Annotated in this window: 38 protein-coding genes, 1 tRNA gene and 1 pseudogene (1 of these 40 only partly in view); 14 read left to right on the forward strand and 26 right to left on the reverse strand. The window is 70.1% G+C overall.

What is annotated here, in order from left to right; genetic code table 11:
• Together OU416_RS18400 and OU416_RS18405 are read left to right on the forward strand one after the other, a co-directional pair.
• On the forward strand, positions 1–167 hold the final stretch of the coding sequence (locus OU416_RS18400; RefSeq protein WP_270928213.1) for an arginine deiminase. Its footprint begins 1,042 nt before the window's first position; only the last 167 of its 1,209 coding nucleotides appear in the window; its start codon lies off the left edge, out of view; its stop codon occupies positions 165–167.
• A 269-nt stretch (positions 168–436) separates the two neighbouring features.
• Positions 437–997, forward strand: a complete 561-nt coding sequence (locus OU416_RS18405) for a ferritin (RefSeq protein ID WP_270928214.1) — start codon at positions 437–439, stop codon at positions 995–997.
• 68 nt (positions 998–1,065) lie between these two features.
• On the opposite strand, the gene OU416_RS18410 is transcribed toward OU416_RS18405, so the two are convergent.
• The 10 genes from OU416_RS18410 to OU416_RS18455 form a co-directional block, all read right to left on the reverse strand.
• Entirely contained in the window at positions 1,066–1,647 is a 582-nt protein-coding gene (locus OU416_RS18410) for a hypothetical protein (RefSeq protein ID WP_270928215.1), read from the reverse strand.
• Between the two features lie 71 nt (positions 1,648–1,718).
• The gene (locus OU416_RS18415; protein WP_270928216.1) at positions 1,719–2,450 is read right to left on the reverse strand and encodes a hypothetical protein; all 732 of its coding nucleotides are present in this window, start codon (positions 2,448–2,450) and stop codon (positions 1,719–1,721) included.
• Positions 2,451–2,455: 5 nt separating this feature from the next.
• Positions 2,456–2,797 (reverse strand): hypothetical protein, encoded by a 342-nt coding sequence (locus tag OU416_RS18420; RefSeq protein WP_270928217.1) that lies wholly within the window; start codon positions 2,795–2,797, stop codon positions 2,456–2,458.
• Positions 2,794–3,591, reverse strand: a complete 798-nt coding sequence (locus tag OU416_RS18425) for a hypothetical protein (protein ID WP_270928218.1) — start codon at positions 3,589–3,591, stop codon at positions 2,794–2,796. Before OU416_RS18425 ends, OU416_RS18420 begins: the two co-directional genes overlap by 4 nt.
• A gap of 244 nt (positions 3,592–3,835) precedes the next feature.
• Complete coding sequence (locus OU416_RS18430) at positions 3,836–4,315, reverse strand: hypothetical protein (protein ID WP_270928219.1); 480 nt, start codon at positions 4,313–4,315, stop codon at positions 3,836–3,838.
• Positions 4,315–4,887: a SigE family RNA polymerase sigma factor gene (locus OU416_RS18435; RefSeq protein WP_372907124.1), complete on the reverse strand. Its 573-nt coding sequence runs from the start codon at positions 4,885–4,887 to the stop codon at positions 4,315–4,317. Before OU416_RS18435 ends, OU416_RS18430 begins: the two co-directional genes overlap by 1 nt.
• A 225-nt stretch (positions 4,888–5,112) precedes the next feature.
• The gene (locus OU416_RS18440; RefSeq protein WP_270928220.1) at positions 5,113–6,063 is read right to left on the reverse strand and encodes a DUF5926 family protein; all 951 of its coding nucleotides are present in this window, start codon (positions 6,061–6,063) and stop codon (positions 5,113–5,115) included.
• 21 nt (positions 6,064–6,084) lie between these two features.
• Complete coding sequence (locus OU416_RS18445; RefSeq protein ID WP_270928221.1) at positions 6,085–6,927, reverse strand: glycerophosphodiester phosphodiesterase; 843 nt, start codon at positions 6,925–6,927, stop codon at positions 6,085–6,087.
• A gap of 181 nt (positions 6,928–7,108) precedes the next feature.
• Entirely contained in the window at positions 7,109–8,017 is a 909-nt protein-coding gene (locus tag OU416_RS18450; protein ID WP_270928222.1) for a DUF4328 domain-containing protein, read from the reverse strand.
• The gene (locus OU416_RS18455; protein WP_372907123.1) at positions 8,014–8,367 is read right to left on the reverse strand and encodes a rhodanese-like domain-containing protein; all 354 of its coding nucleotides are present in this window, start codon (positions 8,365–8,367) and stop codon (positions 8,014–8,016) included. The genes OU416_RS18450 and OU416_RS18455 overlap by 4 nt, the downstream gene beginning before the upstream one ends.
• 401 nt (positions 8,368–8,768) lie before the next feature.
• Here OU416_RS18455 and OU416_RS18460 point away from each other — a divergent pair, with 401 nt between their 5' ends.
• A complete protein-coding gene (locus OU416_RS18460) occupies positions 8,769–8,987 on the forward strand; it encodes a hypothetical protein (RefSeq protein ID WP_270928223.1) in 219 nt (72 codons plus the stop codon).
• A 305-nt stretch (positions 8,988–9,292) separates the two neighbouring features.
• Here OU416_RS18460 and OU416_RS18465 read toward each other — a convergent pair whose 3' ends face one another.
• From OU416_RS18465 to OU416_RS18510, 10 genes and pseudogenes are all read right to left on the reverse strand, one after another.
• Positions 9,293–10,816 carry a solute symporter family protein gene (locus tag OU416_RS18465; protein ID WP_270928260.1) on the reverse strand — a complete coding sequence of 508 codons (1,524 nt, stop codon included), beginning with the start codon at positions 10,814–10,816 and terminating at the stop codon, positions 9,293–9,295.
• Between the two features lie 227 nt (positions 10,817–11,043).
• Positions 11,044–11,388: pseudogene (locus OU416_RS18470) on the reverse strand (DUF485 domain-containing protein); the annotation flags it as partial.
• Between the two features lie 304 nt (positions 11,389–11,692).
• Positions 11,693–13,438 carry a sodium/solute symporter gene (locus OU416_RS18475; RefSeq protein WP_270928261.1) on the reverse strand — a complete coding sequence of 582 codons (1,746 nt, stop codon included), beginning with the start codon at positions 13,436–13,438 and terminating at the stop codon, positions 11,693–11,695.
• 26 nt (positions 13,439–13,464) lie between these two features.
• Positions 13,465–13,872: a hypothetical protein gene (locus OU416_RS18480; RefSeq protein WP_270928224.1), complete on the reverse strand. Its 408-nt coding sequence runs from the start codon at positions 13,870–13,872 to the stop codon at positions 13,465–13,467.
• Between the two features lie 274 nt (positions 13,873–14,146).
• Positions 14,147–14,977, reverse strand: a complete 831-nt coding sequence (locus OU416_RS18485; RefSeq protein ID WP_270928225.1) for a LytR/AlgR family response regulator transcription factor — start codon at positions 14,975–14,977, stop codon at positions 14,147–14,149.
• Between the two features lie 511 nt (positions 14,978–15,488).
• On the reverse strand, positions 15,489–16,394 hold the full coding sequence (locus OU416_RS18490; protein WP_270928226.1) for a S49 family peptidase: 906 nt from the start codon (positions 16,392–16,394) through the stop codon (positions 15,489–15,491).
• 9 nt (positions 16,395–16,403) lie between these two features.
• Complete coding sequence (locus OU416_RS18495) at positions 16,404–17,657, reverse strand: GAF domain-containing sensor histidine kinase (protein WP_270928227.1); 1,254 nt, start codon at positions 17,655–17,657, stop codon at positions 16,404–16,406.
• Between the two features lie 228 nt (positions 17,658–17,885).
• On the reverse strand, positions 17,886–18,737 hold the full coding sequence (locus OU416_RS18500) for an Fpg/Nei family DNA glycosylase (protein ID WP_270928228.1): 852 nt from the start codon (positions 18,735–18,737) through the stop codon (positions 17,886–17,888).
• A gap of 99 nt (positions 18,738–18,836) precedes the next feature.
• On the reverse strand, positions 18,837–19,274 hold the full coding sequence (locus OU416_RS18505; protein ID WP_270928229.1) for a DUF983 domain-containing protein: 438 nt from the start codon (positions 19,272–19,274) through the stop codon (positions 18,837–18,839).
• Between the two features lie 185 nt (positions 19,275–19,459).
• Positions 19,460–20,053 (reverse strand): RNA polymerase sigma factor, encoded by a 594-nt coding sequence (locus OU416_RS18510; RefSeq protein ID WP_270928230.1) that lies wholly within the window; start codon positions 20,051–20,053, stop codon positions 19,460–19,462.
• Between the two features lie 533 nt (positions 20,054–20,586).
• Between OU416_RS18510 and OU416_RS18515 the strand changes: the two genes are divergently transcribed.
• From OU416_RS18515 to OU416_RS18530, 4 genes are all read left to right on the forward strand, one after another.
• A tRNA-Gly gene (locus OU416_RS18515) sits at positions 20,587–20,659 on the forward strand.
• 426 nt (positions 20,660–21,085) lie between these two features.
• Positions 21,086–21,436 (forward strand): hypothetical protein, encoded by a 351-nt coding sequence (locus OU416_RS18520; RefSeq protein ID WP_270928231.1) that lies wholly within the window; start codon positions 21,086–21,088, stop codon positions 21,434–21,436.
• A 279-nt stretch (positions 21,437–21,715) separates the two neighbouring features.
• Positions 21,716–22,285: a hypothetical protein gene (locus OU416_RS18525; protein ID WP_270928232.1), complete on the forward strand. Its 570-nt coding sequence runs from the start codon at positions 21,716–21,718 to the stop codon at positions 22,283–22,285.
• A 90-nt stretch (positions 22,286–22,375) separates the two neighbouring features.
• A complete protein-coding gene (locus tag OU416_RS18530) occupies positions 22,376–22,996 on the forward strand; it encodes a maleylpyruvate isomerase family mycothiol-dependent enzyme (RefSeq protein WP_270928233.1) in 621 nt (206 codons plus the stop codon).
• Here the strand turns inward: OU416_RS18530 and msrA are convergent.
• Together msrA and OU416_RS18540 are read right to left on the reverse strand one after the other, a co-directional pair.
• Entirely contained in the window at positions 22,993–23,655 is a 663-nt protein-coding gene (gene msrA / locus OU416_RS18535) for a peptide-methionine (S)-S-oxide reductase MsrA (RefSeq protein WP_270928234.1), read from the reverse strand. The genes OU416_RS18530 and msrA overlap by 4 nt on opposite strands.
• A gap of 21 nt (positions 23,656–23,676) precedes the next feature.
• Complete coding sequence (locus tag OU416_RS18540) at positions 23,677–25,551, reverse strand: acyltransferase (protein WP_270928235.1); 1,875 nt, start codon at positions 25,549–25,551, stop codon at positions 23,677–23,679.
• Positions 25,552–25,768: 217 nt separating this feature from the next.
• Between OU416_RS18540 and OU416_RS18545 the strand changes: the two genes are divergently transcribed.
• Complete coding sequence (locus OU416_RS18545) at positions 25,769–27,013, forward strand: hypothetical protein (RefSeq protein ID WP_270928236.1); 1,245 nt, start codon at positions 25,769–25,771, stop codon at positions 27,011–27,013.
• 152 nt (positions 27,014–27,165) lie between these two features.
• Here the strand turns inward: OU416_RS18545 and OU416_RS18550 are convergent, their stop codons facing one another.
• Both OU416_RS18550 and OU416_RS18555 read right to left on the reverse strand, forming a co-directional pair.
• Entirely contained in the window at positions 27,166–30,315 is a 3,150-nt protein-coding gene (locus OU416_RS18550; RefSeq protein ID WP_270928262.1) for a glycosyltransferase, read from the reverse strand.
• Between the two features lie 234 nt (positions 30,316–30,549).
• Positions 30,550–30,861 (reverse strand): hypothetical protein, encoded by a 312-nt coding sequence (locus OU416_RS18555; RefSeq protein WP_270928237.1) that lies wholly within the window; start codon positions 30,859–30,861, stop codon positions 30,550–30,552.
• Between the two features lie 97 nt (positions 30,862–30,958).
• Between OU416_RS18555 and OU416_RS18560 the strand changes: the two genes are divergently transcribed.
• From OU416_RS18560 to OU416_RS18570, 3 genes are read left to right on the forward strand one after another with little or no spacing between them, the layout of a single operon-like run.
• Positions 30,959–31,198: a hypothetical protein gene (locus tag OU416_RS18560; protein ID WP_270928238.1), complete on the forward strand. Its 240-nt coding sequence runs from the start codon at positions 30,959–30,961 to the stop codon at positions 31,196–31,198.
• A complete protein-coding gene (locus tag OU416_RS18565; RefSeq protein WP_270928239.1) occupies positions 31,185–32,666 on the forward strand; it encodes a sensor histidine kinase in 1,482 nt (493 codons plus the stop codon). Before OU416_RS18560 ends, OU416_RS18565 begins: the two co-directional genes overlap by 14 nt.
• Positions 32,663–33,325 (forward strand): response regulator transcription factor, encoded by a 663-nt coding sequence (locus OU416_RS18570; protein ID WP_270928240.1) that lies wholly within the window; start codon positions 32,663–32,665, stop codon positions 33,323–33,325. The genes OU416_RS18565 and OU416_RS18570 overlap by 4 nt, the downstream gene beginning before the upstream one ends.
• A 242-nt stretch (positions 33,326–33,567) precedes the next feature.
• Here the strand turns inward: OU416_RS18570 and OU416_RS18575 are convergent, their stop codons facing one another.
• Positions 33,568–34,683, reverse strand: a complete 1,116-nt coding sequence (locus tag OU416_RS18575) for a baeRF11 domain-containing protein (RefSeq protein ID WP_270928241.1) — start codon at positions 34,681–34,683, stop codon at positions 33,568–33,570.
• Positions 34,684–34,967: 284 nt separating this feature from the next.
• Between OU416_RS18575 and OU416_RS18580 the strand changes: the two genes are divergently transcribed.
• The 3 genes from OU416_RS18580 (at position 34,968) to OU416_RS18590 (ending at position 38,721) form a co-directional block, all read left to right on the forward strand.
• Positions 34,968–35,864, forward strand: a complete 897-nt coding sequence (locus tag OU416_RS18580; RefSeq protein ID WP_270928242.1) for a DMT family transporter — start codon at positions 34,968–34,970, stop codon at positions 35,862–35,864.
• 181 nt (positions 35,865–36,045) lie between these two features.
• Entirely contained in the window at positions 36,046–37,548 is a 1,503-nt protein-coding gene (locus OU416_RS18585) for an SLC13 family permease (RefSeq protein ID WP_270928243.1), read from the forward strand.
• A 24-nt stretch (positions 37,549–37,572) separates the two neighbouring features.
• Positions 37,573–38,721 (forward strand): glycerate kinase family protein, encoded by a 1,149-nt coding sequence (locus OU416_RS18590; protein ID WP_270928244.1) that lies wholly within the window; start codon positions 37,573–37,575, stop codon positions 38,719–38,721.
• Between the two features lie 161 nt (positions 38,722–38,882).
• Here the strand turns inward: OU416_RS18590 and OU416_RS18595 are convergent, their stop codons facing one another.
• Positions 38,883–40,691: a gamma-glutamyltransferase family protein gene (locus OU416_RS18595; RefSeq protein WP_270928245.1), complete on the reverse strand. Its 1,809-nt coding sequence runs from the start codon at positions 40,689–40,691 to the stop codon at positions 38,883–38,885.
• Positions 40,692–40,923 lie beyond the last annotated feature (232 nt).

Below are 40,923 nucleotides of genomic sequence, written 5' to 3' on the forward strand. Positions count from 1 at the left end.
CCGGCGTGGTGGTCGCCTACGAGCGGAACGCGGAGACCAACGCCCGGCTGGAGGAAGCGGGCATCGAGGTGCTGCGGATCTCGGGTTCGGAACTCGGTTCCGGCCGCGGCGGACCGCGCTGCATGTCCTGCCCGATCACCCGCGCCCCACTCCCCGCGATCACCTGACCAGGTAACCGGTGAAGGGCACCTTCAGGCAATTCACTCACTCAAAGGTTCCCTTCACCGGGAAATGATCACTCGAATTAGTGACGGCTCGCGGAACACTGACCTCGCGAGCTCACGGCGAGCCATCTACCAGCGGAAACAGGTCAGGTTTGGCTTGCCTGAATTTACTCAGGGTCGCCTTCGCTCATTGCGCGAACCTTAGGCTAACCGCATTTCGCTTAGGGTTCCCTGGAATGTATCTGGATTGATTCCAGAGTATATTGATTGCCATGACCGCCACCGCGAAGAAGATTCAGCACAAGGAAACCAAGTTCGAACACCTGCTGCAGGAGCAGGTGCGCAACGAGTTCACCGCCTCGCAGCAGTACATCGCCGTCGCCGTGTGGTTCGACGACAACGACCTGCCGCAGCTGGCCGGGCACTTCTACCGGCAGGCGCTCGAGGAGCGCAACCACGCGATGATGATCGTCCAGTACCTGATGGACAACGACATCAAGCCGACCATCCCGTCCATCGAGCAGGTCCGCAACGACTTCAACGAGACCCGCGAACTCGTCGCGCTCGCCCTGGAGCAGGAGCGCGAGGTCACCCGCGAGATCGAGACCCTGGCCAAGACGGCCCGCGAGGAGGGCAACTACCTCGGCGAGCAGTTCATGCAGTGGTTCCTCAAGGAGCAGGTCGAAGAGGTCTCCCAGATGTCGACCCTGCTCAACGTCGTCGACCGCGCCAAGGGCAACCTCTTCGACGTGGAGAACTTCCTGGCCCGCGAAACGGTCGGCGACGAAGGAGCCGACGCCACGGCCCCCAAGGCCGCCGGCGGAGCCATCTGAGAACCCTTCGAGGTAGCGGCAACGCCGCCTGGGCACCCCCAGGCGGCGCGCACGCTACCCCCGGATCACTACGGCTGCACAGCGGCGTAGAACTTCCGCGCGACGTCACGCGCACCATCACGGCACTCCGAGCTCCGCGGGTCTTTGTCCCTAGCGCGAGGATTGTGGTAGGTCGCGGTGATCACCGCGTTCTCATCAAGAACTTCGAGCGTGCAGGTGTCCTCTATGAAACGAGTCCAGTGGGCTTCCGCACCAAAATCCACACTGCCATCACGCTCTGCATCTGAAATAGCAGACTTGGTGAAGAAAGCTCTCGCACGTTCAGCCCCCGACTGGAATCCATCAGCGTCTTCCCGGCCCCCGTAGAGGGAAACCTCAAGGCCGATGAAAATAGAGCCACTTTCTGCCGGATTAAAATGGCACGTCCGCGACGAACCTTTTTCCTCGTCTTGCGAACCCTCAACCAGATCCAGGCCAGGAACCCTCTGCTGAATTTCCCGGCAACTCGGAAAATCTGCGAAGACATGCTTCACCGGGCCCAACGACGCCTCGGCAGGAATCGACGGCTCCTCATCGCCGCCCCCAGGCATCTCAAACGGCTCAATCGCGGGTGCGAAGCACCCTCCGGCGAGCATCACCGCCAGAGCCAATACCCCCACAGTCGATTGCTTCCGATAACCGAGTGGTTTTCTACTCATGACCTCTACCCATCGACGAGAACTCAGCCTTCGACTGCCTGAGGCCAGCGACCTTGGGGAAGCTTTTGGTCCGTCATGTAGCTAATCAGATCCCGGACCTTGCTGAGCGCCGCCACGAACCGCTTGGCGATGCCCACCAAGTTGTCGAGGGACTTGGCGACAACATCACCGATAGCGCCTGCCAGATCACTAACCGCGAACGGAATGTTGACGACGGTCGATGTTTCAAGCGAAGCAGAGACAAGCGCCCCCAGGAAACCAGTCGCCATCTTGGCCAACTCGGTCATGTAATCGACGTTGTACTGAGCGATATCGATGAGCCATCTGCTGACCTGGTCCGCCTTGTTCGCAACAGCCCCGATAGCCTCGTTCTGCTTACCAGCCTTGTCTTTATAAGCACCGCTTGCCTTCCCTTCCCAGTCATAGAGATTATTCCCAAACGTATGGGTAAGGTTATTCACCGGCCTCTGGACGTTTTCAGCCCAACTGAACGACTGCACAATCAGCGATACGACCGGCATGTGATGCTCTACAGCCGCTCTGACAAGCTTCACCAGCTCCGAAAGCTTCACGCGGATAAATTCAACAGCCGGCTCGATGGCGAAAATGAACGGCCCAAGAACAACTCCCCATTCATTAATATGACTAACGGCAGAATTGAATTTATCGACACTCTCTTGAGTTTTTTCCTCCAAGCCGTTGAACGCTTGATTGAGTGGGCCAATCAGATCTTCAGAACCAGGCATGCCGATCACCAGCCCTATGAACCGTAAGCCTTGTTGATATCAACCTCATTCATTCCGTCAGTTCTCTCGTACTCATCAGCGATCAACCGCAAAGAATTGTGGATCTGATGGAACTCAGCAGCCGCCTCTTGGAGAATTCTCTCCATGAACGCGCGAAATTCTTCGTAATACTTTGCCTCAAGAGCAGCGTTGGCAGCCCCTGGAACGAGAGTCATGAGATCGCCAACAAAGAACGCAGTAGGCGATAAGTACGCATCCCTCACCGCCTGGATGATTGGTTCAGTTTCCTCAGCCTTGTCCTGCCACTTCTTGGCTTCATCCCGAATCGGACCAGTAACAGCTCTGTAGCCCGTCATTCCAACCATCCCGAATCGTTGAGTTCTGCGAAGTGGTCGTCTTCCGCCACTCTGCTCTCGAAGCAGTTCTCCCGCGCCTCACCGGCATCATCGCCTTGCGGCTGCGCCGGATGAGAAGCTTCTCCTGACCCGATTCCGAGACCCGCCCGGCTGAACAACTGCAGGACCTCGTCCGCGAGGACCGTGCTCGACGGGTTGTCCAGCGCTTGCGGATCGCCGGAGATCGCGATCGGGCCGCCACGGCGCATCTGCACGGTGAGGTAGCCCAGCGGACTGCGGATCTCGGTGACGTCCATCTGCGGAGCTCGCTGGTGACGGCGGATCGCGTCGTACTCCGCATCGATGGCGTCGAGCCGGGATTTGGTCCGGCTGAGCCACTCCTCGAACGACAACGCCGCAGGATCCACGTAAGCGTCGTCCGGTGCGGGCGCGCTCGGCCGCCGCACGGGACGGTGGGCGAGCTCGACCGCGAGTGCGCGCTGCACCGCGGTCATGTACGTGCTGTGGAGCACCGCCGGAAACCCGTCCGGCCGGATGCGATCCGGCCATCCCGGCCGGATCCAGACGCTTTCCACCATTCGCGATCTGTTCACCGTGATCCCGATGAACCCGGTCTGATCGCGGGCCTCGTACGTGTTGGCCAGCTGGAGCTCTACGCCGCCCGGGCGTGTGAGCTCGGCCGTGCGGGCCCGCACGTGCAGGCCGTCGGGAACGTTCAGCGCTGCGAGCGCGACGTTTTCAAGCGGCAAAACACCTACCCCCAAAAATTTCCCGTACGACTGGCTGAGCAGCAATCGGCCGAAGAGGCCAAAAGGGACGTTCTGCGCAACGTCGCCGATGCTACGACACGTCGTCGGGGATCCACGCCCAAGTGGAGAAAGTTCAGCTGAAGGTACGCAGGAGTCCGGCGTCGGCTGGCGGGCGGAATTCACCGCGGCCGCACGTGAACGCAGTCCGCATCCGTCAAATTCGCTGCTGCGCGGTCATTTCTTCAGCGCTGCCGGTGCGATCGGTGCACCTGCGGCGGTTTCCGGCGCGTCACTGGCCCGGGGGTTGGGTGGTGGGGTTGGCCGAGGACGTCGGGTTCGGTTGGGTGGTTTGGGTGGGCTTCGACGTCGTCGGGGCCGGGGCCGAGGTCTGGGTGCTCAGGATTTCCGGGGGTTCTTCGGAGGTCTGCGGCGCTTGCGGGCGGTGCGGGTGCTGGGGTGGCTGGACCGGGGTGTGGTGCGGGGGCGGCACGAGCGGCGGTTCTTCGCTGGTCGGGGCCGGGTCCGAGGTCGAGTTCACCACCGGCGGTGCCGCCGGTGGCAGCGGCTTCTCGGGCTGCTGGTTGGCCAGCACCACGCCGCCGCCGACCAGCAGCAGCGCCGCGAGGGCGCTTCCGGAGGCGGCCATCATGTTGTTGCGCTGGCGGCGGCGACGTGCGCCCGCGACCACCGACCACTCCGCGCCGGTGCGCACCGGGATGTCCAGGCGGTCGTCCCGGAGGATGCGGTTGAGCTCGTCCTCCAGATCCATCACACGTCACCTCCTTCCAGCGATCCGAGGCGCTTGCGCAGCGTCGCCATCGCCTTGCTCGCCTGGCTCTTCACCGTTCCGCAGCTCACGCCGAGGCTGTCGGCGATCTCCGCTTCGGAGAGCCCTTCGTAGTAACGCAGCACGACCACGGCGCGTTGCCGCGGCGGCAGGCTTCGCAGCGCCTGCCACAGCGGCTCGTTCTCCAGCCGGTCCGGCTGCGCGTACGCGGGGATGTCCGGGAAGTCGGCGAGCAGGGTTTCGCGGCGGGTGCGGCGCCAGCGGCTGACGTGCGTGTTCGCCATCGCCTTGCGCACGTAGGCCGTCGGGTCCGCGCAGTTGCGGTTGACCTTGGCCCAGCGGGCGCCGACCTTCTCCAGCACCGCCTGCACCAGGTCCGCCGCGTCGTGCGGGTTGCCGGTCAGCGCGTGGCCGTAGCGCATCAGCCCGGGCAGTGCCACCCGGACGAATTCCGCGAAGTCGTCTTCCGTCGCCGCCATGTCCCCCCGGCGCGCCTGCCGCTGATAAGCGCCGGCCGCCTCGGCGGTCGGCACTGCGGGCAGGTGCGCGGTCACCCGGTCCACCCCCGTCCACTTCGGGTATCGCCGTGGAGAACACGCCGCAGCGCACCCGGTGGTTGCCCCATCACTACCGCGATCACCCGATCGGCGCAGCGATCCGGGGGACCCGGTGCCCGGAAGGTGGGGATACCTGCCCGATTTCAACGGAGGCGTCTGTTCTCCGTCGAAATCGCGTCACCCCGCCGACGGCCGCGGCTGTCGACGGGGTGACGTCGTGGTTCAGCGGATGGTGACCTGGCGGCCCCGGAGCCCGTCCCGGGCCCGGCGCTCCGCCGCGTCGAGCGGCTCGTCGTCCAGGGAGGCCAGGGCCTCCTCCAGGCGGCGGCCCAGGCGCGCGGCCGGCTCGTCCCACTCGCGGGCGTGCTTCTCGCGGTCCAGGTCCCACACCGGCACCAGCAGGCCGTGCGCGCGGAAGGAGCCCGCGTAGCGGCTGTCGTCGTCGAGCGCGAGCTCACCGCGGGCGGACAGCCGGGCCAGCGCGGCGACCAGCTTCTCCTCCGGCTCCGGGCGGACCCAGCGCAGGTGCGCCTTCTCGCCCGCGTCCACCCAGTACGCCGATTCCACACCTTCGGCGGTCAGCCGATCGGTCGGCATGATCGCCGCGTTCGCGCGTTCCAGCGACAGCGCCACCTCGCCGGTCGGCTCGACGTCGCCCGGCAGCCACCAGGCGAAGTCCTCGTGCACCTCGACGTCGAGCTTCGCCTCCGGGTCCAGCAGGTCCTGCAGCCGGGTCGGCACGGTGCCCGCCTCAGCGGTCTCCGGCCCGACGACCGACAGCGATTCGCCCAGCTCAGCGCCCTGCACCCATTCCACCGCACGGGCCAGGTCGCGGCTGATGTCCCCGGAGTGGGTCTGCACCTGGAGGCCGATGAACGACCTGTCGTCGTTGCGGCGCAAGCCCGCGGCGGCCATCGGCAGCACCGTCGCCAGGGTGATCTCGCCGTCGCCGCGCAGCGGCAGCTTCGCCGTCGCCGACGGCACGAACTCGCGCAGCGCGATCAGCTCGCACTCCGCGGCCAGTCCCTCGAAGGGCCTGGTCACGATCACGTCGGCGGCCCCACCGGCGGCGCCGTGGCAAGCCTTGTAGCGCTTGCCGGAACCGCACGGGCAGGGCTGGCGCGGCTTGATCCCGGTGTCCGCCTCGGGCTTGGGCGCGGTTCGCTTCGACACTGCAGATCCCCTCGCTCGCGGTTACGTCGTCGTGACGCTACCGAACCGGGAGCTGTCCGAATCATCCAGGTGGGAGCGGGTCGAGGCGGGCGAGTTGGTGGCCAGGTACCGCACGCCGGAGCGCTGGCAGAGATCGATGTCGGCCGGGTCGTCGACGGTCCAGCAGTAGGTATCGCGGCCGAGCGCGGCGGCGCGGGCGACGAAGCCCGGGTCCTCGCGGAGCAGCCGGATCCCGGGACCGGCGATGTCGGCCCACGGCGGCAGCACGCCGTTGCGCCACGCGCTGCGGAACCGGTCGAAGAGCAGCACCGTCGGCACCCGCGGGGCGGCCGCGCGGAACCGGCGGACGGCGGCCTGGGAGAACGACATCATCAGCACCGGCGAGTGCTCCGGGTCGGCGGGCGCGGCCAGGCCGTGCCGCGCGAGCAGCGCGACGAGCTTGTGCTCCACCAGCCCGCCGTAGCGCACCGGGTGCTTGGTCTCGACGAACAGCCGCACCGGGCGCGGGTGATCGCGGAGCAGGCCGAGCAGCTCGTCCAGGGTCAGCACGCCGCGCTCCGGATCGGGGCCGGCCCAGTTCACCAGCTCGTCGGCGGTGCCCGGCAGTTCGCGGTGCCAGCTGCCGAAGTCCACATCGGACATCCCGGCGAGGGTCAGCTCGCTGACCACGCCGCGAGCGCTGGAGGTCCGGTCGATGCGCCGGTCGTGCACGCACACCAGGTGGCCGTCGCGGCTCACCCGGATATCGCACTCGAGCGCGTCGGCGCCCTGTTCGAGGGCCAGTTCGTAGGCGCCGCGGGTGTGCTCGGCGCGGTGCGCCGAAGCTCCCCGGTGCGCGACGACGTCGGGAGTCGGCTGCCACACGACGCCGATTATCCGGACCACCTCGATCGACTTCCGGCATCTGTGACGCAACGCGCGGGTCGTTCCGTCCGAGCGAGGATGTTCCGCCTGGTCAGGGCCGTGAGCGCTTTCTGGTGCTATGGCACCGCAAAGTACTCACGGACCATCACCTGCCGAAACATCTCCGTGCCGATCGGTGCCATCAGCGCGGGGCGGAGGCCGGGCGCGCGGCACGCGGCGGCGGTGGGGTCGCGCGGACCGCGCGGACCTGGAAGCGGTGGAGCTCAGTCGGGTCGGGCTCGACCAGCAGGGTCATCACGTACTTGATCAGCCGCGCGGTGAGCACCGCCAGCAGCGTGACGAGCGCGTTGTTCAGGGTGTGCAGGACGACGCCGTCGGCGAGCGCCTGGACGGTGCCGCGGAATCCCCAGAGGATGGTGAACCAGCCGACCAGCAGCGTCGCCACCCACACCGCCCACCACAGCCGGACGCGCAGCGTCGGGAACGGCCGCGCGCCGCGTTCGCGGGCGCCTTCGGCGACCAGCACCGAGTGCTCCAGCTCGGCGACCGCGGAGCCGGGCACGAAGAAGTTCAGCCCCGGCACCAGCACGCCGACGACCACCTGCCAGTCGGGGCGGGCGTTGCGCACTCCTATGCGCTCCGCGGCCGCGGCGCGGGCCCGCAGGCCCCACAGCACGACCAGCACCCCGCTCAGCACGCCCAGCACCCACAGCAGGAATCCGGTCGTGCTGACCAGCGCGTCGGAGATCGCCAGCGGCGTGCGCGCCAGCGCCCCGTCCCTGCTCATCAGCAGCAGGACGTAGCGCCAGCCCTCGGCCAGGGTCGCCAGCCCGGCCACGCCCGCGGTGATCCACAGCGTCACCAGCGCGGTTCCGGTCGTCGCTTCCGCGCGCGCCTCGGCGTTGACGTGCTGGCGCGCGGGCAGCGCGAGCGGCCAGCGCCACGCCAGCATCGGGAAGCCCCAGCGCGGCACCGCCGGGTAGGCGGGCGGACCGCTGTAGCGGCGTTGCTGCTTGCGCGGCTTCGGGCGCGGTGGGCCGCCGGGCGGAGTGGCGACCCACCGGGACGGGCGCGGAGGTCCTGGGGTCACAGCACGAACGGCTCACCGTCGTCGGACACCATCGGCCTGCCGGTGGCCGACCAGCCGTTCATGCCGCGCTCGACGTTCACCGCGTCCCAGCCGTTGGCGTTGAGGTACGCGGTGACCTTCGCCGACCGGCCGCCGGAGCGGCAGATCACGTAGACCTGGTCGGCCTCCGGGATCTCGTCGAGCCGGTCCACGAGCCGGCTCATCGGCAGGTGCACGGCCTCGGGCGCGTGCCCGGCCTGCCACTCGTCGTCCTCCCGGACGTCCAGCAGCACGCTGCCCTCGGGCAGCTGGGCGGGGATCTCTTCCGGCTGCACGCCGGGCACCTGATGACCGGGAACTGGAGTAGTCACACCCCGATGCTGCCACGCCGGACGTGGCGCCCGCGTGAGGCCCGGCCGGTGGGCTCGTCCCGCCCGGGCGGCGTCGCCCGGCGGTGGGTCTGCGCTCGACGTTCGAGCGACACCAGGTATCGGAGCCGTCCGCGCCGGGAAGTCTTGAGGGGTTGGAACCAGCGAACCGGGGCGGTGTCAGTCGTGAACGCGGACCAACCGGCTTCACCGCTTCGGGGCCGGACCGGATCCAGGGGCAGCCGATGCGCCCGGAAGAACCGCTTTGACCAGGCGAAACACGAGGCTGTTTCGTGGTTGTTCACGCTTTCAGGCGGTCCTGCCCTCGAAATTGGCGACGCAAGATCATCACGTGCGAAGGTTCGCTTGCTTGCTCGATTCAGCTCCGACCGAAAGGGGTTCCCGTGTCTCGTCGAGCCATTCTCCGCTGGCCGCACGGCAGCGAATGGGGACATCTGGCCGAGGTTCCGGACGGCGGCGGGCTGCCCCGCTTCACCGGCTTCGTCCGGATGACGGACCCCCGCGTGCAGACGCTGATCACCCTCGTCGAGCCGGAGCCGGCCGACGAGGGCATGTGGGAGGTCCACTTCACCGCGACCGAGTCCGAACTCGTCCCCACCTGAGCAGCAGAGCGCCCGCCCGGCGCGAAACCGGACGGGCGCTCTGCGGACATGAAGTCGAGTCCTTCTCTTCTTTGCCGCTGTCCGCAACCGCGACGAGCCAGGCGGTGCCTCCGGAAGTGTCGCATGCGCCGCAGGCGCATAACCCACCCTCGCAACCCGCACCGCCGCGGGTTCTCAGAGGCCGCTTGGCGAGGACAGCCCGTTCGCCGTGTATTGGACATACATAAGAACGGGATCCCGCAGCCAGGCGGCCTCTGAGGTTCCGCCACTCGCGCCGCTTCGCACGACGAGCCTGGAAAAGAGCTCTAGTGCGAGATGGCCTTCTCGGCGCCTGCGCCGGTGAGGGAGCGGACCTCCATCTCGGCGTACTTGGCCTCGTTGGTCTTCTCCTTGCCGAGGACCGTGCCGAGGTAGCCGAGCAGGAAGGACACCGGGATCGAGATCAGGCCCGGGTTCTTCAGCGGGAACCAGGCGATGTCCAGCGACGGGAACATCGCGTCCGAGCTACCGGTCACCGCGGGCGAGAACACGATCAGCAGGATCGTGACCGCCAGACCGCCGTAGATGCTCCACAGCGCACCGGTGGTGTTGAACCGCTTCCAGAACAGCGAGTACAGCAGCGTCGGCAGGTTCGCCGAGGCCGCCACCGCGAAGGCCAGCGCCACCAGGAACGCGACGTTCTGGCCGTTGGCCGCGATGCCGCCGAGGATGGACACGATGCCGATCACCACCGCGGTGATCCGGGCGACCTTGACCTCCTGGTTCTTGTCGTCCACCTTGCCCTTCTTGAGCACGTTCGCGTAGATGTCGTGCGCGAACGAGGCGGACGCGGTGATCGTCAGACCGGCGACCACGGCCAGGATGGTGGCGAAGGCGACCGCGGCGATGAAGCCCAGCAGCAGCGGACCGCCGATCTCCAGCGCCAGCAGCGGCGCGGCCGAGTTCACCCCGCCGGGGGCGTCCTTGATCGTCTCCGGCCCCACCAGCGCGCCCGCGCCGTAGCCCAGGACCAGCGTGAACAGGTAGAACAGGCCGATCAGCCAGATCGCCCAGACCACCGAGCGGCGGGCTTCCTTGGCGGTGGGCACGGTGTAGAAGCGCATCAGCACGTGCGGCAGACCGGCGGTGCCGAGCACCAGGGCGATGCCGAGCGAGACGAAGTCCAGCTTGCTGGTCTCGGTCTTGCCGTACTGCGCACCCGGGTCGAGCACGGACGGCCCGGCGACCTCGGCGGCGTGGCCGAGCAGACCGGACAGGTTGAAGCCGTACATGGCCAGCACCCACACGGTCATCACCAGCGCGCCCGCGATCAGCAGCGCGGCCTTGATGATCTGCACCCACGTGGTGCCCTTCATGCCGCCGACCAGCACGTACACGATCATCAGCGCGCCGACGACGGCGATGACCAGGGCCTGTCCGGACTTGCTGGTGATGCCCAGCAGCAGCGCCACCAGGCCACCGGCACCGGCCATCTGGGCGAGCAGGTAGAAGAAGCTCACGGCCAGCGTGGACAGCGACGCGGCGGTGCGCACCGGACGTTCCTTCATCCGGAAGCTGAGCACGTCGCCCATCGTGTACTTGCCGGTGTTCCGCAGCAGCTCCGCGACCAGCAGCAGCGCCACCAGCCAGGCCACCAGGAAGCCGATCGAGTACAGGAAGCCGTCGTAGCCGTAGACCGCGATCGCCCCGGCGATGCCGAGGAAGGACGCGGCGGAGAGGTAGTCACCGGCGATCGCGACGCCGTTCTGCGGGCCGGTGAAGGCCCGGCCGCCGGCGTAGTAGTCGGCGGCGGTCTTCGTGTTCCGGCTGGCTCGGAACACCACGACCATGGTGACCAGGACGAACAGCCCGAAGATGCCGATGTTGAGCCAGCTGTTCTGCGCGGTCTCGTTCTGGGCCAGCGGGGACAGTGCGGCGATCACTTCTCCCGGCCTCCTTCGGTGTCGTCCGCCGGGGTATCGCCCTTCTCGGCGTCATCCGCCGGGGTATCGCCCTTCTCGGCGTCATCCGCCGGGGCATCAGCCTTCTCAGCGTCATCCTTCTCGGAGGCTGCCGAGGCGTCGCCCTCGAGGGATTCGCGGATCTGCTCCGCCACCGGGTCGAGGTTGCGGTTGGCGTAGCGGACGTACCAGGTCGTGATGCCGAAGGTGGACACGAACTGCAGCAGGCCCAGCGCGAGCCCGACGTTGATGTTGCCGACCAGCTTGATGCTCATGAAGCCGTGCGCGTAGTCGGCGAGCAGCACGTAAACCAGGTACCAGGCCAGGAACAGCGCCGAGACCGGGAAGACGAAGTTGCGCAGTTTGCGCCGCAAGGCGGTGAATTCGGGGCTGCTTTGCGCAGCTGCCCAGGTTTCGGCGTCGATACCGGACCCGGACCCGACTTGGTCCGTGGTGCTCACGGGGTCCCTCCCAGATGAAAAAGGCCCCGGCCCGGGGACACCGGGACGCGAGCCTGAATCGCTTTCAAGGCGGGAACGCTACGTAGTTCGCCCACAACTGTGAAGCCCCGGAAGGAGTACACAAGCTAACGATCGAGTGAAGTTGATGAAGGCCAATCGCAGTCATGAAAATGCAACTTGGCAACACAATTTCACCCATTCGGACTATTGAATCCGAATGGTTCAGACAACATCTCACGTAAAGTGACGAAATTTCTGCACAAAACCCGACGAACGGACTAAGCAATCCGAGGAAGCATCACGCTCAGCGCTGGTGCCGACCCCGGGACTCGGGCTGGTCAGCGGTCTCCGCGACCGGTTTCTGGTCCAGGAATCCGAGCCGGTCCGGCGCGTGCAGCCGCAGCATCACGCGCCCCACCCCGGCGGGCACCCTGGCCCTGGTCGCCCGGCTGACCACCACGGCGACCGCGAAGGCGACCGGCACCGTGACCAGCGCGGGCTGCCCGATCAACGTCGCCCACCAGGTCTCCCCGCGCCCCGCGAAGTACGCGAGCAGCGCGGCGACCAGCACCAGGCCGCCGCCGGCCACCATGCCGCTGGCCGCGCCCGCCGCGGTGAGCCCGCGCCACCAGATCCCGAGCACCAGCACCGGGCAGAACGTCGAAGCGGCCATCGCGAACGCCAGCCCCACGCTGCGCGCGATGTCGTGGCTGTCCGCCAGCAGCGCCAGCACCGCGGGCACCAGGCAGGCCAGCACCGCCAGCAGCCGGAAGTCGAGCGAGCGCCCGCGCAGCACGTCCCGCGAGGACAGCACCCCGGCCAGGCTCACCACCAGCCCGGACGAGGTGGACAGGAACGCGGCGAACGCCCCGGCCGCGGTGATCGACGCGAGCAGCCCGCCCGCCCAGTTGCCACCCAGCATCTCGTTCGGCAGCAGCAGGACCGCCGCATCGGTCTCACCGGTGACCAGCAGCTGCGGCGCGTACATCCGGGACAGCAGCCCGAAGATCGTCGGGAACAGGTAGAAGGCCCCGAGCATCGCCACCACGTACAGCGTGGTGCGGCGGACCGCCGTGCCGCTCGGGTTGGTGTAGAAGCGGGCCAGCACGTGCGGCAGGCCCATGGTGCCCAGGAAGGTCGCGACGAGCACCGAATACGTCTCCAGCAGCCCGACCGCCCCGTCGCGCTGCGGCCGCAGCCAGGTGGCGTTGTCCGGTTCCGCGTCCGACACCACCGGCACCGGCGCCCCGGCCGGGAACCGCAGCTCGCTGCCCGCGCGCAGGGTGTGCTCGCCCGGCTGCAGGTAGAGCGTGCCGTGCTGGTCGGCCAGCCACACCGGCTCGCGAACGGTCAGCCGCACGTCGGTGTCGACGCTGACCGCGGTGTCGATCGGGAAGACCGGCGGCACCGGGGCGTCCAGCGCCTGCCGCTGCGCGCCGCCCAGGAACACGATGAACAGCGCGAAGGCCGGCACCGTGATCGCGAACAGCTTCACCCAGTACTGGAACGCCTGCACCAGCGTGACCGCGCGCAGCACCCCGGTGGCGACCGTGCCCAGCACGATCACCGCGACCACGAGGATCCCCGCCCAGTAGGGGCAGCCGACGATCGCGGCCAACGTCATCCCGGCGGCCTGCAGCTGCGGCACCAGGTACAACCAGCCGATCAGCACCACGAGCGCGGTGCACAGCGAGCGCAGCCGCAGCGAATCCAGCCGCGCCTCCGCGAAGTCCGGCAGCGTGAAGGCGCCCGAGCGGCGCATCGGCGCGGCCACGAACAGCATCAGCGCCAGATATCCGGCGGCGAAGCCGATCGGGTACCAGAGGGCGTCCACGCCGTCCTTCAGCACCAGCCCGGCGACGCCCAGGAAGGAGGCGGCCGACAGGTACTCGCCGGAGATCGCCGCGGCGTTGTGCTCCTCGCGGACCTCCCGCCGCGCGGCGGAGAAGTCCGTCGTGGTGCGCGCCGACCGGGAGCCCCAGATCCCGATGGCGAAGGTCGCCGCGACGATCAGCACGACGCCGACCACGGACCAGGCGTTGGCGGCCACCGCACCGAAGTCGTCGCTCATCGGCGTCATTTCTCGACCATGTCCAGGAAATCGCGCTCGTGCCGCTCCGCCCGCCGGGTGCAGAGGTAGCCGATCAGCACCAGGAACGGGTAGATCAGCACGCCCAGCAGCAGCCACGGCAACCGGACGCCCAGCACCTCCAGATCGCCGATCGACGGCACCGCCCAGAACAGCACCGGGAGCCCGAACAGCACCGCGACCACGACGCCGGTCAGCACCAGCGCGCTGCGCAGCTGCGCCTTGACCAGGCTGGTGACCAGCACCTCGCCGACGCTGTTCTGCTCCTCCAGCTCCATGATGGTGCGCGCGACCTGGCGGGTCCGGCGCCGGTCGGCGAGCACCACGCGCTTGCGGCGCGGGCGGGGTGCGACCTCGCCGAGCCTGCCGCGGATGTCGAAGCCCTCCGGACTCATCCGGCCGAACCGCGGATCACTGCGCTTATTCCATCCTGGTCAGCCACCGCCGCCGCGGTGACCCAGCGACCACGTGCACACGAGCTGTCGCCAAGCGCCGTCAGGCGCTTTCGGGCCCACCCTCGCAGCTCGCACCGCCGCGGGTTCTCAGCGTTCGCCTGGTGAGGACGGCCCAGCCGCCGTGTATTGGCATACATAAAGCCGGGCACCCGCAGTCCAGGCGGGCGCTGAGGTTCCGCTACCCGCGCCGCCACGCAAGACGAGCCTGGAAACCTCATTGCTGGCCCCAGTTCTGCCGCGGTGCCCGGACGAGCCGGTCCTTGAGCTCGCGGGTGTGCCGCCTGCTGACGGGCAGCTCCTTGGGCTGGCCGCCGCCGAGCACCACCGAGTACCCGGACGAGGACATCCGGAGCTCGGTGACCAGCGACAACGACACCAGGAAGGAGCGGTGGATGCGCAGGAAACCGGCCTCGGCCCAGCGCTCTTCCAGCTGCGCCAGGGGGATTCGCACCAGGTGCGAGCCGTCGGTGGTGTGCAGGCGCGCGTAGTCGCCCTGCGCTTCGACCCACCGGACGTCCTTGCGCGGGATCATCCGCGTGGTGCCCGCCAGCTCGACCGGGATGACCTCTTCGTCGTCCGGTGCCGGGGCTTCCAGCGCGCGGGGCCCCTTGGCCGCTTGCAGCTTGTTCTTCTCGATCGTGCGCAGCGCGCGGTCGATCCGCTCGGCGTTCGCCGGTTTCATGATGTAGTCCAGCGCGCCGACCTCGAAGGCTTCGAGGGCGTTCTCCTCGTGCCCGGTGATGAACACCAGGGCGGGCGGATTGCGGAACGCGGTGAGCACCCGCGCCAGCTCCATCCCGCTGAGGCCCGGCATGGACACGTCCGCGAACACGGCATCCACAATGGACTCGTCCGCGTCGCGCTGGCCGAACAGGTCGGGATCGTCGCTGCGGAGCAGGCGCAGCGCCTCGGCGGCGTCGGAGGCCGTCAGCACCCGCCCGACCCTGGGATTGCTGCCGAGCCGGTACTTCATCTCGTCCAGCCCGGCCATCTCGTCGTCAACGGCCAGGACGACGAGGCCTGCGGGGTTCTCTCGTGTACTCACTGCACGCCATATCCTGCCGTCGCATCCCACTCGCCCCGAGTGAGTCCAGTCACGCCTTGCCAACAAAGCTAATTGCTAACGGAGCGCGGTGGTTCTCAGGGGGCTTACCACGAAATTCCCCCCTCGGCGCAACGGTTCTTCGCCCGTTCAGCCCAAGAACTGCGGCCGAACGAGTGACAACCAAAGCAGGTACGTCGACGCAGAGCGACGACCATGATCACGGTCCGTCCGGGCACGCCGAGAACGACCGCAGTGTCGATCGACGCTGCGGTCGATCACGTTCCGGGATCACCTTTCCAACTGGAACCGTGACATCACCTCGTCGTTGAAGCGGCGCAGCCGCTTAGCCCACCCTCGGCGCTTGCACCGCCGCGGGTTCTCAGCGTTCGCCTGGCGAGGACAGCCCGTTCGCCGTGTATCGGACATGCATAAGAACGGGATCCCGCAGCCAGGCGGGCGCTGAGGTTCCGCCACCCGCACCGCCACGCAAAACGAGCCTGGAAAACCGTATTCAGAGCCCGAAGCGGTTCCACATGGCGCGGTGCTCCAGTGCCTCCACAGTGGACAGCACCGCGTCCGCCGGGGAGCCGCCGAGGCGGACCGACGAGGACATGCCGAGCCGGGCCAGCAGCGGCTTGCGCTGCTCGACGATGTGCAGGTGGGCGTCCGGGAACTTCTCCTTGACGATCTCGCGCAGCGAGCCGACGCCGTCCACCAGACCGAGCTCCGCGGCCTTCGCGCCGGTCCACACCTCGCCGGAGAACAGGTCGTCGTCGCTGCTCTTCAGCTTGCTGCCGCGACGCTTGCGCACCCAGTCCGTGAACTGCTCGTGCAGCTCGCCCTGCAGGCCGCGCAGCCACTGCACGTCCTCCTCCTTCTCCGGGCGGAACGGGTCCAGCCGCACCTTGTGCTCGCCCGCGGTGTACACCCGGCGCTCCACGCCCAGCTTCTCGATCAGCCCGGTGAGCCCGAAGCTCGCGCTGACCACGCCGACGGATCCCACGATCGACGTCGGGTGCGCGTAGATCTCGTCGGCCGCGCAGGCCAGCCAGTACCCGCCGGAGGCCGCGACGTCCTCGCAGTAGGCCAGCACCGGCACGTCCTTCTCCGCGGCCAGCTCCCGGATCCGGTCCGCCACCAGCGCCGACTGGGTCGGCGCACCGCCCGGCGAGTTGACCGCCAGGACCACCCCGGCGAGTCGGTCGTGGCCGAACGCGCGGGTCAGCGCCGACTCCGCGGTCTGGGTCGAGATCGTCGGCCGACTCATCGGCGACGGGGTCGAGGTGATGACACCGTGCAGCTTCACGACCGCCACCACCGGTCCGCGCTCGGCTCGCTCGGCGAGCTTGCCGGGCAGCTTCGCGGACAACTTGCCGGACAACAGGTCGGTGAACTTCTGCGGCGCCTTCTCGGTCATACCCCGACGTTACCGGCTCACCGCCGGCCCGGCCGCCAACCCGATGCCCGTTTCGTCGTAAGCCGGCGGCGGCAGCGGGCGCACGCCCGGCGCGAACTTCGGCACCCGCATGATGACCTTCATGCCCGCGCCCTGCTCGGTCTCCACCACCAGGCCGTAGTCGTTGCCGAAGGTCGCCCGCATCCGGTTGTTGATGTTGCCGAGGCCGACGTGCGCGCCGGTCAGGTGCGCGTTGGCCAGCTCGGCGTCGAGCCGCTCCGGGTCCATCCCGATGCCGTCGTCGTCCACGCTGATCAACGCCTCGGTCCCGTTGTCCTCGGCGGTCACCGACACGGTGCCGCCGCCCGGCTTGTTCGCCAGGCCGTGCCGGACGGCGTTCTCCACCAGCGGTTGCAGCGCCAGGAACGGCACCACCACCGGCAGCACCTCCGGCGCGATCTTGAGCTGGATCTTCAGCCGGTCGGGGCCGAACCGGGCGCTCTCCAGGATCAGGTAGCGGTCGATGTTGCGGATCTCGTCGGCCAGCGTGGTGTAGAGCCCGCTGGTGCGGAACGAGTAGCGGGTGAAGTCGGCGAACTCCTGCAGCAGGTCCCGCGCGTGCTCCGGGTCGGTGCGGATCAGCGAGCCGATGGTGTTCAGCGCGTTGTAGATGAAGTGCGGCGAGATCTGCGCCCGCAGCGCGCGCACCTCGGCCTGCGCCAGCCGCTCCTTGGACTCTTGCAGCTCGGCGAGCTCCAGCGGGGTCGACACGTGGTTGGCGACCTCGGCGGCGGCTCGCAGCAGGCGCTTGCGGTCGCCACCGGCGATCACCGCCAGCGCGCCGCGGGTCTCGTCCTCCACCTCCAGCGGCACCACGACGGCGTGCCGCATCGGGCACGGCCGGTGCTCGCAGGTCACGTCGCCGTGGTCGAGGAACTCGCGCTTGCCGGTGCGCAGCACCTGCTCGATCTTGGTGCGCAGGTCGGCGTAGTGGTGGTTGGCCTCGCCGTCCCAGCTCAGCAGCGTGCCGTCGGCGTCCACGATGCCCACCGCCACGCACGCCAGCAGCTCGCGCAGGTGCGGCGCGGCCTTGTCCGCCGACGCCGGGGTCAGGCCCGCGCGCAGGTGCGGCGCCGCGCTCGTCACGCGGTGCAACGCAGCCAGCGTCGCGTCCTCCACCGAGGTGCTCACCCGACGCGCCCGGCACAGCAGGACGAACATGCCGAGCACGGCGAGCGCCGCGAGCGTGGTCAGCACCGTCCGCTCAGTCAACAACTCCGCCACAACATCAATCTGCCCGATGCGCACACTAGGAATCAAGACAGCTACGCTCAGTGCACGCTTTCCATCGGTAAGCGGTACCTCACTCTTCCGTTCAGCGGTATGGACCAGTTCGACCTGCGGCTATTCGGCTGTGCACAACCGCCGGAATCATCCACAACCTGTGGACAACTGAGCATTCACCTCGATCAGCGCCTGCACCGCGACGCAAGAGGAGCCTGGAAACAGGCACTACTTCAGCAGCCGGGAGAGCCTGCGATCGGCCAGTGGTTTGCCGCCTGTCTGGCAGGTGGGGCAGTACTGCATCGAGCGGTCCGCGAAGGACACCTCGCGGACGAGGTCCCCGCACACCGGGCAGGGCAGCCCGGTCCGCGCGTGCACCCGCAGCCCCGAGCGCTTCTCCGCCTTCAGCCGGGCGGCGTCCTGGCCCACCGAGCGCTGCACCGCGTCCTTCAAGATCTCCTGCGTGCTCGCGTGCAGGCGGGCCACCGCATCGGCGTCGAGCTTCCCCGAGGTGGCGAACGGCGAGAGCTTCGCGGCGTGCAGGATCTCGTCGGAGTAGGCGTTGCCGATCCCGGCCAGCGCGGACTGGTCGGTGAGCAGCGTCTTGATCCGCTCGGTGCGCCCGGCCAGGATCGCGGCCAGCCCGTCGGCGTCCAGCTCCAGCGCGTCCGGGCCCAGCTTCGCGATCCCCGGCACCTCGGCCGGATCGGCGACCACCCACACCGCCAGCTTCTTCTGGGTGCCCGCCTCGGTCAGGTCGAACCCGACGCCGCCGAGGTGCACGCGCAGCGCGATCGGCCCGCGGCCGGGCTTGGGCGGTGCGGGCGAGAGCTTGTCCGACCAGCGCAGCCAGCCGGCCCGCGCGAGGTGGCAGACCAGGTGCAACCCGTCGCAGTCCAGGTCCAGGTACTTGCCGTGGCGCGCTGCTGCGGTGACGGTGCGGCCGTGCAGCTCGGTCCACGGCGGACTGGCCGTCTTCAGCACGCTCATCGACGCGACGTCGACCCGGACCACGGTGCGACCCACGGCGTTGTCGCGCAGGTGCTGCGCCAACGCTTCGACCTCAGGAAGTTCCGGCACGACCCCAGTGTGCGGTGTTCGTGAGCATTTCGGGGCGCTATGACACCCCGAACCGCTCACGGACCCACGCACGACCGAACCGGCAGGCGCTCCCAGCGATCACTCCACCGGCTGAAGGCTGCCGTTCATGTCGGGTTCGGCGTAGAGCTCGATGTGGCGGGCCACCTCGGAGACCTCCTTGCGGACGTCGTAGAAGCCGCGCACCACGCCCACCCAGGTCTCCGGCGGGTTCTCCTCGTGGTCGCCCGGCGTGGCCGCGGTGACCGTCCACGGCCGGTGCAGCACCCAGCGCACCGGGAAGAACAGCACCGCCACGATCAGCAGCAGGATCAGCCACGGCGGCACGTACACCTCGTCGGGCGTCCAGATCACGAACAGCACGACCAGGAACAGCAGCACCCCGCCCATCACCACACCGGGACCGGCGCCGCCGTTGACGTCGTGCTCGAACTCCTCCGCCGCGATCGGATTGGACCACTCCAGGTTCGCCTTGATGGTCCACTCGCGGCCGTCGGAGCCCCGCACCACCCGGTTCATCGTCGCCTCCCCGCCCACCCGGGCTGGTCGCCTCGCCAACATCGCTTCGCCACACCGAACCCCGGCGCTAACCGAGCGTGAAGCAACGGTACCGCGCGCGTCATGGGCCCGACGGGTGATAGTCGTTCCCGAACGGGCCCATTGTCGATCATGTCCGACGGCCGGGCCAACCCCGCGACAGCACGTCAAGCGCGGCGCAAGCACCTCCGCGACCGCCCGGCGGGCAGATCCGACGCCTGGTGATACGCCTCACGCAATCCGCGCCGGGCCCGGTGCGCCAGCACAGCGGTCGCGTTCGGCGTCAAACCCAGCTGCCGCGCGATGCTGGCCGGCCGGTGCCCCTCCACCTCGGTGCGCCACAAGACCTCGCGCCACCGCGCGGGCAGCCGCAGGAACGCCCTGGCCAGCAGCTCGCCCTCCGCCTGCGCCACCTGGTGATCGCCCTGCCGCGGCACGTGCTCGCCCAGCTCGTCGGAGTTCATCGGCTCGTCCCGCCGCGCGGCGGCCCACTCCGCCAGCACCCGCCGAACCACCGTGAACAGGTAAGTCCTGATCGCCTCCCGCGGTCCGCGCCCGGCGCGAACCGCGCGCAGCACGCGCAGGAAGACCTCCGCGACCACGTCGTCGACGTCGATCCCCGGGCGCTGCATGCTCAACGCGAACCGCCGCACCATGGGCGCGTGCCTGCGGTACAGCTCCCCGAACGCGGAATCGTCGCCCGCCCGCAACCGCGCCAGCAGCACCCCGTCCTCGGACGACAGCCCCGCAGCTTCGCTCAACCCCAACGTTCCTCCCCCAGCCCAGCCGACCGGCGAAACCCTCCGCACCGGCCGGAACCGCTACCGCGGACGCACCCGACGACGGCGGCACCAGGAGGCCGCGATGGATCTCGACGAGCCCGCGAAACAGTCGGCCAACCGCTGCGCTCAGCACGCTGCGCGCCGACTCCGATCCCCCCAGATGACGCCGGTACCGGTCACCACCGACCGCGCCGGACACGTCACCGTCAGACTGTCGCTGGCCCCGCCGAAGACCGCAACCGCCCGGCCACCCACACGCGTGGCGCCGCGTCCTCCCGAGCCGCTTCCTCCAGCGCGCGGAGATCGTCGAGCTCCCCGCCGCTGCCGGAGCCTCTCCGACGAGCATCCGCCCGATCTGCGTATCCCCAGGTCACGCGGGTCGGACACCGCATCCCGCCGCGCACCGCACCCACCCGCGCGACCGCCGATCTGATCAATTGAGACCCCCCGGTGAACGCGCTCGGAACGATGGGCTAAAGTAGTCACCAACAGCCCACCGGGGCGATGAAAATGCGGATGTAGCGCAGCTGGTAGCGCATCACCTTGCCAAGGTGAGGGTCGCGGGTTCGAGTCCCGTCATCCGCTCGGAGCTGGGAGCCGTGTGCCACGCATTCGCGTTGGCCTCGGCTCCTTCGCCATTGTATTGGGGGGGTCGACCCCCCAAACCCCCCACGGGGCGGGGGTTGCTTCTCGAGTGCTCCTTGCGGTGGGTGGTGTACCCGGCCTGGGTTCTGGACCAGCGATTCGGACCTGGCATCGGTGGTGGCCGTGGGATCCTCGCAGCGGTGGTCGTTTTCTCGTTGAGCGGCTGTGCCTGTTTGAGGCTGGTGCTGGTGGGTTTGGGTTGGTTGGGTGGTTTGGGTGGGTTTGGGTTTGGGTTGATCTTCTTTTTGGTTTTGGGTTCGCTCGAAATTGGGAATTTTCTTGTTTCTCGGGTTGTGCGGGGTGCGGGGGCTGGTGGGGTGTGATCTTCTCGGGGGCGCCTTGTTCTCGGTTTTTGGAGGGTTTTTCATGCGTCGGGTTGTTGTTGGTCTGCTGGCCGTCGGGGTTCTCGGGAGCATCGGTGGCGGGGTTGCCAATGCCGTTGGCGAGCCTTACCAGCAGCCGAATTCCTCGGAGTCCTGGGGCTGGCACATCAACGGTCAGAAGTTCAGCTCCTGGCAGGGCGGGTCGAGCTCCACCACCTCCAGCACGACCACCTCGTCGACGACTTCCACCACCACTACCAGCACTTCTCCCCGATCCGGTGACGGCGGGCAGGGCGGCAGCGCGCAGGGCGGCTCGTCCTCCAGCTACGTCCAGGGCGACGGTTGGGCGTACAGCTTCGCGCAGGGCGAGAACGCCCAGGGCGCCAACGGTTGAGTTCGGGGATGTGCCGCGCTCGGTGGCGGGCGCGGCACATCCCATTTCCGCCCTCCGCCTTTCAGCTCGGATCAGCGAAATGATCCGGGCGATCTTTCATTCACCATTCGGCGCGCGCCGGAACAATTCACGAATGCCGAACCGGAGTTGAAGCAATTCCGCGTTGATCTCGACCGGCCGACGCCGCCGAGGTCGGCCCGCCGAGCGGTTCCGGCCGGTGCGCTCGGCCGATAGGCTCCCCCGGCGAAGCACGGGCCGCCGTGCGCGGGGAGGAGCTGCATGTCCGGTGCCACTCGTTCGCGGGTGCGGAGGTCGTCGGGCGTCGGGCTGTGCGTCCTCGCCGTCGGCATCGGGCTCGCCGCAGCGGGCTGGATCCTGCCCTCGTCCACCGCGCCCGGCTACACGAGCGTGCCGAACACGTGCGAGTCGGTTTCGCCGCAGTCGCTGGAGGAGGCGTTCGAGCCGCGGCAGGCCGAGATCTACGAGCAGCGGCACGGCGTCGACGGCGGTCGCCACAGCTCGAAGTGCCAGTGGCGGACCGAAGGGCCGGTGCGCGGCGAGCGGAAGACCCGGTTGCAGGTCGAGATGGCGATCGAGTTCGACCGCGAAGCACGCCCGGACACCGCCTACGTCGACCAGTTCCTCGACTACCTGGAGCTGGAACCGGGCGCAGCCGAAGTACCCGGCCTGGACGCGCGAGCGGTCCTGATCCGCAGCCCCCGCGACGTCCAGCTCGTCGCGGCCAAGGACAACATGACGATCGCGGTCCGCTACAGCGCGGCACCGGCCGCCGAACTCGAACCGGTCGCCCGGCGGGTGGTCGAGGAGCTGCTGGTCGTCGCGGGCTGAGCCGGTGGGGCTTCTTCTCCGCGCTGCGATGATTCCGCGCCGTTGGCGGGGTCCATGGGGTGGCATTGCCGACATCGCGGAGGAACGGACATGACCGCAGGGCTCTGGGAGCTGGTACACGACGAGCGCGAAGCGCTGGCAGCTGATCTGTCGGGGCTTTCCGAGGAGCAGTGGTCGACGCCGTCGCTCTGCGAGGGGTTGACCGTGCGGGAGGTGCTCGCGCACATCACCGCAGGCGCGAGCTTGAACCCCGTGCAGTGGTTGGCGGGCGTGATCCGCTGCCGCTTCGACTTCGACAGGCAGGTGGCCATGCGGTTGGCCGAGCACCTGGGCGCGGACGGGGCCGAGACTCTCGACCGGTTCCGCCGCACCGTCACGAGCAGGACGAAGCCGCCGCTGCCCGTGATCGCGATGCTCGGCGAGGTCGTCGTGCACGGCGAGGACATCCGGCGGCCGCTGGGCATCCACCGCGACCACCCGATCAGCACCATCACGCAGGTGGCCGAGTACTACCGCGGCTCCGACCTCGTAGTCCGGGCGAAGGGCCGGATCGGCGGGCTGCGGCTCGCCGCGACCGACGGGCCGTTCGAGACCGGCACCGGGCAGCTCGCTTCCGGCACCACCCTGGCGCTGACCATGGCGATGGTCGGTCGCGCGGCGTACTGCGAAGACCTCGAAGGCGACGGCGTCGCAGCGCTCCGCTCCCGCTAAGCGGTCACCCCGGTGCCGATCGGGCAGGAGACGCCGGTGCCGCCGAGGCCGCAGTAGCCGTTCGGGTTCTTGGCGTCGCTCAGGTACTGCTGGTGGTAGGTCTCCGCGTAGTAGAAGGCCTCCAGCGGGGCGATCTCGGTGGTGATCTCGCCGCGGTTCGCCGCGCTGAGGGCCTGCTGGAACACCTCGTGGCTGGCCTCCGCCTCGGCGCGCTGGGCGTCGTCGGTGAGGTAGATCGCCGAGCGGTACTGGGTGCCGAGGTCGTTGCCCTGGCGCATGCCCTGGGTCGGGTCGTGGTTCTCCCAGAACACCTTCAGGACCTGGGCGTAGCTGATCACCTTCGGGTCGAACACGACCAGCACCACCTCGGTGTGGCCGGTGCGGCCGGAGCAGACCTCTTCGTAGGTCGGGTTCGGGGTGTACCCGCCCGCGTAGCCGACCGCGGTGGTCCACACCCCCTCGGTGCGCCAGAAGACGCGCTCCGCGCCCCAGAAGCAGCCCATGCCCACGACCGCCGTGGCGTAGCCGTCCGGGAACGGCGGGACGATCCGGCGATCGGGGTGCACCGCGTGGAACTCCGCCACCGGCAGCGGGGTGTCCCGTCCGGGCAGGGCCGCCGCCTGGTCGATCAGGCTCGTCTTGTCACCGAAAAGCGCCATGTTCCCGAGGGTACGCCTCGATCAGCGGCGGTCCTGGTGCTTGGGATGGGGGCGGGTCTCCTCGTCGGGGCTCGGCGGGGGCTCCGGGCGCGCGTGGCGGCCGGTGCCCGCGCGGCGGGCCGGTGGGCGCGGCCGGCCCGGCGGCGTCTGCCGGGGTTCCACGTCGCCGGACAGGCGCTTGGCCAGCGCGGAGTCCTCCGGGAGCGGGGTCGCGCGGCGACGCGGCGGGGCGTCGAGCGGACGCTGCGGGCGCGGGTACGGGCGTCCCGGTGCCGCGCCGTTGCGGGGTTCGGACGCGCCGTGGCGACCGCTCGGCGGTGCGTCCGCCGACGGGCGGGCGATTCCGGTCGGCATCGAGCCGCGGTCCTGCGGTGCGCCGTTGCGCGCCTCCAGCGGGCGGACCGGCCCGTCCGCCCGGTTCGGCAGGGAGTCCGCGCGCCGCCTGCGGCCGACGCTGACGTCCGGGCGCGGTGCGGCGGGCTGGTCGGACGGCTTCACGTCGCCGATCGGCCTGACCCGGCGCGGCTGGTCGGCGTCCTCCGCCCTCCGGCGCGGGCGGTCGGCGTCCGGCACCGGCGTACCGCGGGGCGGCGTCGGCGGACGAGGCCGGTCGTCCTGCGACGGCGTGCCACGAGGTGGTGTGGATGGGCGGTCGTCCTGCGACGGCGTGCCGCGGGGCGGGGTGGGCGTGCGGGGACGGCCCGGGCGGCCGACCGGGGTCACCTTCGTGGTCGCCTCCGGGGCCGGTTTCGCGTCGGGCTCGTCGTCCTCCTCCGGCTCGTCGGGTTCCTCGACGTCGGCCGGCTCCTCCTTCTTCTTCGGGGCCGGGGTGAGGTAGTGCCGCAGCTTCATCGTCGGGTCCTCGATGAACTTCCACGACAGCGTGCCGATCACGTAGGCCAGCGGTGCGGCGCAGATCAGCATCAGCCACTGGTTGCGGACGCCCGCCATGGCCAGCAGCTGCTGGATCGGGAAGCCCCACACGTACACGCCGTAGCTGCCGTTGACCCACACCCCGGGGACGGTCAGCCGGGCGGGCCAGTAGTGCCCGGCCAGCACCACCGCGTAGCTGACCACGAAGACCATCAGGAAGGAGCCCGCGATGCTGTTGGGCATCAGCGCCAGCACCACGAGCCCGGCGCCCGCGGCCAGCGGCGACAGCGGGATCCGGTAGAGGTTCAGCACCACGCCGAAGGCGAAGGCGACCAGGAACGCCACCAGCGACTCGACCGGGACGCTGAGCAGCGAACCGGCCGACTCCGAACCGGGGATCTCGTCCAGGTACCGGTCCCAGATGACCAGCCCGACCAGCGCGACCACCACGATCCAGCGGTACTTGTCCTTGCCCGCTCCGACCACCAGCAGCAGGAACAGCCCGGCGTAGGCGAGCAGCTCCATCGGCAGCGTCCACAGCGAGCCGTTCACCGCGTCCGGCCACGGGTTGTCCGCGAACACCCCGGGCAGCTCGTGCTTGAGCGTGAGCATCCCGGCGTTGTTGACGATGTAGCCCCAGGTGCCGTGCGCGGCGAAGTAGTCGCCCGCGGACAGGGTGGTGACCAGCGGGCCGATGATCAGCGCCATGGCCAACGTCACGGTCAGCATCGGCGGCCACAGGCGCAGGACCCGCTTCGCGGCGAACCTGCCCAGGTGCGGGTCGCGGAGCCAACTCTCCGTGATCTGGAAGCCGCTCATCGCGAAGAAGCCCATCAGGACGCCGTCGTCGGGCCGCAGCGCCCAGTCCTTCGAGAACAGCACGCCCTCGCCGGCCAGCGGTGAGCTGTGACCGTAGATGACCAGCACCGCGCCGATCATCCGGATCCAGGCGAAACCGTGGTGCGGCTCGGCGAACAACTCCGGACGGGTGTGCACGACCCGCGCATCACCCACCCAGATCACCCCATCAAGTCAATGCCCCCGCCAGAGAGGTCAACGCTGCGTAGCCTAGCTGGGGGCGAGGCGGTTGGGGACCCATTACCTCTTTGCCGCCCGGGACGACCAGACCGGGGGCCGGATCGTTATCCGGCCGGTGCCCCGCAGCCCACCGACCGGGTGCCAGAATGGCGATCGATCGCATGTGGGGGCGTTCGCTGTTCAATCCGGAAAGGGCGCATCGGTGACCTGGCAAGACGAGTTGCAGAATCTCGACGCCGAACTCGCGGCGGGTCGGATTTCCGCCGAGGAGTACCGCCAGCGGCGGGACGCCGTGCTCGGTCGCGCTCAAGGGGGGCAGAACGGACCTGCTTCCGGCGGATTCCCGCAGCAGCAGCCCGGCACTCCGTCGGGCGGTCTTCCGCAGCAGCCCGGTACGCCGGCCGGAGGGACTCCGCAGCAGCAGGGCAACCCGTTCCCGCCGGCCTTCAGCTGGGGAGACGCGGCTGCGCAGGGGGCGCAGCCGCAGCAGCAGGCCCAGCCGCAGCAGGTCTCGGGCGACGCCACGCAGGTCGTGCCGAACCCGATCGCGAACGCTCCGCAGCCGCCGCCGCAGAGCGACTCCGAGAGCACCCAGGTCGTCAACCTCAACCAGCAGCAACAGCAGTGGCCCGCGCAGCAGCCGCAACCGCAGCAGCCGCAGTGGGGCCCGCAGCAGGGCTGGGGCGCGGTGGAGAGCACCGGCACCCCGTGGGGCGACGACCTGCCCGGCGGGCAGCCGGAGCACGGTGACGCGGCCTGGATGCGGCAGGGCCCCGAGGTCTTCGACAGCGCGGGCAAGTCCGGCAAGGGCAAGCTCATCGCCGGCCTGTCCATCGGCGGGGTGCTGGTGGTCGGCCTGATCGTCGCGCTGATCTTCTACCTCACCAGCGGTGGCAGCAGCACGCCGCCGGTCGCCGACCCGACGGTGCAGACGCCGGCGCCGCCGACGACCAAGGAGCTGCCCGAGCCGCCCGCGGCCAACCCGAACCCGCCGGCCAACCCGCAGGACGTGTTGGTCGGCGTGGCCGGCCCGGCGCACCCGTGGAACGGTCCGCTGGACCTGCCCGCGCTGCAGGGGGCCAAGTCCGGTGTGCTGCAGCCGCAGGCGGTGCTGGACACCGCGATCCAGAACGGCCTGACCGACGGCTGGTTCACCAAGACCGACGGCCCGCCGCAGGTCACGCTGCTCGCGCTGCGCATGCCGAGCCCGGACGCGGCCAGCACCGTGGTGCAGAAGTACCTCGACGCGCAGCAGGGCCTGGCCGTCGAGGAGGACCTGTCGTACAAGGGCGTCGAGGTCGTCTCCACCGGCAGCACCTTCCGCACCGCCTACGTGGCGCACGGCTGGGTGGTCATCATCGACTCCAGCGGTGAGCAGGCCGAGCAGACCTTCAAGGACGTGCTCTCCCAGCAGCTCGCCAAGACCCCGCCGACCGTCCGCGACTGACGTTCGAAGAGCCTGTCGGCGTAGCCGTCCGCGCCTGTGCAAGCGGCGTCAGCCGCTTCGAGTACGCACGCAGCTCGCACCGCCACCAGCAGAGCAATGAAGCGAAGCGGCCCGTCCTCCTCGGTTCGAGGGGACGGGCCGCTTCGCTTCTGTCAGGCCTCGTGGTCGGTGGTCTTGAGGAGCTCTCGCAGGGTGGCTCGGGAGACGTCCGGGCCGAACTGGGCGGCGATGCCGGACTTGCCCGCCTCCGCCAGTCGCTGCCAGGTCTCGTCGTCGCTGAGCAGCCGGATCACCTCAGCGGCCAGGCCCGGCGCGTCGTCGGCGACGAGCACCTCCTTGCCGTGCTCCAGGTGCATGCCCTCGACCGCCACCGTCGTGCCGACCACCGGCACCCCGAGGCTGAGGCTCTCGCCGACCTTGCCCTTGACGCCCGCGCCGAACCGCAGCGGTGCCAGGGTCACGCGGCTGCGCGCGTAGTGCGGCTCCAGCTCGGCGACCCAGCCGTGCACCTCGACACCGGGCCCGGCCAGCGCGCGGACCTCGTCGGTCGGGTTGCTGCCGATCACGTGCAGCACCGCGTCCGGGCACTCCTCGCGCACCAGTGGCATGATCTCGCGGGCCGCCCAGCGCGCCGCGTCGACGTTCGGCGGGTGGTCGAAGCTGCCCACGAACACCACGTCCTGGCGGCCGGCGGGCTGCGCCGGGCTCCAGTCCACCTCGTGGACGTTGGACAGCACGCGGACGTCGGCTTCGGGGACGAGCTCGCCCAGCAGCTCCCGCTCCGCTTCCGAGACCACCAGCGTGACGTCGCACGCCCTGGCCAGGCCGAGCTCCATCTGCCGGGACGCGAAGGCCTTGCGGCGCAGGGCCTCGGCCTTGTCCACGTCGCCCTGCCGCTCGGCGACCTCGGCCTGCCGCTCCAGCCGGAGGAAGTGCACGTCGACGGTGTCGTAGGCGATCACCGCCTGCGGCGCGCAGGTGCGCAGCTCCTCCACCAGGCTCCAGGCGACCTGCGGGCGCGACAGCAGCGCCAGCGAGATCTCCGAACCGGCCTCGTGCAGGAACGCCTGCTGCAGCTCCGGCGCGGGCAGGACGGTGACGCCGAGCTGCTGCAGCTCCGTGGTGTAGGGCTCCAGGTGCGCGTGGTTGGCCGGGAAGAACACCACCCGGCAGCCGAGCTCGACGAACTGCTCCAGCACGCGGCGGATCCGCACCGAACCGGAGTCGAAGTCCGGGCGCGGCACCTGGTGGTCCTTGACCAGCACGATCGGCCCGTGGTGGCCGCGGGTGCCGCGGTGGCGGGCCAGCCAGAGGTTGCGCGGCGAGGCTTCCGGCAGGTGCTCGGCGGCGAGCGTGTCGGCCCACTTCGCCACGAAGGCCTTGCGGTTGATCTCCTGGTGCTTCTTCACCCCGGTGCTGATGTCGGTGCCGTTGGACACGCCCTCGTGGTGCACCACGACGGCCTTCGGCTGCACCACGGTCCGGTAGCCGGCCGCGCGCACCGCGAACGCCAGGTCGGTGTCCTCGTAGTAGGCGGGCGCGAAGCGGGAGTCGAAGCCGCCGACCTGCTGGAACACGTCGTTGCGGACCAGGATCGCGGCCCCGGAGCAGTAGTCGACGTCGCGGACCACGTTGAACTCGGCGCCACCGGGGTCGGTGTTGCGGCCGTAGTTCCAGCCGTTGCCGTCGGCCCACACGATGCCGCCGGCCTCCTGCAGCCTGCCGTCCGGGTAGACCAGCTTGGCGCCGACCAGCCCGATGCGGTCGTCGGAGCGGATCGTGTCCATCAGGACGTCGAGCCAGGACTCGGTGACCTCGGCGTCGTTGTTCAGGAAGAACAGGTACTCGCCGCGGGCGTGCTCGGCACCGAGGTTGCAGGCGCCGATGAACCCGAGGTTGTGCTCGGCGCGCACCAGCCGCACGCCTTCGCAGGCGGCGAGCTTCTCGGCGCTGTCGTCCGGTGAGGCGTCGTCGACGACGATCACCTCGAACGGCACCGAGACCACGTGCCCGCCGAGGAACCGCAGGCACTGGCGGGTGTACGGCCACTTGCCGTGGACCGGCACGATCACGCTGACCAGCGGCTGGTCGCTGCGCGGCACCGGCAGCGGGCCGGTCTCGACGACCGCCTCGGCCTGCACGACGCCCGGCTTGCGGCCGAGGACGATCTCGTAGGCGTCGCGGCGCGCGGTCCCGCGCGGCGCCACCCGCTCCACGACCTTGCGGTACTTCGTCACCGCGCGCTGCACCAGCGCGGAGTTCTGCGCCGCCAGCTCGGCGTTCGCCTCGCCGAGCTCCGCCGCCTGCCGCTCGGCGTCCGCTACGCGTCCTTCGAGCCGCGCGACGGTGTCGCGCAGCCACTCGATGCGCGCCGCGTCGCGCTCCGCGCTCTCGTGGCGCTCGCGCAGCTCGCCGCCGAGGCGGTCGAGCTCCGCTCGCAGCTTCGCCTGCTCGTGAACTCCCTGGTCGGCGCGCTGCTCCTCGCTCTTGCGCAGCTCTTCGAGCCGCCCTATCACGCTCTTGAGCTCGTCGGCCTCGCCGCGGCTGCGCTGGTAGAGGTCGTTGAGCTTGGCGACGTCGGCGACCGCGGCGTCGCGCTGCTCGATGATCGGTGCGACGTCTCCGCTGCGGCGGGCGAGGGTGAGCTGTGCGTCGGTGAGCAGGGCCGCGGCGGGCAGCTTCGGCAGGTGCTTGTCGGAGGCGATGCCGAGCAGGTAGGTGTGCGGCACGCCCTGCTGGACGGTCCAGCCGTCCTCGCCGGGGTTGATGGTCTGGAGCCGGACGCCTTCGACCGCGGTGTCCAGATCGCCGGGGTCGGCGGGGGTGAGCAGCGAGCCGACCGTCACGTTCTGCTTGAGCACCGCCACGTGCCGGAACGCGCCCTCCAGCAGCGATTCGTACTGGTCGGCGGTGAGTTCCTTGACGTGGTACGGGTTGTCGTTGCCGTGCTCGTGCGAGTAGACCGCCGTGTCCGGGGTGCTGCTGAAGAACAGCCCGCCCTGCGCCAGGCGCGACTTGACCAGCGCCAGCACGGCGTCGTGGTCCTCGACGTGCTCTATGGCCTCGAAGCAGACGATCACGTCGAAGGGCTTGGCGTCGGCGAGCAGGTCGGAGTCGGTGATCGAGCCGAGCTGGAAGGTGACGTCGCGGCTGCCGTACTTGCGCTGCGCGTGCTCGACGGTGTCGGCGTCGATGTCCACGCCCACCACCTCGGCGCCTTCGGCGGCCAGCAGCGCGGCGCCGTAGCCCTCGCCGCAGGCGAGGTCGAGCACCCGCTTGCCGCGCACGAACCGGGCGGCCATCGCGTAGCGGTGGTAGTGCTCGTAGATGACTTGGACGTCATCGGTCCACGGCACGCACCGCTCGCCGGTCCACTCGATCAGCCGCTCGTCCTTCGGGTCCCTCGCCACGTACCGCAGGTTATCGCCCGGATCTCGCCCCCGTGCCGATACGTCCGAACCCGTTGCACGACGTCGCGCTCCGGGGGCGGAGGGTGTCGATTTCGCACGAAATCGACACCGCCCCGGGTGACGGGGTCAGCGGGGTTCGCCGATCCAGCGGAACCAGGCTTCGCCGTCCTGGACGTGGAGGAGGAACTCCACCACCGGGCCGTGCGGGGAGACCAGGGTCAGGGCCTCGTTGATGCGGTCGTAGATCTGCGCCCACGCCTCCCAGTCGTCGTCGGACTCGCAGAGTTCGAGCTCGGCGGCGAACAGAGGCGCGAACTCGGCGAACGCCGGTTGTGGCCGGAACGGTCCGGACAGCCACGGGAAGTCCGCCTCGGTGACCTCGATCTCGCCGATCAGCTCTTCGCCGCGGAGCAGCCGCCACGTCTGTCCTGGGATCACGAACCGGACCGTACGCGGCGGTACCGACGGGCTCAGATGAAAAACCTCTCATCCGGCTTTCATGCCGGGTCGCGGAAATGAAGGTCAGAGTGGACGCATGAGGTCGGTTCCCAAGGCGGTTCTGCTGCTCGCGGCGTTGGCGTTGCCCATCGCCGCGGTGCTGGTGAGCTTCGCGCTCACCGACGGACCGCGCACTCCGCAAGTACCCGCCACCGTGCAGATCGGCAGCTCGCCCGGGCCCGACCCCACCACCAGCGCACCGCCCGCACCCACCACGGAGATCCCGCCGCCCGCGCCGGGCAGCGACGACGATGACGACGACGATGACGACGACTGAGCCCGCGCCGACCCGGTCGTTCCCCAAGCTCCCCACCCGCCGCGGCACGCGGATCCCGGCGCGCGCGCAGATCATGGGCTGGATGCTGCTGGTGCTGGTCGTGGTGCTGCTGGCGGTGGTGCTGATCGTCCGCTCGTTCCTGCACAACGACGTCAACACCCAGATCACGGAATCGCAGGAGCAGGAGGCGCACGAGTTCTCCACGTTCGCCGCCACCGGCCGCGATCCGAACACCGGCCAGCTGATCAGCGCCCCCGACGCGCTGTTCGACTCCTACCTGCGCCGCCAGTACCCGGATCCCGACGAGGCGCTGATCGGCGTGTGGCGGACGCCCACCGGTCTGCACACGCTCGCCCAGGAGCAGAACGACCAGATCGAGCGCTTCGCCGAGGACCCGGCGATGGTGCAGCGGATCGTGGACCAGCCCAGCACCTGGGGCGTGGAGGAAACGCCGCTGGGCCGGATGAGCTGGGTGAAGGTGCGGGCCGAGGCCGCGAACAGCGAACCGTCGTGGTTCATCGTCCAGCGCTACACCGACCGGGCGATGGCCGAGGCCGACCGGACCGTGCAGACCCTGCTGCTGGTCAGCGGGATCGGCGTGGCGATCGCGGCGCTGTCGTCGTGGGTGGTCGCCGGGCTGATCCTGGCACCGGTGCGGGCCGTGCGGCAGGCCGCCGCCGAGATCACCGAGCACGACCTGACCAGGCGAATCCCGGTCGAGGGCCGGGACGACATCGCGGCGCTGGCCGACCAGTTCAACGCGATGCTCGACCGGCTGGAGGACGCCTTCCGCATCCAGCGCCAGTTCGTCGACGACGCGGGCCACGAGCTGCGCACCCCGATCACGATCGTGCGCGGCAACCTCGAACTGCTCGGCTACGACCCCGCCGACCGGGAAGAGGTGGTGCGGCTGTGCACCGACGAGCTGGACCGGATGACCCGCATCGTCAACGACCTGCTGATGCTGGCCAAGGCCGACCGGCCCGACTTCGTCACCCCCGCCCCGGTGCCGTTGGCCGAGCTGACCAGCGACATCGAGGCGAAGGTGCGGTCGCTGGCCGACCGCCGCTGGGTGCTCGCCGACATCGGTGAGGGCGACGTGGTGGTCGACGAGCAGCGGGTCACCCAGGCGATGGTGCAGCTCGCGCAGAACGCGGTGCAGCACACCGAGCCCGGTTCGGAGATCCGCGTCGGTTCGTCGCTGGTCGACGGCACCGTCTCGCTGTGGGTGGCCGACCGCGGGCCCGGCGTCGACCCGGCCGAGGTGGAGAAGATCTTCGACCGGTTCACCCACGGCAGCGGCAAGGGCAAGGGCGGTGCCGGGCTCGGCCTGGCGATCGTCAAGGCCATCGCGGACGCCCACTACGGCCGGGTGCGCGTGCTGTCGGAACCGGGCCGCGGCGCGACCTTCCGCCTCGAACTGCCCGCCATCCCCCCGCACATCCCCACCGAGGAGCCCACTCCATGAGCAAGATCCTTATCGCGGAGGACGAGACCCGCATCGCGGCGTTCATCGAGAAGGGGCTGCGCGCCAACGGGTTCACCACCACCGTCGTCGGCGACGGCGACACCGCCCAGGACTACCTGCTCACCGGCGACTTCGACCTGGTGGTGCTGGACCTGGGGCTGCCGGGCAAGGACGGCTTCTCGGTGCTGCGGGCGGTGCGCGCCCAGCACATGACGGTGCCGGTGATCATCCTGACCGCCCGGGACGGCGTGCACGACACGGTGGCCGGGCTGGAGGGCGGCGCGGACGACTACATGACCAAGCCGTTCCGGTTCGAGGAGCTGCTCGCCCGGGTGCGGCTGCGGCTGCGGCCGGTGGACCGGGTGCCGGAGGTGACGGTGCTGCGCGACGGCGAGCTGTCGCTGGACCTGCGCACCCGCCGCGCCCAGGTCCCGAACGGCACGGTGGACCTGACGGCGCGGGAGTTCGCGATGCTGGAGCTGTTCCTGCGGCACTCGGGCCAGGTGCTCAGCCGCGAGCAGATCCTGTCCCACGTGTGGGGCTACGACTTCGACCCGGGCTCCAACGTGGTCGACGTCTACGTGCGGGCGCTGCGCCGCAAGATCGGCGCGGAGCGCATCACCACGGTCCGCGGCATGGGCTACCGCCTCGGCGTCTGACGAGCTCCGCCGTCCGGGGCGGTGGTCAATTTCGTACGAAATTGACCACCGCCCGGGCAGGGCAAAGGCGTCCTGGGTGGGGTCGTGCGTCAGTTTTGCCGGAAACTTATCGGGCATTCCGGGCGCAGCGGGGTGGCAGTTTCCGGCAAAACTGACGCCCCGCACCGGCCCGGCCGGGCTTCGCCGAACCCCTGCGGCACCGGGGTGAACGTCAATTTCGTACGAAATTGACCAGGGCCCGCTCAGGGGGCGTAGCGGAGGATCGCGGCGATGTCCGCGCCCGCCGGGATGTCGTCGCGGCGGACCGCCAGGACGTGGCCGCCGGTGAGCCAGACCCGGCGGGCGATCTCGTCCTGCAGGCCGTAGGTGGACGCGCCGGCCGGTTCGAAGTCCACCGCCCCGGCCTCGTCGATGACGCCCGTCGTCGCGTTGTCGATGTCGACGAACACCGTGTCCACCGCGCCCATCGTCGCGTAGCGGGCCACGTCGGCGATGCCTCTGACCGCCCGGCCCTGCCCGGTGCGCAGGTCGAACAGCCGGTGCAGGTCGCGCAGCCGGTCGGCGTGCAGGTCGTCCAGGACGCTGCGGGCCGCCGAGGCCAGCTCGCGGTCGGTGCTCTCCTCCGGGTTGCCGGTCAGCCCCACCGGCGCCAGCTCGGGAGCACCGCTCACCGAGCGGAAGATGCTCTGCAGCGGTTCGGTGGCGGCCAGGATCAGCGGCACGTCGCCGCGCAGGACCGGGCGCAGCGCGCGGTCGACCTGCCGGGCGAACTGGCGGATGCGCACCTTCTTGCCCTCGTCGGCCTGCAGCCTGCGGATCGGCGAGCGGTCGGCCGGGAACGCCCGGCCCACCGCGCTGTCGATGTCGGTCGGCATCCCGGAGACCTCGATGGCCACCGGGTCCAGCTCGGGCAGCACTTCCAGCAGGCGCACCGAGTTCTGCGCCAGCGCCAGCACCAGCGCGGTGTTCGGGAAGGTGATCGAGCGCAGCAGCGGCTTGAGGTGGAACCGGTCGGAGACCTCGACCGCGGCGCGCAGGTGGGTGGGCAGCCGGAACGTGGTGATCGACTTCGGCGTGGCGAACACCGCGAGGCTGCGCGCCTGGTAGCGGAAGAAGGCCTCGTCGTCGCCGAGGTCGGCGAGCTGGTCGGCCAGTTCGCCGACCTCGTCCTTGTCGGCGCCCGCCGCGCGGAGCTGCTCCAGCACCTCGCCGGTCAGGTTCTTCAGCTCGACCCGTTCGGCCTCCCCGGTGGAGGCCGGATCGGTCGGCAGGTACAGGGACGCGCTGTGCGGGTTGCGCGCGGTCAGCAGCGCATCGACCTGGGAACGCGTCGGGATGTCGGTGTGCAGGATCGCCATCGCAGACCTCCGCGGAACGTCCAGGGCGGCGGCGGTGCGGTGCGGAGCACGTTCCCAACGCCCTGGTAGCCCGTTAGGGTGTCCCTCGTGAACTCGTACTGGCGTCGCGTCACTCCGCCGCCCGCCCGCTGACGGGCGGCGCTCTCGACGGCTGAACCGGCCGTCGCTCACCCTGCTGTGCAGTCCTCCGTCGGTCTTGCCTGAAACCGGCACCGGGAAACCCGCTGCGCGCACGCGCCCCCGTTCGACGCGTCTCCATCGCTCCTCGAACGGAAGAGTTCACCTTGTCGAACCAACTCCTCGAAGCGCCCGCGCGCGCTTCGTTCCGCTCCGGCCCGCTCCTCGTCCTGCTGGCGTCCGCGCTGTGGGGCACCACCGGCACCGCGGCCAGCTTCGCCCCGGCCGGTTCCAGCCCGCTGTCGATCGGCGCCGCCACGATGGGCGTCGGGGGCCTGCTGCTGCTCGCGATCGCGGGCCGTTCCGCCTTCGAAGTGCTGCGCTCCGGCGGGCTGGGCCTGCTCGTGGTGGGCGCGCTGGCGGTGGCCGTCTACCCGCTGGCGTTCTACTCGTCGATGGCGCTGGCCGGGGTCGCGATCGGCACCGTCGTCACGCTCGGGTCGGCGCCGGTGTTCGCCGCGATCCTGGAGCGGGTCGCCGACGGCGTCCGGCTGGACGGCCGGTGGGCGGTGTCGGCCGCGCTGGCGGTGCTCGGCCTGCTGCTGATCACCGGTGGCGGCTGGGCCGGCGCCGGCGCGAGCACCCTGCTCGGAGTGCTGCTCGGCCTGCTCGGCGGCGCCGGGTACGTCGTGTACTCGTGGTCGGCGTCGCGGATGATGCGCCGGGGCCACGGGTCCCGCGCGGTGATGGGCGCGATGTTCGGCGCCGGTGCGGTGATCCTGCTCCCGGTGCTCGCGTTCACCGGCGGGCCGCTGCTGTCCTCGCCGTCCGGGCTGGTGGTCGCCGGCTACCTGGCGGTGATTCCGATGGGGCTGGCCTACCTGCTGTTCGGCGCCGGGCTGCGCCGCACCTCCACCAGCGCGGCGACGACGCTGAGCCTGCTGGAACCGGTGGTCGCCGCGATCCTCGGCGTGCTCGTCGTCGGTGAGCGGTTGGGTGCGGGCGCGTGGTGCGGGACGGTGCTGATCGGAGCCGGATTGGTGCTGGTCAGCACCCGTCGGTAGCGGTTGTGCACAGCTGTGGATAACTTTGCGCCACAGCAGCCCCACGGAGGGGAGTTCTCGCTGGTCACACCCCTGTGGACAAAGTTGTCCACAGGGGTGTGGACAACCGTCGAGGGGAACATGAACGCCCCCTCATGAACCGTTCACGCACATCTCAGCGGGGCGTCCGATCGTGGACACCATGAACGGCGACCACGACACCGAACGGGTGCGCACCGACTACGCCACTCCGGCGCGCACCGTCCGCAACGTGTCCGAACCGCACCGCGAGCGCGGCTGGGCCGTCGCGATCACCGCGGGCGCCGTCCTGCTGTTCGCGGTGGCGGCCGTCTTCACCGCACCGGAGACCACCGGCCCCGATGAGCTGAGCCAGTCCGGGCTGATCACGCTCCTGGTGTTCACCGCCGCGGTCATCGGCTGGATGAGCAACCGGCTCGACGACACCTTCGTCGCGCTCGCCGCGGCCGCCGCGCTCGTCGTGCTGGGCGCGCTGGACGCCGAGGAGCTGTTCGAGACGCTCGGCGACGACCAGATCTGGCTGCTGGTGGCGGCGTTCGTGCTGGCCGCCGGGATCAACCGGACCGGGCTGCCCGCCCGGCTGGCCGTCGCGCTGGTCGGCAGGGCCCGGTCGGCCCGCGGCCTGTTCCACCTGATCACCCTCGGCCTGCTGGTCACCGCGCTGCTGATCCCGAGCACCAGCGGTCGCGCCGCGCTGGTGCTGCCCATCTACAGCGCGCTGGCCGGGGTGTTCGCCGCCCGACCGCGCCTGGTGCGGGCGCTGGCCCTGCTGTTCCCGACCGTGGTGCTGCTGTCGGCGATCGCGACGCTGGTCGGCGCGGGCGCGCACCTGATCACCAGCCAGATCCTGGACGCGACGATCGACGAGGGCATCAGCTTCGCGCAGTGGCTGCTGTGGGGCCTGCCGTTCGCGGCGATCAGCTCGCACCTGGCCGCCGAGCTGGTGCTGCTGCTGTTCACCAAGCACTCGGACCGCCGCGAGCAGCTGCGCGTCGACGCCGCTGAACTGCGCGCGCGGCTGAACGTGCCCGAGCAGATGCAGCGCACCGAGGTCCGGGCGGTCACGATGCTCGTCGCCGTGGTGGTGCTCTGGAGCACCGAATCGCTGCACGACCTGTCGCCTGCGCTGGTCGCGCTGGGCGGGGCGCTGCTGATCACCTCGCCGCGCTTCGGCACCGTGCGGATCGGCAAGGCCATCGGTGACATCCCCTGGTCGTTGCTGCTGTTCATGGCCGCCACCGCCGCGCTCGGCACCGCGCTGACCTCGTCCGGCGCCGCCGGATGGCTCGCGTCGAAGGTGCTCACCGGCAACGACGTGGTGACCCTGCTGATCACGGTCGTCCTGCTCAGCACCGCCGCGCACCTGCTGGTGCAGTCGCGCTCCGCGCGGTCCTCGGTGCTGATCCCGCTGGTCGTGCCCGCGGCGCTCGCCGTCGGCGCCAACCCGGTCGCGATGGCCTTCGCCTCGACCGCCGCCGCCGGCTTCTGCCACACCCTGCCGTCCTCGGCCAAGCCGGTCGCGATGTTCGCCCGGCTCGAGGACATCCCCACCTACCAGCCGCGCGACCTGCTCAAGCTCGCCGTGCTGCTCGGCCCCGCGCTCGCCGCGCTCGTCGTCCTGTTCGCCCTGTTCGGCTGGCCGCTGCTCGGCCTGCCGCTGCTCTGAAGATCCACAGTGGAGGAGATTGTCATGCTGCGCTTCGCCGTCGCCCCGAGCGGTTTCAAGGAATGCCTGGCCGCCGACGGAGTCGCCGCCGCAATCCGGACCGGGATCCGCCGGGTGGTGCCGGGCGCGATCGTCGACAGCATCCCGCTGATCGACGGCGGCGAGGGTTCGGCGCGCCTGCTCGCCCGCTCCACCGGCGGTGAGCTGGTGCCGGTCACCGTCACCGGCCCGGTCGGCGCGCCGGTGGAGGCGCACTACGCGCTGCTCGACGAGCGCACCGCGTTCGTCGAGATGGCCGCCGCCGCAGGGCTTTCACTGGTGCCGCCGGGTCAGCGGGATCCCGGTGCGACCACCAGTCGCGGCGTCGGCGAGCTGATCTCGGCCGCGCTCGACGCCGACGTGGAGAAGATCATCGTGGGCTGCGGGGATTCCGGCATCTGCGACGGCGGCGCGGGCGCGCTGCGGGCGCTGGGCGCGCGGGTGCTCGACGCCGGTGGCGCGGAGATCGGCGAGGGCGGCGCGGAGCTGCTGCACGCCCGGCACCTCGACGTCAGCGGCCTGGACCCGCGGGTGTCCGAGGTGGACATCGTCGTCGCGGTGAACCCGGAGAACGTGCTGTGCGGGCCGAACGGCGTCGCCCGCCGCTACGGACCGCAGAAGGGTGCCTCGCCGGAGCAGGTCGAGCAGCTGGCCGCCGCCATGCAGATCTGGGCGGACCTGCTGCGCAAGCACAGCGGCGTCCGCTACGCCGAGCTCTCCGGCAGCGGCGCGTCGGGCGGCCTGGGCGCGGGTCTGGCCGGAGTGCTCGGCGCGAAGCTGGAGTCCCGGTTCGACGTGTTCCTCGAGAGCGCCGACCTGGACCGGCGTCTGGAGGACGCGGACCTGGTCATCACCGCTGAAGGCGCGATCGACGCGTCCACCGCGCTGGGCAAGATCCCGACCGAGGTGGCCCGGCGGGCCAAGCGGCACAGCCGGCCGGTGATCGCCCTGTGCGGCACCATCGGCCCCGGCGCGGACATCAGCTACGACCACGGCATCGACGCGATCACCGGCATCCTGACCGGCCCGGTGGCCCTGGAGGACGCGATCAACCGCGCCCCGGAGCTCATCGCCGACGCCACGGCCCGCAGCCTCCGCATGCTCCTCCTCGGCCGCACCCTCCGCGCCGCCTGATCCTCCGGCGTGCTGTCGAAGCGTGAAGGGCACCTTTCGCCGAGTAACTTGGCGAAAGGTGCCCTTCACCTGCTCCCCGAACGAGTGGCGACCACCGGTGAAGGGCACCTTTAGGCAAGTTAGTTGCTAAAAGGTGCCCTTCACCTCGTTCAGGCGACGCGTCAGCGACCGGCTGCGTAGCCCTGGGCGCCGCGGGCGTTGGCGGCGGCTCGGAGGAGGCCCGTTTCCGGGTCGCGGGAGACCGCCGAGAGGCGGCCGAGGGCCCAGGGGCCCGCGTCCAGGACGTCGTGGCCGCGGCGCTGGAGCTCCGCCAGGGTGTCCGCGCCGAGGCGGGATTCCGCGACCACTCGGCCCGGTTCCCAGGCCCGCGGGTAGAAGGATCCCGGGAAGGCGCCGGTGTGCCAGGCCGGGGAGTCGATCGCCTCCTGCAGGTTCAGCCCGCCGTGGACGTGCGCCAGCCAGAAGCACAACTGCCACTGGTCCTGCTGGTCGCCGCCCGGCGTGCCGAAGGCCAGCGTCGGCACCCCGCCGCGCAGCGCCAGGGACGGGCTCAGCGTGATGCGGGGCCGCTTGCCGGGAGCCAGCGAGTTCGGCAATCCCTCGTCCAGCCAGAACATCTGCGCCCTGCTGCCCAGGCAGAACCCGAGCTCCGGGATGGCGGGCGAGGACTGCAACCAACCGCCGGACGGGGTGGCCGAGACCATGTTCCCCCAGCGGTCCACCACGTCGATGTGCACCGTGTCGCCGCGGGCCTCACCGGTCGGCGACACCGTCGGCTCGCCGATGCCGACGCCGCTCGGGTCCTTCGCCCCGTCCACGCCGCGGTTCTCCGCGATGTGCGCGGACATCACCGGCTGCCGGCCGCCCGGCGCGCCGGGGCGCAGGTCCATCGACGCCCGGTCGCCGATCAGCTCGCGGCGCTCGGCGGCGTACTCGCGGGACACCAGGTCGGTGAGCACGCCGGCGTCGGCGGAGTCGCCGTACCACGCCTCGCGGTCGGCGAAGGCGAGCTTCGCCGCCTCGACGGACAGGTGCACGGTGTCGGCGTCGGCGATCCCGTCGACGTAGCCGATCCGGTCGGCGAAGCCCTCCAGCAGGCGCAACTGCTGCGCCAGCGCCGGGCCCTGCGACCAGATGCCGAACTTCGCCAGCGTCCAGCCGCCGGGCAGGTCGATCGTCAGCGGCGTCTCGTAGCCCGCCTCGAACTCGGCCATGTCCTGCCCGGTGATCACGCCCGCGTGGTCCCGGCCGGAGTTGTCCCGGTGCGGGATCCGCGCGAACTTGTCCACCGCCTCCGCGACGAAGCCCTGCGACCAGGCGCGGCGGGCGGCGTCGATCTGCGCCTCGCGGTCGGCCCCGGCCGCCTCGGCCTCGGTCAGCAGCCGCTCCCAGGTGTCGGCCAGCGCCGGGTTCCGGAGGATGCTGCCCGGTGCGGGAGCGGCGCCGTCGGTCAGCCACAGGTTCGCCGAGGTCTGCCAGTGCTCCCGGAACATCTCCCGGACGGTGTCGATCGTGCTGCTGATCCGCTCCACGATCGGGTAGCCGCCGCGCGCGTAGCCGATCGCGTACTTCAGCACCTCGCGCAGCGTCTTCGTGCCGTGATCGCGCAGCAGCAGGAGCCAGCCGTCCCACGCGCCGGGCACCGTCGTGGCCAGCAGGCCGGTGCCGGGCACCAGGTCCAGGCCGAGTTCGTCGCGGTAGTGCGCCACGGTCGCCCCGGCGGGTGCCGGGCCCTGGGCGGCCAGGGCGCGCGGCCGCGGGTCGTCGGCGGTGGCGAACAGCGCGGGCAGCTCCCCGCCCGGTCCGTTCAGGTGCGGCTCCACGACCTGCAGCACGAGTCCGGCCGCGACCGCGGCGTCGAACGCGTTGCCGTCGTCCTCGAGCACGGCCATGCCCGCGGCGGAGGCGAGCCAGTGCGTGGAGGCGACCATCCCGTGCGTACCGGCGAGTTCCGGGCGAGTAGTGAACACGTCAACTACCTTAAGGTCCCATCACCCGGTTGATCGATAGCCAAAGCAACAATCTCCGGCAACGGCTCCGTTTCCGCTGGTGAGAGCCCGTGAGCACTTTGGGGTGCTATAGAGGTTGTTTGGGATCTTGTTGGGTGGTGTGTGTTAGGCGTGCGAGTTTGCGTGTCATGTGGATGATGGCGGCCCAGCAGACGATGGTGGCGTGGTGTTCGGGGAGGCGTTCGTAGTCGCG

Origin of the sequence: Saccharopolyspora indica (genome assembly GCF_027853965.1) — a bacterium.
GTDB classification, from domain to species: Bacteria; Actinomycetota; Actinomycetes; order Mycobacteriales; family Pseudonocardiaceae; genus Saccharopolyspora; species Saccharopolyspora indica.

Bases quoted from the DNA above. Each gene is read 5' to 3' on its own strand.
- OU416_RS18575 (WP_270928241.1), bottom strand. From the start codon at position 34,683: ATGGCGATCCTGCACACCGACATCCCGACGCGTTCCCAGGTCGATGCG.
- OU416_RS18405 (WP_270928214.1), top strand. From the start codon at position 437: ATGACCGCCACCGCGAAGAAGATTCAGCACAAGGAAACCAAGTTCGAA.
- OU416_RS18490 (WP_270928226.1), bottom strand. From the start codon at position 16,394: ATGACCGAGAAGGCGCCGCAGAAGTTCACCGACCTGTTGTCCGGCAAG.
- OU416_RS18465 (WP_270928260.1), bottom strand. From the start codon at position 10,816: ATGGTCGTGGTGTTCCGAGCCAGCCGGAACACGAAGACCGCCGCCGAC.
- msrA (WP_270928234.1), bottom strand. From the start codon at position 23,655: ATGGCGCTTTTCGGTGACAAGACGAGCCTGATCGACCAGGCGGCGGCC.
- OU416_RS18420 (WP_270928217.1), bottom strand. From the start codon at position 2,797: ATGACGGGCTACAGAGCTGTTACTGGTCCGATTCGGGATGAAGCCAAG.
- OU416_RS18570 (WP_270928240.1), top strand. From the start codon at position 32,663: ATGAGCAAGATCCTTATCGCGGAGGACGAGACCCGCATCGCGGCGTTC.
- OU416_RS18560 (WP_270928238.1), top strand. From the start codon at position 30,959: ATGAGGTCGGTTCCCAAGGCGGTTCTGCTGCTCGCGGCGTTGGCGTTG.
- OU416_RS18585 (WP_270928243.1), top strand. From the start codon at position 36,046: ATGAACGGCGACCACGACACCGAACGGGTGCGCACCGACTACGCCACT.
- OU416_RS18550 (WP_270928262.1), bottom strand. From the start codon at position 30,315: ATGGCCGCCCGGTTCGTGCGCGGCAAGCGGGTGCTCGACCTCGCCTGC.
- OU416_RS18430 (WP_270928219.1), bottom strand. From the start codon at position 4,315: ATGGATCTGGAGGACGAGCTCAACCGCATCCTCCGGGACGACCGCCTG.
- OU416_RS18505 (WP_270928229.1), bottom strand. From the start codon at position 19,274: ATGAACCGGGTGGTGCGGGGCTCCGACGGCCGCGAGTGGACCATCAAG.
- OU416_RS18590 (WP_270928244.1), top strand. From the start codon at position 37,573: ATGCTGCGCTTCGCCGTCGCCCCGAGCGGTTTCAAGGAATGCCTGGCC.
- OU416_RS18525 (WP_270928232.1), top strand. From the start codon at position 21,716: ATGTCCGGTGCCACTCGTTCGCGGGTGCGGAGGTCGTCGGGCGTCGGG.
- OU416_RS18565 (WP_270928239.1), top strand. From the start codon at position 31,185: ATGACGACGACTGAGCCCGCGCCGACCCGGTCGTTCCCCAAGCTCCCC.
- OU416_RS18530 (WP_270928233.1), top strand. From the start codon at position 22,376: ATGACCGCAGGGCTCTGGGAGCTGGTACACGACGAGCGCGAAGCGCTG.
- OU416_RS18480 (WP_270928224.1), bottom strand. From the start codon at position 13,872: ATGAGTCCGGAGGGCTTCGACATCCGCGGCAGGCTCGGCGAGGTCGCA.
- OU416_RS18520 (WP_270928231.1), top strand. From the start codon at position 21,086: ATGCGTCGGGTTGTTGTTGGTCTGCTGGCCGTCGGGGTTCTCGGGAGC.